General features: G+C 72.0%; 25 protein-coding genes and 3 pseudogenes (2 of these 28 cut by a window edge). 8 read left to right on the top strand and 20 right to left on the bottom strand.

Annotated features, from left to right (window positions below; all coding sequences use genetic code 11):
- From IE255_RS20580 to IE255_RS20595, 4 genes are all read left to right on the top strand, one after another.
- Positions 1–179, top strand: the final stretch of a protein-coding gene (locus IE255_RS20580) for an MFS transporter (protein ID WP_190051788.1). 1,081 nt of this gene lie to the left of the window's left edge; only the last 179 of its 1,260 coding nucleotides appear in the window; the start codon falls outside the window, past its left edge; the stop codon is at positions 177–179.
- Positions 176–2,047, top strand: coding sequence for a non-ribosomal peptide synthetase (locus tag IE255_RS20585; protein WP_190051789.1), 1,872 nt, complete (start codon positions 176–178; stop codon positions 2,045–2,047). Before IE255_RS20580 ends, IE255_RS20585 begins: the two co-directional genes overlap by 4 nt.
- Before the next feature lie 136 nt (positions 2,048–2,183).
- A complete protein-coding gene (gene gntA, locus IE255_RS20590; protein WP_190051790.1) occupies positions 2,184–2,888 on the top strand; it encodes a guanitoxin biosynthesis heme-dependent pre-guanitoxin N-hydroxylase GntA in 705 nt (234 codons plus the stop codon).
- Positions 2,885–3,580, top strand: coding sequence for an MOSC domain-containing protein (locus IE255_RS20595; protein ID WP_229906501.1), 696 nt, complete (start codon positions 2,885–2,887; stop codon positions 3,578–3,580). The genes gntA and IE255_RS20595 overlap by 4 nt, the downstream gene beginning before the upstream one ends.
- Before the next feature lie 59 nt (positions 3,581–3,639).
- Here IE255_RS20595 and IE255_RS20600 read toward each other — a convergent pair whose 3' ends face one another.
- The 8 genes from IE255_RS20600 to IE255_RS20635 all read right to left on the bottom strand — a co-directional run bounded on the left by IE255_RS20600 (position 3,640) and on the right by IE255_RS20635 (position 16,011).
- Positions 3,640–3,951, bottom strand: a complete 312-nt coding sequence (locus tag IE255_RS20600) for an FAD/NAD(P)-binding protein (protein ID WP_190051792.1) — start codon at positions 3,949–3,951, stop codon at positions 3,640–3,642.
- A 142-nt stretch (positions 3,952–4,093) separates the two neighbouring features.
- A complete protein-coding gene (locus IE255_RS20605) occupies positions 4,094–5,131 on the bottom strand; it encodes a MerR family transcriptional regulator (RefSeq protein WP_190051793.1) in 1,038 nt (345 codons plus the stop codon).
- On the bottom strand, positions 5,125–5,865 hold the full coding sequence (locus tag IE255_RS20610) for a HEAT repeat domain-containing protein (protein ID WP_372487527.1): 741 nt from the start codon (positions 5,863–5,865) through the stop codon (positions 5,125–5,127). Before IE255_RS20610 ends, IE255_RS20605 begins: the two co-directional genes overlap by 7 nt.
- 79 nt (positions 5,866–5,944) lie before the next feature.
- Positions 5,945–7,477 carry a fused MFS/spermidine synthase gene (locus IE255_RS20615; RefSeq protein WP_234560125.1) on the bottom strand — a complete coding sequence of 511 codons (1,533 nt, stop codon included), beginning with the start codon at positions 7,475–7,477 and terminating at the stop codon, positions 5,945–5,947.
- Between the two features lie 290 nt (positions 7,478–7,767).
- Positions 7,768–9,018 (bottom strand): TIGR02679 family protein, encoded by a 1,251-nt coding sequence (locus tag IE255_RS20620; protein ID WP_190051795.1) that lies wholly within the window; start codon positions 9,016–9,018, stop codon positions 7,768–7,770.
- Positions 9,015–13,148: a TIGR02680 family protein gene (locus IE255_RS20625; protein WP_190051796.1), complete on the bottom strand. Its 4,134-nt coding sequence runs from the start codon at positions 13,146–13,148 to the stop codon at positions 9,015–9,017. Before IE255_RS20625 ends, IE255_RS20620 begins: the two co-directional genes overlap by 4 nt.
- Positions 13,145–14,461 (bottom strand): TIGR02678 family protein, encoded by a 1,317-nt coding sequence (locus tag IE255_RS20630; protein ID WP_190051797.1) that lies wholly within the window; start codon positions 14,459–14,461, stop codon positions 13,145–13,147. Before IE255_RS20630 ends, IE255_RS20625 begins: the two co-directional genes overlap by 4 nt.
- Entirely contained in the window at positions 14,458–16,011 is a 1,554-nt protein-coding gene (locus IE255_RS20635) for a TIGR02677 family protein (protein ID WP_190051798.1), read from the bottom strand. The genes IE255_RS20630 and IE255_RS20635 overlap by 4 nt, the downstream gene beginning before the upstream one ends.
- 466 nt (positions 16,012–16,477) lie before the next feature.
- Here IE255_RS20635 and IE255_RS20640 point away from each other — a divergent pair, with 466 nt between their 5' ends.
- Entirely contained in the window at positions 16,478–17,620 is a 1,143-nt protein-coding gene (locus IE255_RS20640; protein ID WP_190051799.1) for an EcsC family protein, read from the top strand.
- A gap of 53 nt (positions 17,621–17,673) precedes the next feature.
- On the opposite strand, the pseudogene IE255_RS20645 reads toward IE255_RS20640, so the two are convergent.
- Positions 17,674–17,857 (bottom strand): annotated as a pseudogene (locus tag IE255_RS20645) (DUF397 domain-containing protein).
- Entirely contained in the window at positions 17,854–18,333 is a 480-nt protein-coding gene (locus IE255_RS20650) for a helix-turn-helix domain-containing protein (RefSeq protein WP_190051855.1), read from the bottom strand. Before IE255_RS20650 ends, IE255_RS20645 begins: the two are co-directional and overlap by 4 nt.
- A 23-nt stretch (positions 18,334–18,356) precedes the next feature.
- Between IE255_RS20650 and IE255_RS40400 the strand changes: the two are divergent.
- Positions 18,357–18,662 (top strand): annotated as a pseudogene (locus tag IE255_RS40400) (ATP-binding protein); the annotation flags it as partial.
- A gap of 39 nt (positions 18,663–18,701) precedes the next feature.
- Positions 18,702–19,679, top strand: a pseudogene (locus IE255_RS20655) (3'-5' exonuclease); the annotation flags it as partial.
- A gap of 12 nt (positions 19,680–19,691) precedes the next feature.
- Here IE255_RS20655 and IE255_RS20660 read toward each other — a convergent pair.
- Complete coding sequence (locus IE255_RS20660) at positions 19,692–21,353, bottom strand: N-6 DNA methylase (RefSeq protein WP_190051801.1); 1,662 nt, start codon at positions 21,351–21,353, stop codon at positions 19,692–19,694.
- A 243-nt stretch (positions 21,354–21,596) separates the two neighbouring features.
- On the opposite strand from IE255_RS20660, the gene IE255_RS20665 reads away from it, so the two are divergent.
- Positions 21,597–21,830, top strand: coding sequence for a hypothetical protein (locus IE255_RS20665; protein WP_190051802.1), 234 nt, complete (start codon positions 21,597–21,599; stop codon positions 21,828–21,830).
- Positions 21,831–21,989: 159 nt separating this feature from the next.
- Here the strand turns inward: IE255_RS20665 and IE255_RS20670 are convergent, their stop codons facing one another.
- The 9 genes in view from IE255_RS20670 to IE255_RS20710 are tightly spaced (at most 30 nt apart) and all read right to left on the bottom strand, a layout consistent with a single transcriptional unit that may run on beyond the window.
- Positions 21,990–22,664, bottom strand: coding sequence for a 4'-phosphopantetheinyl transferase family protein (locus IE255_RS20670; RefSeq protein WP_190051803.1), 675 nt, complete (start codon positions 22,662–22,664; stop codon positions 21,990–21,992).
- Positions 22,665–22,668: 4 nt separating this feature from the next.
- On the bottom strand, positions 22,669–23,433 hold the full coding sequence (locus tag IE255_RS20675) for a thioesterase II family protein (RefSeq protein WP_229906504.1): 765 nt from the start codon (positions 23,431–23,433) through the stop codon (positions 22,669–22,671).
- Positions 23,430–29,444, bottom strand: a complete 6,015-nt coding sequence (locus tag IE255_RS20680) for a type I polyketide synthase (protein WP_229906505.1) — start codon at positions 29,442–29,444, stop codon at positions 23,430–23,432. Before IE255_RS20680 ends, IE255_RS20675 begins: the two co-directional genes overlap by 4 nt.
- A 16-nt stretch (positions 29,445–29,460) precedes the next feature.
- A complete protein-coding gene (locus tag IE255_RS20685) occupies positions 29,461–32,667 on the bottom strand; it encodes a non-ribosomal peptide synthetase (RefSeq protein ID WP_190051805.1) in 3,207 nt (1,068 codons plus the stop codon).
- 30 nt (positions 32,668–32,697) lie between these two features.
- The gene (locus IE255_RS20690; RefSeq protein WP_190051806.1) at positions 32,698–39,462 is read right to left on the bottom strand and encodes a non-ribosomal peptide synthetase; all 6,765 of its coding nucleotides are present in this window, start codon (positions 39,460–39,462) and stop codon (positions 32,698–32,700) included.
- Positions 39,463–39,464: 2 nt separating this feature from the next.
- A complete protein-coding gene (locus tag IE255_RS20695) occupies positions 39,465–44,153 on the bottom strand; it encodes an SDR family NAD(P)-dependent oxidoreductase (RefSeq protein ID WP_190051807.1) in 4,689 nt (1,562 codons plus the stop codon).
- 14 nt (positions 44,154–44,167) lie between these two features.
- Complete coding sequence (locus IE255_RS20700) at positions 44,168–48,739, bottom strand: type I polyketide synthase (RefSeq protein ID WP_190051808.1); 4,572 nt, start codon at positions 48,737–48,739, stop codon at positions 44,168–44,170.
- Complete coding sequence (locus IE255_RS20705; protein WP_190051809.1) at positions 48,736–49,989, bottom strand: ACP S-malonyltransferase; 1,254 nt, start codon at positions 49,987–49,989, stop codon at positions 48,736–48,738. Before IE255_RS20705 ends, IE255_RS20700 begins: the two co-directional genes overlap by 4 nt.
- A protein-coding gene (locus IE255_RS20710; RefSeq protein ID WP_190051810.1) for a non-ribosomal peptide synthetase/type I polyketide synthase crosses the window boundary here: on the bottom strand, positions 49,986–57,671 show its 3' portion. The gene runs 2,019 nt beyond the window's last position; the window shows 7,686 of its 9,705 coding nt (coding positions 2,020–9,705); its start codon lies beyond the right edge, outside the window; the stop codon is at positions 49,986–49,988. Before IE255_RS20710 ends, IE255_RS20705 begins: the two co-directional genes overlap by 4 nt.

Consider the following 57,671-nt stretch of genomic DNA (forward strand, 5'->3'; position numbering starts at 1 on the left):
ACCTCGCCGACTCCCGAGGCGCGCAGGCCGCCTACGCCTTCGCGGCCCTCTGCGGCGGCGTCGGCTTCGTGGTCGCCCTGGCCGGCGGCCGACGGCTGCGGCCGGTACAGGCCGAACCCGCGGACGCCCCAGCCGCTGATGACCGTCCGAACCTCCCCACCGAGTCAGGTATCCGATGACTTCCATCAGCATCACCCGTCCTCCTGCCACCACCGCCTCCCCCCTCTGGGTGGCCGACCGGATCGCCGCGACGGCCGGGCACCCGGACACAGCGGTCCGCGAGCGCGTCGCCCTGCGGACCGCCGATGCCACCGTCACCTACGCCGAGTTGTCGGAGCGCGTACAGAAGGCCGCCGTCGAACTGTCGACGCTCGGAGTCGGCGTCGGTGACGTCGTCGGTCTGCGGCTGCCCTCCGGCCCCGGCGCGGTCGTCGCCATGCTGGCGTGCTGGCACGTCGGCGCCGCCTTCCTGCCCATGGACGCCGCCGCCCCCGACGCGTACCGAGACCGGCTGCTGAGCCGTTCGGGGGCCCGAGCCGTCATCGACGCCGACGGCCCCCGGGCACTCGCGGACCCGGCTGCCTCCAGGCGTCCGACCGACCGCCGCCGGGACCGGGCGGCCTATGTCATCTACACCTCGGGGTCGACCGGCACGCCCAAGGGAGTGCTCGTCGGACAGGACGCCTTCGCCGACCACACCACCGGCATCGGCGACCTCCTCGAACTGCGCGACACCGACACCGTGCTCCAGTTCGCGGGGCTCGGCTTCGACGTCGCCCAGGAAGAGATCTGGCCGACGCTCGCCGTCGGCGGCACGGTGGCCTTCCTGGACTCCGCGGACCGCGCCCTGAGCCCGGCGGAGCTCGCCCACCGGGTACGTGGCCTGGGCGTGTCGGTGCTCCAACTCCCCACCGCCTACTGGCGTCTGGTCTGCGCCCAGATGCAGGGGACGCAGGGCGCCGGCCTCTCCTTCGACGGCGTACGCACCGTCGTGATCGGCGGCGAGGCAGCGGGCACGAAGGACGTCCACGTGCACCGGAACGGACCGCTGGGCCACTGCACGCTGGTCAACGGCTACGGGCCGACCGAGACGGTGGTGACCTGCACGGCCTTCGTCCTGCGGGCGGACGAGCCCGTCCCGGCCACGGCCGGCCTGCCCATCGGCGGCCCGGTGGGCAACCGCCGGCTCTACGTCCTCGATGCCGATCAGCGTCCTGCCGAGGACGGTAGCCCCGGCGAGCTCTGGGTCGGCGGGAGTCCGCTCGCCCACGGGTACCTCGACGACCCGGTGCGTACCGCCGAGCGCTTCCGCCCCGACCCGTTCGCCACGGTGGCCGACGCGCGGATGTACCGCACCGGCGACCTGGTCGTACGCCATCAGGACGGCGCCCTGGAGTTCCTCGGCCGCCTCGACCATCAGGTCAAGGTCCGCGGCTACCGGATCGAACTCGACGAAGTGGACCGGCACTTGACCGCCACGCGAGGCGTCACCGCGGCCGCTGCGGTGGCCCTCGACGACGGGACCGGGATCGGGGGACGCGTCCTGGCCGCCGCGGTCTCGGTGACCGCGGGCGGCCCGACGGCCGAGCAGATCCGCGAGGACCTGCGCGGACGCCTGCCCTCCCATCTGGTCCCCGGGCTGATACGCGTCCGCGACGCGCTTCCGCTGACCACCTCCGGCAAGATCGACCGCCGTGCCGTGGCCGAGGTGCTCGCGCGGGAGTACGCGGGCTCCGCGCCGGAGTCCACCGCACAGGCAGCCCCTGCGCCCGAGGACGACGCCCCCACGCCTGCCATGGCGCCCGCGGCCGACGCCGACGCGACGGACGAGGCCGCGGAACTCACCCTGCTGCTCGAGCTGGTACGCACTCTGCTCCGCGCCCCGGACTTCGGCCCCGACGACGACTTCCTGGCCCACGGCGGGGACTCGCTCGTCGCCCTCCGGGTGAGCGGCGCGATGCGCGAACGCGGTTGGCGCCTGCGGCCGTCGGACCTCCTCACGGCGGGCGACGCACGGTCCGTGGCGACCCGCGTCGTGCCGTGCTGAAGGGGAGCGCGGTGCCGAAGTGACGAGCGGCCGACCGAAAGCCACATCAGCAGAACAACTACTGCACAGCACAGCACAGCACAGCCCTGCACAGCACAGCACAGCACGCTGGCCGATACGCCGAGGGAGAGGTTCCATGACAGCCGTACCCGTCCGTGACCAGTTGGCGGCCTGGATCGAGAGCGAGGAGTTCTCCTGCCTGGGGGCCAAGTCAGCCCTGCGCCGCGAGAGCCTGCGTCAAGTCCATGTGGGGGTCATGGGCACCGAGAGTGCGACGGCCGCGCTCCACGGCGCCCTCACCGAGTTCGTCTCGCGCGACCTCAACCCCGAGCAGAACTTCGCCACCATCGTCGCCGTCTTCGACGGTCCGTCGGGGCTCCCGGAGCCCGAGTTCCACGCACTGCTGTGGCGGCAACTGACCGACCTGCACGCCTTCGACGCCGACCGCGGCTTCGCCTGGGCGGAGGGCGCGGATCCGAATCCGGACTCCCCGAAGTTCGGTTTCAGCGTGGCCGGGCACCCGTTCTTCGTCGTAGGCCTGCACGAGAACGCGTCGCGGATCACCCGGCGCTTCCCGTTCCCCGCGATGGCGTTCAACTCCCACCACCAGTTCCGCCGACTGGTGGAGAACGGCGTCTACGGAGGTCTCCAGCGCCGCATCCGTGAGCGCGAGATGCGTCTGCAGGGTTCCATCAACCCGAACCTCGCCGAATTCGGCGAGTCGTCCGAGGCGCGTCAGTACTCGGGGATGGCTACCGACGCGCAATGGCACTGTCCTTTCGCCCCTCGGGACGGATCAGCCGCAGGACCCGAGCCGGCCACGCACCGGCCCGACGCGTGAACAGCTCGCACGGCTCCGTGCTCAGCGTCAACGTCGGCCGGGCCCGCACGGCGCCCTACACGGACGCCCCGGGCGGCGCGACGGGAATCGACAAGCAGCCGGTGGACGGGCCGGTCCGGGTGACTCCTGCTGGGCCACCCGGCCTCGCGGGCAGCGGAGTCAGCGGTGACGCGGTGTGCGACCTGCGCTTCCACGGCGGCGCCGACCGCGCCGTGTACGCCTTCGCCCGGGAAGACCTGGACGACTGGCAGCGGGAGCTGAACCGGGTGCTGGGCAACGGCTCCTTCGGCGAAAACCTGACCGTCCACGGCATGGACCTCCGTCACGCGCTGATCGGAGAACGATGGCGGGTCGGCCCCGACACCGTCCTGGAGGTGACCGGCGGACGTATCCCTTGCCGTACCTTCGCCGGCTGGCTCGGCGAGAAGGGCTGGGTACGCCGCTTCACTCGCGCCGCCTCCCCCGGAGCGATGCTCCGCGTCATCGAGGCGGGCGACATCAGCGCGGGCGACCACATCTGCGTCGTGCACCGCCCGGACCACGACGTGACCGTGTCCCGCCTGTTCCGCGCGGTGACCACGGAACGGGCGAAGCTGCCCGACGTACTCGTGGCCGCCCCCTGGATGGAGCGCGAACAACTGGAGATCGCCCAGCAGTACACCGCCAAGTACGCCGCGACCACCGACCGGTAGCCCGCTCCCCGTCCCCGAGCCCCACTGCGACCCGCCGGGATCCGGGTGAAGGGCCCCGTTCAGTCCGCCGGGAAGCTCACACTCCTGGCACGTCGGCGCGGCGGAGGCCCCGTCATGTTGTGGTGGGGGCGCCCTCCCAGGGCGAGGATGCGCTCCACGGCGCCGGGGAGTTCGGCGGCCAGCAGGCTCTTTCCTCCGGGCAGCAGGCAGTGGCTGTGCCGGAACTGGCTGACCCCCGGCCGCCGCCAGTCCCGGCATACGGCTTCGCCGCCGCCGTCCGGCGGACAGGGGTCACGGTCGAGCACGGTGACGCGCAGGCCCTCGGCGGCCGGCAGCATCGCGGCCACCAGGCCGGTCGGCCCGGCCCCCACCCGCTGCCGACCACCTGTACGACTCGCTCTGGGCGATCACCGCGCACACCGCGCTCCGGCTCCAGGACGCCTCACTGGCCGCACAGGCGCACGACGCCCCTGGCCACCCTGGAGAAGTATCGGCAAGCAAAGAAGTAGCAGGTCAGGAGCGATTTTCAGCTCGGTCTCCGGGAGACCGCTCGTCGACAACCGTGACGAAGGCCGCGGCGACGAGGGCGACAGCACGGTCCTCGTCGCGGGCCAGTCGGCGCAGGACCTCCCGCACGGTGGTCCCCGGCAGCTCGACCAGCGCCTGGGTCAGACGTATGCGCGTCGCGGAGTCCGCGGTGGGCGCGGCGAGTTCGCCGACCAGTGCGGTCATGATCCGGTCCGCGCACCCGGGGTCCCGGGACAGCGCTCCCAGGACCTCCGCCGCTTCGACGTCGTGGGAACCCTCGACCACCATGTCGACGAGTGCCGGCACGGCCTCGGCCACGCCACGCCTGCCCAGCGCCAGAGCGGCAGGACCGCGCACCCCCATGTCCGGGTCCCCCAGCGCGTCCGCGAGCACCGCGGTCGCACCCGGGGCCTCGGCCATCTCGGCGATCGCCAGCACCGCGCGTCGCCGGATGTCGACGTCCTCCGCGTCCATACCGACGGCCAGCGCCGCCACGCCGTCACCGCCCGAGCGGGCGAGCGCCCAGCGCAGGGCGCCCGCGACGTGGGGGTCGGATTCGGCCAGGACCGCCCCGGCCAGCAGCTCGGTGGAAACCGGCGCGCCCTCCGGCCGGGCCAGGACGGCCTGCTGCCTGCGCGCGGCGCTGGCCGAGTCGAGCCCCTGCATGAGTTCGACGATGCGCAGGACGTCCTGCCAGCCGGTGGGCTCCGAGGCGTCGACGGCGCGGAGACGTTCGAGCAGCTCCTGTTCCCGCGCCAAGCGGTCCTCCGTCCACCGGATGAGGTCGCCTACCAGCGCGGACGGCGTGAAGGCCGGGTCCTCCAGCGCCCGCCCGATCTGCTTGAGCGAGAGTCCGAGGGAGCGCAGGCTCTCCACGTGGAAGATCCTGCGGACGTCCTCGGTGGAGTACTCGCGGTAGCCGCCGACGGTGCGACCGGTCGGTCGTACCAGCCCGAGGGTGTCGTAGTGCCGGAGCATCCGGGGGCTCACCCCCGAGTGGCGAGCCACCTCGCCGATCAGCATTCCGCGGTCTCCGCGGCAGCGGCTCGTTCCGGGCCGAGGGCCACGACGCGCTTCGCCTCGTCGATGGCCGCGTCGAAACCGGCCTCCGGGTTCTGCCGGAGCAGCTCGGTGGCCCGGGCGTGCGCGGCCACCGCCGGGTCGGGGCTCGCCGCGGCCTTCTCCAGGGCGGGCTCGGTCACGTCGCCGAGGTCGACGAGGGCCCGGCTGAGGCTCAGCTGCACCGTGCGATCGCCGCGGCCGAGCTGCGTGACCAGTTCACCGGCCAGGTCCTTCTTCTCCGCCTCGGGCACGAGGACGACCGCGACGCGCCACGCGGTCCGCGCGACCTCGTCGTCGGCGTCGCGCAGCATGTCGCGCGTGATCCAGGCCCAGGCGCTCTTGTCACCGATCTTGGAGAGCGTGTGCAGCGCCTGGCTGCGGGCCCGGGTGCGCTCGGAGTCGAGTTCCCGGCGGATGCGGGGCAGGGTGATCTCCGGCGAGAGGCGGGTCAGCGCCCAGGACAGCATGTCCCGCACGAAGAAGTCCGGCTCGACCGCGCACCGTTCCACGAGCGTCTCCAGGACGCCGGGGTCGGGGTCGGACCCGGCCGCCAGGGCCGCCTGAAGCCGGACCGACGCGTCCTCGGCGCACAGAGCGTCGGCCAGGCGGGCGTTCTGCGGGGTTCGGTCGGTCGCGTTGATCGGGTTGATCGGGTTGATCGGGTTGATCGGGTTGATCGAAACCACCTCCTGCACCCAGGGGACACCTTGTCACTGTGTCAGGGTCAAGACGTCGCCACGTCGTGGAGTTCGACAACCCGCTCCGGGGGGTTGTTCAGCTGCTCCGTGGGCTGTAGGGCTCGAGGAGCTGGTCGACGGGTGCGTAGTCGTCGGTGAGCAGTTGGGCGTCGCCGATCCAGGTGGTGAGGTCGTCACCAGAGGTGATCTTCCAGCCGGTCTGCCGGGCGTCCAGTGCTTCCTGGGTCGCCCGTACGTCGACCGGCCGGTCGGAGCCGATCGCCACCAGATTGCCGCCCTGAGGGGTGGCGGTCGGGTCGAGGCCGATATCTGCGGGTTCTCCGACGAGGGCGACATGCTCGAAGGTCTCGCTGAGGGTGGCCACTTCGGCACGTGCGAAGGCCATACCACCGTGATCGATGAGGTTGGCGACGTACAGGCCGTCCTCGTCCAGCACCCTCCGCACGTCGGTCATCGCTTCCACCGTGGTGAGGTGCCACGGCACGCTGACGCCCCCGAAGGCGTCGCCGACGACGAGGTCACGGCTGCCGGTCTCCAGTCGCCGCAGGCCGAGCCTGCCGTCCTCGACGCGTACGTCGATACCGTCTCCCGGTCTCAGGCCGAGTTGGTCGCGGTCGATGCGCACGACCCCGCCGTCGATCTCGGAGACGAGGCTGCGCGTCCCGGGCCGCGTGTCCGCGAGGTAACGGGGAAAGGTGAGCCCGCCGCCGCCCAGGTGGTGGGCGGCGAGTGGCTCGCCTTCGGGAAAGGCGGCATCGACCACCGACGCGATGGCGCGCACATACGCGAACTCGAGGAAGGCCGGGTCGTCGAGGTCGACGTAGGAGTGCCGCAGACCGTCAAGGACGAGGGTGCGGCCGCTGTCCCGCTCGGGGTCCGCGACGACCCGTGCGCAGTGGTACCGGGTCTCCGTGTCGCAGGCACCGGGCGCGACCGTGGTGGCGAGGCCGCCGGCCACGACCACGAGTGCCAGGGCAGGGGCGCCGCTCCAGCCACGCGTTCGCCACTCGACCAGCGCCGAGCCGGCCACCAGCAGGGTGCCGAGGCCGATCAGTATGCCGCTGACCGGAAACCGCGAAACGAGCACGAAGCCGGTGAGGACGGTGCCGGCGATGGCACCGGCGGTGCCGACGCCGGACAGCCGGCCGACCACCGTTCCGGTCTCGGCGAGGCTGGTGAGACGCAGCTTGGTCACGATCGGCGTCACCGCCGAGAGCAGCGCGCCCGGCACGAGGATGGTCAGCGACGCGATCAGCAGGAGCAACTCCGGCGCCCACTCCGCGGTGCTGCGCAGCACGGCGGGGGTGAGCGCCACGACCGCTCCCGACACCCCGAGCGAGGGGCCCAGGAGCCGGCGAGGCTCGACCTGATCGGCGATGCGCCCACCCATCCAGGAGCCGAGGGCGATCGCGGTGAGGGCGATGCCGATCACCAAGGTGCTGGTCTCGAGCGTGAGGCCGAGGTAGGGAGCCAGCAGCCGCAGAGCGACGATCTCCACCACCAGGACCGCGGCCGAGGACCCGAACACGAGAACGGCGGCGGCACGGGGACCCAGGCCGTAGTTGCCAGGCGTGTCCTCGGCGACAGGCGAGGAAGACAATCCGGTCACGGGCGACATCCTTGCACGCGACTCATCGAGGCGAGGTCGGTCGTTCCCGAAGAGACCCGCCGAGGCGACGGCGCGCCACAGCTGCGTACGGCCGACGAACCGCAGGCCAGGGCCCCTTCGCGGCCGGTTCGAGCACGGCCATGCGTTCCACGTGATGCGTCATGGGAAAGGCGTCACGACGCGGGAAATCTGGCGTAACCGCAGTTCAGTGGCCGATCTCGCCGCAGTTGAAGGGGCTTTCGGACGCCCGGAGCGTCAAACGAGCGTCAACGACCAGCCGGGCGACATCCTTACCGAACCTCTGCAGCGAGGTCCGCCAACAGGACGTCGGCCACCAGTTCCTCGACCACTGCGGTGCCATGCTCGGACATCGCGCGCGTCAGTTCAGGATCCCAGGGTGCCTCCGTAAGTCGGCCGGGCTGAGGGCCGTGCGATGTGCGGGCGACCACGGCACGGTAGTCCGCGGCCGTCATGCGCCAGGGGCGGGCCGGCGTCTTGTCCAGGAGATACGCGGCGATGCGAATGCCTTCTCCATCGAAGTCGCCGTGGTACCGGAGGGTGGCGCCCTGGTCCGCGAGGAGGCGGAGGAGATGGATGGCCGCGCTGTTGGGCCAGCCGGATGTGCACACAAGCGACGGGCAGTCCGGGCCGAAGCGGCGTACCGCGAGCGCCAGGATGCTGGGGTTCTCCACGGCGTGGACAACGGGCACGGGGGCAGCGGCCAGAGTGAACTCGCCCGGGGCACGCAGTTGGGCGAGAGTCAGGCTGGCGGCCTGTCCGGCCTCGGCACATACGCGGGACACGCGGGCGAGCGGGCCATCGCCGGACGGGCGCAGTCCAGCGACGAGAACGGTGGCGGATACGTCGTCGTCGGCGATGCCCGCGCGAGTCCACAGGGTTCGCCGGTCCGCGGCGGACTGAGGCGCGGCGGTGTCGTGAAGGGCTGCCAGTGCACGCAGGACGAGCGTGGACACAGGTGTGCCGTCGTCGAGTGCGTGCGCATGACCGTTCAGGACTCGGGCGGCGAAGACGGGCAGTGGCTCCGCCCGCGCGGGTAGTTCCCCGAGCACCGTGAGCGCGTCTGTCAGCAGAGACCGGGTGCGTTCCGATGAGGCTCCGACCAGCCCGGCGGCTCGGCAGGAGGCGACCCATGCGGAGAGCGCGGGCTGGGCCCTCACAATGTCGTGGTCGGCCAGCCAGGTCCACAGCTCGGCGCGTTCGTCCTCTTGGCGGCGCCGCTCGCCCGCTCGGTCGCCCAGGGGGCCGACGAGTTCGGTGACGGTTTCGCGCACGGTACGGCCGCACAGCTCGGTGACGGCTTCTTGCAGTCGGGCCAGGTCGACGGAGGGCCGGGCGTCCGGCAGCCGGTCCAGGCCGAGGAGGTCGGCGAGGGCTTCGCGCTGGGCGTCGTCGAGCGGGCCGAGGCGCACTCGTGTGACGGGGCGGCCGGAGGAGAGGCGGTCGTGGACCGTGTGCCAGAGCGGGCGTAGCTCGGGGCGGCGCAGGGTGCGTTCGCCCGGGGCCGGTTCCGGGTGGGTCATCCCGCCTCCAGGTCGGTGCCGTTCCAGACGAAGCGCGCGCTGGTGACCGCGTCGTCGTCCCCGTCGGTGAGGAGTTGGTGGACGGCGATACCGGGCAACTCGCCGTAGGTGCACCACTCGTGGTCGGAGGTGACCACGAGGTCCAGGTCGAGTGCGGTGAGCAGGGCGAAGACCTGTCCGCGGTTGACGGTGTCGACGCCGACGAAGACCTCGTCCAGAAGGATGGGCCGGGGTGCCAGGGGCACGGCCTCGTAGTGGGCGGCGACGGCGGCGAACAGCGGCAGATGCAGGGCTATGGCCTTCTCCCCGCCGGAGAGTGCGCCGTGCAGCTTCTTGGTCAGCGGCTGCCAGCCGGTCCCGTTCGCCCGGTCGAGGCGTACGGTGAAGCGGTGCCAGGCGGTGTAGTCGAGTACTTCGCCGAGCTGTTCCTCCCAGCTCGCGGCCGTGTCACTGCCCTTGGCCTCCTCGATACGGGCGCGGAAGAAGGCGTGCAGGGCCTCCCGGTCGGTCTCGGTGACCCGGCCGGGGTCCTTCAGCAGCAGCTGACGGGCGGTGCGGGTGCTGTCCGGAAGGTCGGGACGGACGTCCCAGACGAGTTGGACGGCGACGTTGGAGGCGGTACGGACCCGCTCCAGGTGCCCGTTCATGCGGTCGACGAGTTCACCGGCCTGACGGATGCGCGCCGCGAGGTGGCGGCGGATGTCGCCGGTGAGAATCTGGTCGAAGAGACGCCGCTCGGCGGTCGTGATGTCGTCCCGGCTGCGGTCGCGCTCCTGGGTGAGCGTGGTGAGCAGGCCCGTCGCCCCCACGCGTACACCGTCAAGGGTGGCGGTGAAGAGCTGGATGTCGTCGTCCGGTTCCAGGTCCAGGTCGGCGCGGGCGCCGAGGCGCTGGCGGGCCTCGTGGACCGCTTCGGACAGGCGGGTCGCGGCGTCGCCCAGGTTGCGCGGGGCGTGCGGGACGCTCGGCCACTTCGCCGCTGTGGCGCGGGCGGCCTCCAGGGTGGCCTTGGTGCCGTCACCGGCATCGAGTTCCGGTGTGATGCCGGCGTCCTCGGCCAGTCCGGCCAGGCACAGGTGCCGGAACCGATGTGCCGCAGCGTCCCGGGCCGCGACGGCCTGTTCGCGTCGTTCGGCGTCCTGGCCGCTGGTGGCCCGCAGTTCTCCGATACGTCCTTCCAGGCGCAGCAGGAGATCGGCCGCCCGGCCGGCCTCCTCACGGCAGCGACGCAGCTCGGCGCGCGCCTCCGCGACGCGTGCGACGATCTGTCGGTAGTCCTCGCCGACGGTGGCTTCCACCGCCTCCAGGCGCGCCTTCAGCCCCGCCGCCTCCGCTTCGGCGGCGGCCGAGCCCTCGGCCTGTTCCTCGGCGGCCCGGCGGGATCGGTCTGCCTGCGCGGCCCTCTGGTGGGCCCGGTCGGCGGCGGCGATCGCGGCGAGGCGGGCGTCCACCCAGCTGTCGGCGGTGTCCCGGAACCTGTCGATGGCGGCGGAGAGTTCACGCAACCGGTCGCGGTCGGTGGGCAGCCCGTGTTCCGCGGCCCGGCGGTCGAGCGCGCGCAGCGCGCCCGCCACCTCGCTCTCGCACCGGGCCAGATGCCCGGCGGCGTCGCGCACGGCGTCGTCCCGAGCTGCCACCCTTTCCTCGGCGCGGTCCCAGTCACGCCGCCGGGCGTCGAGTTCCCGGTGGTCGGGGCGGGCGGCGCGGTCGGCGTCCAGCCGGGCGCGGCGAGCGGCGAGGCCGCGCAGCTGGTCGTCGAGCGTGGCGAGGGCTGCGTTCGCCTCGCCGATGCGGTCGGTCAGTTCGCCGATTCTGCGCTGCCGGGCCCGCTGCCGCGCGAGGGCGCCGATGTGGGTCGGTTCCGGCTTGCTCCAGGTCCCGGTGGCGAGCGCGAGACGCCAGGCGCCGTCGGCGGAGACGGCCGCGGGGTGCCCGCCGGGCAGCGTCGAGCCGTACGCGATGCCGGTGAGGATACGGGTCACGGTGTCGGCCGGGACGGGGATGTCCTCCTCGGGCCTCAGTACCTCCAGGAGGCTGTGCCCCGGGGCGGTCACGGCCAGGGCCGCCTCGGCGCGGGTGTCGTGTCCCGGCAGCGTGATCCCGTCGTAGGGGCTGACCCAGGCATCCAGGAGGCCCGACGCCTCCAGTGCGGCCTCGACCGCGGCCTGAACCGGGAGCGGGACACCTTCGCGGAAGGCGACCAGCCGCCACAGGGGTGCTCCCGCCGTCGCGGTGCGGACGGTGGTGCGGGTGTGCGGGGGCACGGGCTGCAGGTCGGTTTCACCGCTCAGCCGTCGCATCTCCTCCTCCAGCCGGCTCCGCTCGTCCCGCAGGCCCTGACGTGCGGCTCGGGTGGTGGCTTCCGCCGTGGCGATCTCCTGTTCCAGCGGGCGCGCGGCGGCTTCGGCCAGGGCCGCCACCTCGGCCTCGACCGCTGCTCTGGCCACCAGTTCCTCGAAGTCGGTGATCCGTAGTTCCGTGCAGTCCTCGGCCCAGGCGAGCAGCTGTTCCGCCTGCGCGGCAAGGGCGTCGTCCCAGGCGCCGGCCGCCTGGTCCCGCCTGGCGATCGCCTCCGCGAGCCGGGTGCGGGCCTCGTCCAGCAGTTCCTCGGCGGCGCCTCGGGCGCGTACCACGCGATCGTGCTCGTCGATCGCCTCGGTGACGAGGGTGACCTGCTGCCGTCGGGCGGTGACCGCCCCGCGCAGCAGCCGACGGGCTTGTCGCGCCCCGTTCTCGGCCGTCGTGCGCGGGGAGCCGGAACCTTGGTCGCGCCCCGCGCTGTCGTGGAAGGCCACCGCGGGATCCGCGTCGAGGATCGTCCTCACCTCGTGGTGGATGGACTCCAGCCCTGCTGCCCGGGCCGACCTGTGTGCTTCCCCGGCGGCTTCGCGCTCGTGCTCGTCGAGGGTGCGGGCCTGGCCCGCCGCCTCGTCGGCGTGCCGCCGGTCCTCCTCCGACTGGGCCTGCGCCGCCTGGGCAGCGGCTCGCTGCCTCCCGGCGGCAGCTGTCACGTCTTCGGTGCGACGGCGGAGCCGGTCGAGTTCCTCGCCTTGCTTGTACGCGTCACTCTCGCGCAGGCCCTCGACGGTCTCCTCCAACGCGTGCGCGCGCAGCTCCTCTTCCTCGCGCCGCTTCTGAGCCGACTCGCGCTCCGCCAGGGCCTGTTCGAGCTCCTCGGCGCTCTGGCGGGCGACGCGGGTGAGGTTGTCCATCTCGGTGGTGGCCGAGATCAGCGCGGCGGATCCGGCACGCAGAACCCTTCGTGCGTAGGCGCGCTGCCGGGACGCGACGGTCTCGGCCGCCGTCACCTCGTCGTCGAGCCGCTTGAGGTGTTCGCGCTGCCGGTCCAGCCGCTCGAAGCCCTCGGCGAGTTCGGCGATCTCTCCCTCGCCCAGCGGGGGCAGGGCGCGGGACAGCAGAGTGGAGAGCAGGGACGGGTCGAGCCGTTCGGACAGTTTTGGCTGGCGCAGCTGGAGCAGGGCGGACAGCAGCGACTCGTAACGCTGCTCCCCCATGCCGGCGAAGAGTTCACGCCGTACGGCCGTGCGGTAGTCGGTGGCCGAGGCATGGACTTCGCCGCGGTCGCGCAGGGCTTCGGCGAGGGCGGCCCGGGTCAGGGGCTGTCCCGCCTCGTTGACGAGGAGCACACCGTCGGGGTGGGCGATTCTGGAGCCGGTGGTGAAGTAGTCGGCGTGGACCGTGCTGGTGTGCACGCTCGCCTGCAGGCGCGCCCCGAAGCCGAACCACTGCTCGGTGCCGTTGTCGCCGACGCGGCGGAACTCCATCCACACGTACCCGACGCGGGTCTTGCCGGAGGCACCCTCGCCCAGCAGGTTCCAGTGCATGGTGCGTTCCGAACCGCCGAACGTGGACAGACGGTTGGGGCGGAGGCTGGCGTCGAAGAGGAACGGCAGCAGAAGTTCCAGGGCCTTGGACTTGCCCGAACCGTTCTGGCCGCGCAGCAGCAGGCGGCCCTGGTGGAAGGTGAACGTCTCGTCGTAGTAGCGCCAGACGTTGAGGATGCCCGCGCGGTGCGGCTGCCAGCGGCGGCGGGCGGTGTCCGGCACCCGCGTCGGCGGCTCGGTGGACTCCTCGGGCCCTCGCGGGAGGGGAAGCTCTGTCACGCTCACTGCTGGTCTCCTTCCGCGGCGACGTCCCCGGAAGCCGTGCCGCCTGCCGTCGGCCTGTCCTCCGTACCCGAACTCGTCGTCCCCGTCAGGCGGTAGCGGTACGCGGCCGGGCACGCGACGACACGCCCCCCGGCCCGGCGGGCCAGGCCGACGTCACGCAGTACGCGTACGGCGTCGTCGGACAACCGGGCCGCGCCGTCCTCGGACTGATACGCCCTGGCCCACCGCGGGAAGCGGCGCAGCAGATCCGCTCCGGCCTCGGCGAGCTGCTCGGGCAGCAGCCCGGCGGGCGCGGCGCACAGCGGCTCCAGGATGAGCAGCGCGGCGACCCGGGCGGTGGACGTGTCGTCGGGGAAGCGGACATCGGTGGCGAGCCCGTCGGGGTCCACGAGCAGGAAGCCCTCGGCGCGCTCCTCCAGGAGGAAGCCGGCCTGCTCGACCGAGCGGCGCAGGATCTGGCGTCCGGTCAGGGAGGTGACGTACGCCAGTTCGTCGTCGGTGAGTTCCGTCCGGTACAGCACGGGGTCGTCGAAGAGGCGGCGCAGCACCGAGTGGCGCAGCCTCAGGTTGCGTTGTGCGTCCGTGGCGGCGGTCTCGCTGTGCGCCTCGTCCGTCGTGCCGTCGGCGAGCGTGCCGCCGTAGCGGCGCTCCCGTACGAGGCCCGTCAGGAGTTCCTCGAACCGCGCGGGCACCTCGTCCGGGGGTACGGCGAGCCGGGAGGCACCGACGGGCGCGGCGGGCAGCCGCATCAGCAGCGTGGTGTCCACCCGGTAGAGGACCTTTGCCTCGGCGGACTCGACGTACGCCTCGGTGGTCCCGTCGACCGCGCGCAGCACGTCGTACGACTCCAGCAGCTTCAGGGCGTCGACGAACGCCATCCGCTCCGGCTTGTGAACCGGGTCGAACGCGGCCAGCGCCCGGTCGGCCGCCGTGGCCTGCACGACACGGTCGGCGACCATACCGATGGTCGTCATCGGCATCGACAGCAGCTCGGCCGCGGTCACGCACAGCAGCACGTAACGCCGGCGGTCGAACGGGGCCCGTCCGGAGCGCGCCCTGCGGGCCGGCCGGGAGCCGTCCGGGTCGGCGCGGACCTTGGTGAGGCGGGCGTAGCCGCGGCGAGGCTCCACCACCAGGCTCCAGCCGCAGGTGTAGTCGAACCACTGCGCCAGCGGCTCGCGACGGCGGCGTACCAGTTCGAAGCCGGCCGGGTCGGCGGCCTCGGTGAGCAGGGGTCGGGCCAGCAGGAGACGGACGGCGCGGGCGACCTCCTCCCGCTCCGCTGCCGCGAGTTGGTTGGCGAGGGTGCTCATCCGGCTGTCTCCCGTCGCGCGGCGCGGACGCGCGGGAAGGCGCTCGCTCCTCCCGCCGCCGTGATGTGCACGACGTAGTCCGGCCCGGCCAGTGCGCCCTTCGTCGTGCGCAGTACGGCGGTACGCTCGTCAGGGGGCGGAGACAGCGCGATCTCCACCCGGCCGTCCCCCGTCACGGCGCGCCGCAGGCCGCCCGCGTCGGGCTGGGCGGACAGGGCCCGGCCCAGCAGGTCGAGCAGCCGGTCGAAGACGGCGGGATCCAGTGCGCCGAAGGAGGACAGGCGCACGGGTCCGTCCGTCTCCAGCACCCTCCAGGCACGCGCGAGTTCCGCTCGCTCCGCGCGGGCCCGCTCCGCGCGCTCGGCCCTGATCGCCGCGACGTCCCGCACCCGGGCCGTGCGGGTGAAGCGCTCCGTCCGTCCGCTGGTCCGCAGCAGCGCCGACACCTCCACGGGCGGGGCCTCGGACCAGGAATGGGACGATGGGATCAACTCCGGGTCGGGATGGGCGAGATGGGCGTGGCGCGCCGGGCCGAGCCCGAAGGCCGCCGACCACAGCCGGTGCAGATCTTCCTCCGCGGGGGCCGCGGCGAACCAGCGCGCCAGCTCCCGGAAGTCCTGCACCGCGCTGGAGGAGCGGCGCCGTGACTCGTTGATCCGCTCCAGTACCTGCAGCAGCGAGACGATCGCCCGCCGGGCGATGTCGTGCAGCTGCTCGATCCGGGGTCGTGACCCGTCGTCCGGCAGGAACCATGCCCGCAAACCCACCCAGCGCGCCCGCCTGCTCTCCAGCCAGCCGGCCGCGGGGTCCTCACCGGCCACGGGCGGCAGCTCGGCCCCGCGCAGGGCTCGCTCGCGCAGTACGACGGTCCCCCGCTCCTCCACCCGGGCCACGGCGGCGGCGACCGCCTGCCCGCGCCGGTCGAGGTTGACCAGGAACTCCTGGAGATACGCGACGGTCGCGGCCTTGACCTCGCGGAACACCTCCAGATCCGCGCCTTCGGCACGCAGGAGGCGCTGCAGTTCGCCGTTGAACGCCTTGGTGTTCTCCACCAGGGCCTCCAGATGCCCCTCCAGCTCGCGCAACGTGCTGAAGATCCGTCGATCGGCCGAGGCGGGTTCGCCGGACAGCAGGCACAGCTCGTCCAGCCGGTCGGCGATGGCCTCCAGCACGGCCGTCTGCAGCGCCCCCGTGGACGCCAGCACCTCAAGCGCGTGCCGCAAGCCGGCGAGAGCTGCCTCACCCCGGCGGGTCAGCGAGTACTGGAGGTTGCGCCGTTCGTACTCCTCGGCCGTGCGGTAGTTCTCCGCGTGGTTGTGCACGACGTCGAGCAGCTCCCACTGCACGAGTTTTCTGAGCGCCTCATGCAGGTCCTCGTCCTCGACCGCCGCCGCCCAGCCCACCGCGCGCAGCCGTTCGCGCACCGCGTCGAGCCCCAGCGCCGTCTCCAGATGCTCGCCGGCCGCACCGAAGGCCTCCAGCACCGCCCCGTACAGATCGGACCTCTCCACCGTCGTGAACCGGAACATCTCTGGTGGAACCCTGCGCATGCCTGTGGCCCTCCTCCCCCCATCGCCTCAGCGGCATCCGGAACCTCCACCGTAGAGGGCGACCCCGACATTCAGGGGCGAGTCCCGGAACAACCGACGTGGCAGCAGAGCATGTTAACAGCGTCAACACGTAAACACCTATCGAATATATCGACCTTAGTGTACTGTGACGGTTGCGTCGCCTTCTGTTCTGAGACGATGGGCCGCGCGGTAGGTGCAGAGGGGGGCGCGTTCACCCGGGGGACGGCGAGAACGCGTGCATGAGATCAGAGGAGCGGCAGTGATCCACGAGCTCGTCGACGGCAGGGCAGCACCTTCTGCTGGGCGAGCTCGACCACAGTGCCGCCGCAAGTTCAAGCCTCTCATCGACGGCGAGACCTACACCTCCCCGCTCACCACGCCCCCGGGCCACGGCCCCCGCCACCCCGTCTGACAGCTCGTCCCAGAGACAGGAGCTCCACGGACCATGAGCGACCCGCAGTACCCGCAGCAGCCCGATCGGCTTCCGTCGGACTACGAGCTCGAGGCATGGCGTGCCATCCAGCAGTTCAGGGGCCGCCCACTGTCACGAGCGATGACCAACGCCGGCGAGCACGTGGCCAGCGGCGTCGCGAAACTCGGCAAGCGTGCCGCGAAGCAACTGGAGAACCACCCACGGGCCCAATCGGCGGTTTCGCGTGGACAGCAATTCGTTACCAAGGGCGCTCAGAAGGTCGGTGCCGGGGCTCGCGGAGCCGCCGACGCCCTGCCGGACTGGAGCGGTACGGCCGTCCAGTCCGTACGGCAGACCCTGGGGCGGGTCTCGCGAGCGGGACTCTCCTCCAAGCGTGTGGTGGCGCTCCACAAGAAGCGCGGACACGAGGTCGAGTCGCTTTCCGACCTGCGCCGCCTCGACTTGCAGTTGGTCGACGCTGTCCGTGGACGGAAGGCGAGCTGGTACTACCCGGCCGCCGCGGCGCTCTCGGGAGCGGGCGCGGGACTTGTGATCTCCGGAGGAGAACTCGTCCTCGCCGCCTCCGCCGGCGCCGCCGCAGCGCCTTCGGGAGGTGCGATCGCGGGCGCGTTCGCCGCCGATACCGCAGCCGTCCTCGGACTCGCGTCCCGCGCCGTCGGCCAGGTCTCGCTGTTCTACGGCTACGACCCCGAAGAGCCTGCCGAGAAACTCTTCGTGATGTCCGTCGTCAACGTCGGGACGGCTAGTTCGGCCACCGCCAAGAACGCCGCGATGGCCGACATCTCGCGGCTCACCCAGGCGCTCTTCCGCGGCAAGACGTGGGAAGTCCTCAGTGAGTCGGTCGTCACCAAGGTCTCCGCGCAGTTCGCGAAGGCGTTCGGCTTCCGTCTCACCAAGAAGGGACTCGGCAAGGCCGTACCCGCGTTCGGGATCGTCGTAGGAGGCACCCTCAACTGGACCACCCTGGAGGGGATTGTCGACGCCGCCGAGATGGCGTACCGGCGGCGGTTCCTCCTGGAGAAGTACCCGCATCTCGCTGACGAGGAGGCGCCCGGACCGTTTGTCGGCGACGACCCCGACGTGTCGGAGGACGCCGACGAGGAGATCAGCGTGCTGGACGAGATCGTCGAGGCAGGCGGACCCGACCTCCACTGACCCCTTGTGTCCCGGCGGTGCACGTCATCACGCGACCGCCGGGACGACCCGGCTCAGGACCCCGCTGCGAACCCCACGAACCACGACCACTCCTCACGCCCGACGGCGAAGTGCGGGCGAGTCACGTCCTTGGAGTCACGTACGTGCACGGCCTTTTCGATGACGGCGACCTCGACGCAGCTGTCCCCCTGGCTGCCGCTGGCTGGACTTGAACCACGCCAGTTCCGTCGTGCTCATAGTTCTCCTCGGAGTCGCTCCAGCAAACCCCGCGAGTCCTTGGCGGTCAGGGCCGCCTGCGAGCGCAGTGTGTCATAGCGCTGGTAGAGCAGACTCACCTCTTTCGGGTCGGAGATGAGACGACCGTTCTGCTGACCTTCGGAGTACGTGAGCCTCTGGCCCTTCGGAGTCTCCAGAAGCCGCACCGGCCCATCCAGACAGGCATGCAACCCTGCCTCCAACGGCACGATCTGCAGCGTCACATCCCCTCGCTGCACGAAGGACTCGTCCGGCATCCGCCTCCCCAGCTCCACCGACTCCACGGTGTGCTTGGAGAACCGCACCACCTCCCCGAACTCCACCCTGCTGAACCCCGCGTGCTCCCGCAGGGCCTGGACGACGGTCCCGAACGTCCGCAGACTGTCCGAGGGGTCGCACTCCGGTCCCACCCTGCGTACCCGTACGCTGACGCCGAGTAAGGACCGCCCCCTCTGGATCACGCCCCCGCCACGGTGGCCCCATGAACAGCACCACGCCTCAAGTACAGGCCGCGCCCCGCAAGTTCGCCCAGCTGCTGTCCTCCACCCGCCGCGGCGCCCGCCTGGCCCGGCTGCTCGCCTCCGAGCAGTTCCGCGCCTGGGAGGTGTCACCCGCCGTCACCGAACGAGGTGAGCAGATCGTCGCCGAACTCGCCGCCAACGCGGCCCTGCACGGCCGGGTGCGGGGCCGCGACTTCCGGCTCGTCCTCCGCCTCGACACCACGGTCGGCACCCTCCGCATCGCGGTCAGCGACGCTCGCGGCGACCAGATCCCCGTACTCGCCACTGCACCGCTCCCGGGGGAGAACGCCGAGTCGGGCCGCGGTCTCCTCCTCGCTCAGGATCTGCGCAGCTGGGACGCCTACCGTGCCGCCTCACGGCGTGGCCGCGGCAGCGCGCTGTCGCCCGCGCGGCGGGAACAGCTCTGGCCCGCCGTCGAGTTGTTCGAGTCCATGCTCCGCGATCAGAAGGCCGCGACGCACCTCGGGATATGCGCGCGTGCCGCCGAACTGCTCACCGCCTCCTCCCCCACGCACGACCACGTGGTGGTGGACGAGGCCCAGGATCTGCACCCGGCGCAGTGGCGTGTCCTGCGCGGCGCCGTGGCACCCGGCAGCGACGACCTGTTCATCACAGGCGACCCGCACCAGCGGATCTACGACTCCAGGGTGTCGCTCGGCTCCCTGGGCATCTCGGTGACGGGCCGCACGCACCGTCTGCGCGTCAACTACCGCAGCACCGAGGAGATCCTGTCCTGGTCGACGGGGATCCTGAGCCCCGTCACCGTCGAGGACCTGGCCGGTGACGGCAGCGACTCCTTGGCGGGCTATCGCTCGCTCCTGCACGGACGCAGACCGCACGTCGACGGGTACGGGGCGGAACAGGCCGAGGTCGCCGCGCTGGTCGAGCGGGTGGAGGGCTGGCTCTCCCAGGGCATCCGCCCCTCGGAGATCGGTGTGTGCACCCGCTTCAACGTGCTGCTGGACAAGGTGTACGACAAGCTGTCCGCGGCCGGTGTTCCGGTGGCCCGGGTCCGGGACACCCCAGGGCCGCAGGCGGAGGGCGTGCGCCTCTCCACCATGCACGCCATGAAGGGGCTGGAGTTCCGCTGCGTGGCCGTCCTCGGTGTGACGGCGAGGGCGGTGCCCTTCTCGCGTGAGGTCACCCCTGCCTCGGTGGACGCCCTGCAGCACGAGTCGGATCTGCTGCGGGAGCGCTGTCTGCTGTTCGTCGCGTGCACCCGGGCACGCGAGGCGCTGGCGGTGTCGTGGAGCGGGGAGCCCAGTCCCTTCGTTCCGCGCTGAACCAGCCGTATGTCACTCGGGCGGGGGTGTGAGGGCGCCACTGCTCAGCCCGTCCCGGGCCAGTGCGGCAGCCTCCTTGCTCAGTTCGGCCATCCTCCGTGCCCGCTCCTCGAACTCCTGCAACGCCCGGAACGCGGCGCCGTAGCGGCGCTGTTCGGCGATCTCCATCTGGGGGATGCGAGCGCCCTTCGCATCGAATCGGAAGGTGCCGCTTGCACTGGTGGAGCGGCGGGTGTTCGAGGTGCTGCGCAGGAAACCCCGGAGGAAGTCGGTGTCGAGTTGGTCGCTCACGGAGACCGGCTCGGAATCGCCGTAGTCCACGAGTCCGGCACGCGCGAGGTCGGCGACGCTGACGGACGGGCCGTCCGGAACCCCGGCCCCTCGCCCCTCGGCCAGGTGGGGCAGCAGCTCGGACAGTCGACGGACCTGTTGCGTCAACTCCTGCCGCAGACGGTCGTATTCGGCTACGTAGTCACGATGGGACTCGCTGACGTGCCGTCCCGGAGTGAGATCCACGGCATCATCGAGCAGTTCGATCAACGGCACGTCCACCGTCTGATCGGGCCTCGGTTCCAGTGAGCCGTCCGGGTCGTTCTCGGTCAGGTCCACCATGCGGACGCTGGTCGCCGCGTCACCCGGTGACTCCGGCCGACGCAGCTGCCAGAGTTGCACCGGAAGCGCGTGCGAGGCCGCGCTTCCGGGCGGCAGGGCGATGACCTGGGTCAGAACACCGCGCCGTACGAGCTCGGCTCGGATACGGCGGCCTGCCTTGCGGTAGGCAACCGATGCCGGCATGACCATGAGTACACGTCCGCCCGGCGCGGTGTGCGCGTAGGCGTGCTGCAGCCAGGCCAGTTCACCTTCGGCACGGGACGGGGTACCGAACTCCCAACGGGAATCGAGGAGCAGTTCCTCACGCCCCCAGTCGGTGTCGGCGACCGGTGGGTCGCAGACGACCACGTCCGCTCTCAGGTCCGGCCACTGATCGTCGCGGAGGGAGTCTCCAGGAACGATGTCGACTCCGGTACGTCGATTGAGATCGGCCCGCAGTTGTGCGAAGCGCGCGCTGCGTGCGTCGGCCTCCTGGCCGCACCGGCGCGGCCCCTGCTCGGGCCCGATGGCCAGAAGCAACGTGCCGATACCACAGGCCGGATCGAAGACGACCGCGTCGGCCTCGATATCTCCGACCATGTGCCGCACAGCGCGGACGATGCGCGATGAGGTCACCAGATCCGACCCAGCACGGCGGACGGAATCGGTGAAGCGTTCCGCGAGACTGTTCGCCGTCTCGCCTGCCGAGGCTCCTTCCGCCGCGGCGCTGAGCAGACGGACTGCCTCTGGCGGCAGGCTGCCGCGCACGTCTGCTGCCGGGTCGGTCAGCAGCCGAGCGGCGTCGGCGAGTGCGCCCAGCATGTCGTCGCCGTAGGCCCCCCGCAGCGCTTGCCACAGCTGCACGTCCTCCGAGACGTCCTGCCCCTTACGCTGCTTGTCCAGCCATGCCTGCACCTCGGCGAGAGCGAAGAGGGGGCTGCCCGAACCACCGCCAACGGGTGTCGGAAAGTCGGCGTACCGCCGTCTCCAGTTGGAGACGGCAGCACGAGTGACGCCCGCGAGCCGGGCGATCTCGGAACCGGTGACCAGCGGTCCGGCCTGGGGAGCGGGTGTGTCTGACATACTCGCCACCGTACACAGAGGCGTCCACCCTTTCCAAGGCTTACCCGTTGACGACGTCAACAAGGACTGATATCTGCACACCCACCTCCCGGCCGGTGATCGCCACCGTGCGGATGCGCCGCGGCAAAGCGGCCGGCTCTCGCGGCGCCCCGAAGCTTGTCAGCGAGGCACTGACCACCGCCCGCGAGGCCGGCTGCGCCGGCATACGCATCCTGCGGGCGGACGCGCAGTTCTACAGCGCCGGTGTCCGTCAAACGAGCCGTCCTGGCCATCGAAGACACCGCATGGCAGCAGATCACCTACCCCACCGCCGTGCCCGATCCCGACACCGGTGAACTCATCAGCGAGCAGGTCACCGCCCGTCTGATCGTGCGCCGCGCCCGGCGCCTCACCCTGCACCTGCCGAGTAACTGGCCCTGGCAGCATGCCTGGACGCACGTGTTCGACACCGTCCACCGCCCGCCCGAAGCATCCTGACGTCCCCGACCACCGCGCCCGCCAGAACGGCTGCCGGGCCGGTCGCCCCAGGGCCCGGACACAGATGAGGGAATGCCCCCGTCGGTCCCCGTCGGGGGCATGTGGTCCGAGGGCGCGAACCGGTTGCCGACCGGGCCCGGATCCGGTCGGCGACGGCCGTCAGCACACGGCGAGGAGGTCTTCCCGGGTGGGCTCCACGACGGAGATCCCGCTGTCGTCCCGGCAGCACTCGGCGAGCCAGTAGTCGTCCCCGTGGGCCACCTGCTTCAGGCGGGGCCGGGTGTCGAGCGTGCCCCGCAGGACCCGGGGGCGCCGGTCCGGGGCCGTCACGCTGAAGGAGTCCATCGGGACGCCCAGTCCCCGTCCCAGGTACTTCACGTAGCTCTCCTTGAGGGTCCAGATCCGCACCAGCCGCCGGGCCCGTCGGCCGGCGGGCGCGGCGACGACGTAGGCGTGCTCGTCCGGGGCGAAGCGATGGGAGATGTCGACGGCGCCGGCGGCGGTGTGCTCGATGTCCACGCCGATCTCCGTGCCGCTCGTCGCGCAGGCCACCCACCTCCCCGCGTGCGAGAGGCTGAAGTGCAGCCCGGGGACGCGCACGAGGTACGGCTTGCCGAACGCGTCCCGCGCCGTGTCCAGGTCGCTCGGCGTCAGGCCGTGGCGGGCCAGGAGCGCGTAGCGCAGCAGCGCCCCCGCCGCCAGGCACCGTCTCCGGTCCGCCGCGAAGTGGAGCCTGTCCGCGCGGGCCCGCCGCTCCGCCGGCACGGCCCGGTACAACCGGTCCGTGTCGGCCTCCGAGAGCCGGTCGACGTCGAAGACCAGGACCGTGGACACCGCTTCACCCTCGCTCGTGCCCCAGCCCCGCGGGGCTACCGGACGCGTCGGACGACGCCTGCCTCTGCTGCCACCGCCTCTGGATCCTCGACTCCATCAGCGCGGCCATCGAGGCCCGGTGCGCGTCGTGGAAGAAGTGCCCGCCGTCGTACTCGAACACCTCGAACGGGCCGTCCGTGTAGTGCGCCCAGGAGTCGGAGGTGACCGTGTCCTCACGACCCTGCATGAGCACGACCGGGCACCGCAGCTTCTCCCGGGCGGTGTCCTCGTACCCGCCCATCAGCCGCAGATCCGCCTCGATGACGGGCGCGAGGTACTTCACGAAGCCGGTGTCCCGCAGCACCTCCTCACCGACCCCTCCGTAGCGGCGCAGCACATCGTCGAAGCCCTCGGGGGTGTCGAGGTCCTTCACCCGGGTGAACCGGGACTCGCACGGCGCGGACGAACCCGAACCGAAGAACACCAGCGGGGGGTTGTCCAGCCGCTGCTGGCACAGCTTGGCCACCTCGTAACCGATGACGCTGCCCATGCTGTGCCCCCAGATGGCGTACGTGCCGCGGAAGACGTCGGCGAACTCGGCGAATATCTCCCCCGCCAGGGCGCCGACGGACGCCGGCATCGGGGTGCTCAGCCGACGCTCGCGGAACGGGTACTGGACGACACGGAAGTCGACGCCGTCCCGGAATGCGTAACGCCACTTGCCGTAGTACAGGGCGCCCGCTCCGGCGTGGGGGAAGCACACGACCGGGATCTGTGCATCGATGGTCACGAAGGACTCCTCACACTGTCGTTCTCTCGCACCAGGCCGCGGACTTCCTCGTCCAGGATCCTGGTGATGTCGTCGGGTTCGTCCGCCCACCTGCACTGCAGGACGAGGTCGAGCCGGCCGTTGCCGGTCTTGGCCGCGCAGAAGCAGTCGGCGCCGCCGGTCGCGTCGTGGTCCACGGCCTGGTCCGGCGTCAGGTCCCCTACGGAGTCGTAGGCGTCCTCCACCCGGCCGGCGAAGTTGAACACGCACGGGGACCGGCCGGTGAACCCCTGCGTCGCGGCGGACACCTTGCGGTGGGCCAGGCGGGAGCGCAGGTCGTGGCCGAGGTCCAGGAAGCTGATGTTGTGCCTGCTCAGCATGCGGATCCGCGCCCCCACGACGGCCGCCGGATCCTCGCCGGCGTCCGGACCGGCGGGGAGCACCACGGGCAGGACGTCCAGGGCCATGCCCATGACCTCGGAGAAGTCCTCGCCCCCGAAGGTCCGGGCCCGGACCACGAGGTCGGTCGCGACCTCGTCCACCGACAGCAGCCGGGCGACGAGGCGGGCGTACAGGCGCAGGGCCAGTGAGAACGGCTCGGGCTCGCCGTTCGGACCGCGCAGGGCGGCGAGGTCGACGGAGTGACGGACCCGGTGGACCGGCCGGTCGGCGTGGCGGGCGGCCCTGTCGCGGATCACCGCGCCGGCGCGGCCGTACCGGGCGAGCTCGAACCTCTCGACGATCTCGTCCGCCGTGATGTCCACGGGCCCCTGGTGGATGCGCTGCTGGAGGTGCCGGAAGCTCCTGGCAGCGGGCATCGCCCGGCCCGTGCCCGCCCTCAGCTCCTGGTACCTCTTCAGCAGGTCCGCTCGCAGGACCTGGCCGGAGGCCGCGTCGAAGATCGCGTGGTCGAACCGGAAGAGCAGGTCGTAGGCCAGCTCGTGGTACTTCACGAGTACGACCTCGTACAGGGGCTTGTCGAAGGGGTCCTGGGCCGGGCCCCAGTCGCGGCCGGCCAGTCTCGCGCGCGCCTGTGCCTGCCGGCCGGGGGGCAGCCCGGACAGGTCGATCCGCGGTAGTGCGACGTGCTCCGGCGGCTCGAACTCCTTCCAGCGCGGCCGGCCGAGGGACCGGGTCAGGAAGCTCCGCAGCAGTCCGTGCCGCCCGATGACGTCGCACAGCGCGCGCTGCAGGACCTCGGCGTCGACCGGCTCCCGGAACTCCATCACGTAGAGCTGCAGCCGGTCGCCGCTCGCGAAGTGCTGTCGCTGCATGCCGGTCAGGGGGTAGGTCCATTTCACCGGCCGGGAGCCGAGGTGCCGGCCCAGTTCGCGCCCGCACCGGTCGACCTCCCGGAACGCGGCGTCCAGGGCCCCTTCGCCCGCCGTCGCGCCGGTGTCGAACCCGAGGGAGCCGAAGTCCCGGTGCTCCAGGAACGCCTGGCGCAGGGAGCCGGGCAGGACGTGGTGCGGCACGAGGGCGGCGGGCAGCCGCGGATCACGGATCTCGCGGGCGACCCGGTCGCGCAGCGCCTCGTCCAGGCCGTCGACGAAGAGGAGCAGCCGGGGCTCGTCCTCGCCCTCGCCCTCGGGGCGGAACACCTCGACGGCGCAGTCCGTGCCCAGGCGTCCGGCGAGCAGGGCGGCGACCGTCTCGGGCGAGTCGGTGTCCCCGCCGGGGCTGTCCGTGGCCCGGGTGACGAACCGCGCGAGGTCCTCGACGGTCGGATGGTTGTAGACGTCGCCGGGGAGGACCTTGTGGCCGTGCTCCTCGAGGACGCTGAGGAAGCGGATCAGGCGGACGGAGTCGAGTCCGAGGTCGAAGATGTCGTGCCGCGCGTCGATGTCCTCGAAGCCGAGGAGATTCGTCAGTTCCCGCCGCATGAGCACCCGGACGGCGTGCCGTTCATCGCCGGGCCCGGTCGTGTCGCCCTCCTGGCCGGGACCGACCGCCGGGCGTAGGGCCGTGACGGTCGTGACATCCATGCCGTGGTGGGCCGTTCCGATGCCGGAGTCGTGCATCCGGGAGAGCAGGCCCAACGCCGACCGGTTCCCTTCCACCAGGGGGCCGAACACGTAGAGGCGGGTGACGTCCCCCGCCGCGTCGATCAGCTCGTTCTCGGCGAACCAGCGGGTGACCGAGGCATCCCAGCCCCGTCGGCCGAGGTCCGGCCGGGACAGGATCTGCCAGGGCACGCCCCGCTCGCGGTTCGCCCGGCGCAGCACATCGACGAGCCGGCGCCGGCCGGCGAGGCCGCCGCCGGTGTCCGGCGCGGCGTCGGACGGCGCGGCGTCGGACGGCGCGGCGTCGGACGGCGCGGCGTCGGACGGCGTGTCCCACAGGACTATCCCGTCGGTTTCCTCCCCTTCGCGCAGCCGCTCGGCCAGGGCACTCGTCACCGCGCCCCACGTCGCCCCTGTGACGGGCCGCCCGACCGTGACGCGGCGGTCCGCCCCGCCCTCCGGGGCGGGCGTGCCCTGCTGTTCCGGGCCGTAGGGCACCACCCGCACCGCACAGTCCGGGAGTCCGTCGCCCAAGGCGTCGAGCAGCGGTCCGAGGTCGGCGGAGCGGCACAGGACGGTCGTCCGTCGGACGGGGCCGCCCAGGGAACCGGGGTCGCCGTGCAAGGGCACCATCACGGGCGCGAGGCGTTCCGGCCCGGTGTAGCGGACGGCGACCTCCCGGGGGCCGTCCTCCCTAAGTTCCCGCCGCAGGCCCGTGCTCCAGGCGGTCCGTCCCCGCCGGCCGGTGAGCGGCGCGTCGCAGCGCAGCACCCGCACGCGCAGCCCGGGGAATTCGTGGTTCAGGCCGATGATCCCCGGCAACACGTCGGCGTGGTCGCGCAGATGGCCGGCGGTGTCGAGCACCAGGACGTCGGCGACGGCCGGTGCGCCGGCTTCCGGGGCGGCCGCACACAGGTCGCGCAGGAACCGGATCAGCGACGCGTGGTCCTCCCGGTGGACGACGAACGCGTCCCCGGCGAGGGCGTGCCGGTCCAGGTCCCGCACGAGCCGCTTCAGGTCGTCCGGGTGGCCGGGGCGGACCACGGCGCCGGAGGGACCACGGAAGCGGTACTCCGGGCCGAAGGTGACGTACAGCGCGCGCCAGTGCGGGATCTCCGCCAGGACGCGCCCGAGCTTCGCGGCGTCGTCGGTGAAGACCACGGGCACCCGCGGCCGCTCCTTGCCGCGCAGCGGGGGCAGCATGGTGCGGGACCAGACCCGGCGCAGCGCCGGGCGCGGTCCGTCGGCAGCGGGGCCGGGGACCGGCGCGGTGGCGGGGCCGGAAAGGCCCGCGGTGTGCGGGGCGCCGGTGTCGCCGGCGTCCGACAGCATCCGGTGGAACTCGGTCACGTCGACCGGGTACTCGGTCCGGTCGAACGGGTAGAGCGGGACGCTCAGTTTGCGCGGGTTGCGGCCACTGTGGAACGCCTTCCAGTCGGGCCCGGCCCCGGCCTCCCACAGCCTGCCCACCACGCGCGCCAGGTGCTCGTCGTCCCCGAGCGCCTCCATCCGGTGCCGGAGGGTGTTGACGGCGGTGACGTCCGTGTCCGTGCCGCGCCCGATGGTCCGCACGAACGACGACAGCGTCTTGCCCGGCCCGACCTCGACGAAGAGCGAGTCCCCCCGCGCCAGGATGGTGTCGATGCCGTCCTTGAAGCGCACCGGCCGCCGGATGTGGGAGCAGTAGTAGTCCGGGTCCGTGGCCTCCTCCGAGGTGATCCACGTGCCCGTCACGTTCGACACGTATGGGATCCTCGGCGGCCGGAAGGTCACCTGCCGGGCGACCTCACGGAACTCCTCCAGCATGCTCTCCATGAACGGGGAGTGGGCGGCGTGGGCGAGGTCCCTGACCCGGGTGGCGGTGATGCCGTGCTCCTCGCAGCGCCGCTCGAAATCCGTGACGTCCGCCACCGCCCCGGACACCGTGCAGTCCTCGGGGCTGTTGACCGCGGCGATCACCAGGTTCTCCGTCAGCATCGGCCGGACGGTGTCCTCGGAGGCCTTGACGGACGTCATGGCGCCCTCCGGCGTGGCCGCCATGAGGCTGCCCCGGGCGTGCACCAGGCGTACGCCGTCCGCCAGGGAGAAGACGCCGGCGACGCAGGCGGCGGCCAGCTCGCCCGTGCTGTGCCCGATCATCCCCTTGGGTTCGACGCCCCACCCGATCAGCGTCTTCGCCATGGAGTACTCCAGCATGAACAGGATCAGCTGGGCCGTCTCCATGGAGTTCATCCGCTTCTCCGTCGCTGCGGAGTCGCCGAAGAAGACCTCGCGGGGCACCGGGTTGCCCAGGGCCTCGCTGATCGAGAAGCACTCCTCGAGGTGGTCGCGGAAGGCCGGCTCGGTGGCGTGGAGGTCGCGGGCCATGCCCAGGTGCTGCGAGCCGGTGCCGGTGAAGAGGAAGTGGACGCTCCTGCGGGTGTTCTTCCCGAGGTACGCCGGTTCCTCCCGCGCGTCGAGGGACTCCTGGAGGCGCTCGCGCAGCTGCCGGGCGTCGCGGAAGTCGACGGCGTAGCGGTACGCGAGCCGCCGCTGGCGGTTCTGCAGGGTCCATGCGAGGTCGGACCCGTCCAGGTCCGGGTGCGCGTCGAGGTGCGCGGCGAGGTTCCGCTTGACGCGTTCGAGGGCGTCGGCGGACGAGGCGGACACCACGAGGGTGTTGTGCCGCCGCCCGGCCGGCGCGGTGTCGACGGCGGGTGCCTCCTCCAGGACCAGGTGGGCGTTGGTGCCGCCGATCCCGAACGCGCTCACCCCCACCCGTAGGGGCTGCTCCCCGTGCTCCGGGGAGTGCTTGCGCCGCAGTTCCTCCTGCCGTCCCACCACGTAGAACGGGCTGCCGTCGAGGCTGATGGCGGGGTTGATCTCCTCGAAGTGCAGGGTGCGCGGGACCGTCCGGTTCTCGACGATCTTGCAGGCCTTGATGAGTGAGGCGACTCCGGCGGCGGTGTCCAGGTGCCCGATGTTCGACTTCAGCGACCCGAGGCCGACCGTTCCCGCGGTTCCGGGGCCGAACGCCTTGCGCAGCGCCTCGACCTCGATGGGGTCCCCGAGGGCGGTGCCGGTGCCGTGCGTCTCGACGTACGACACCTGGGCGGGTGTCACGCCGGCGACGCGGTGCGCCTTGCGGATCACCTCGGCCTGGCCCTCGATGCTCGGCGCCGTGTAACCGACCTTGCGATTGCCGTCGTTGTTGGTCGCCGAACCCTTGATCACCGCGTAGATGCGGTCCCCGTCCCGCAGCGCGGTCTCCAGCCGCTTGAGGACGACGACGCCCGCGCCGTTGCCCTCCACGGTGCCGGCGGCCGCCTTGTCGAAGGCCCGGCAGCGGCCGTCCGGGGAGTGGATCATGTTCTCCTGGTAGAGGTAGCCGCGCCGGTGCGGCAGGGTCAGGCCGCTGCCGCCGGCCACCGCGATCTGGCAGGCGCCGGTCCACAGGTACCGGCAGGCCGTGTCGACGGCGACCAGCGAGGTCGAGCAGGCGGTGTGCAGGGAGAGCGCCGGGCCCTTGAGGTCGAGGGCGTAGGCGATCCTGGTGGCGGTGAAGTCCTTGTCGTTGAGCTGCATTCCGGCGAACATCACGCCCGAGCGGGCGATGGACATGCGCAGCGTGTGCGCCTCCCAGGGGAGGTTGTTGGTCGCCCCCAGGAACAGGCCGATGGACTCACCGCGTCCGTCCGCCGAGTACCCGGCGTCCTCCAGGGCGTGGTAGACCTCCTCGTGCAGGGCGCGGACCTGCGGGTCCAGCATCGCCGCGTCGGCCGGGGTGTAGTTGAAGAACGCGGAGTCGAAGCTCTCCAGTCGCGGGAAGACACCGCGGGCCCGGACGTAGTTCTCGTCGGCCAGCTCCTCGGGGGACACGCCGGCCGCGATCAGTTCCTCGTCGGTGAAACGGGAGACCGCGTCGACCTCCTCGACGAGGTTGCTCCAGAAGGCGTCGAGGTCTTCGGCTCCCGGAAACCTGCCGGCCATGCCGATGACCGCCAGTTCCAGTCCGGTGTACCGGCGTTCGGGATCCTTGCGTGCAGCCACTGCCGTGCCCTCCTTCTCACTCATCGTCGAGTTGCATCAGCAGCCGGCCGGTCACGAGGGCCGCCTGCTCCTCTTCCCGCTCGCCGGCCAGGGCGTCGCCGGACGCGGCTTCCCCGTCCGCGTCCGGGGTGTCGAGGTGGGCGGCCAGCGCGGAGACGGACGTGTGCTCGAAGAACAGCGGGACGGGCACCTCGCGGCCCAGGGTCTTGCGCAGGCGGTTGCCGATGGTGAGGAGGTCGAGTGAGTTCAGCCCGAGGTCGAAGAAGTTCTGGTTCAGGTCGATGTCGGCGCCGGGCAGCAGGTCGGAGACGATGCCGAGCAGTGTCTGCTCCGTAACGGACAGGGGTCGGCCGGCCGTCCCGCGGACGCCGGCGCGGGGCTCCGGCCGGTACTGCGCCAGCTGCCCGCGGTCCACCTTCCCGCTCTTGTTCAGCGGGAAGGTCTCGACCCGCAGCAGCACCGAGGGCACCAGGTAGCCGGCCACCCGGGCGGTGAGCTCCGACCGGACGGCCTCGGGGGGCAGGTCACCGGCCGCGCGGTAGTAGCCGCGCAGGGTCTTGGCCCCGTTCTCCTCGGCCGCGACCACAACGGCTTCGGTCACGCCGTCGACCGAGGCGAGGAGGGCCTCCACCTCGCCCAGCTCCACCCGGAAGCCGTTGATCTTGACCTGGTCGTCAGTGCGGCCGATGTAGTCCAGGGTGCCGTCGGGTTCCTGACGGACCAGGTCGCCCGTGCGGTAGAGGCGTTCGCCGGGCAGGGCGGGAACCGTGACGAACTTCTCCCGGGTCAGCTTCGGCCTGTTGAGGTATCCGGGGGAGACGCCGTCCCCGCCGAGGCACAGCTCGCCGGTGGCTCCCGGGGGCAGCGGGTTGAGTCCGTTGTCGAGGACGTGGGCCGTCGTGTGGTTCAGCACCCGTCCGATGGGGATGCGGTCCCGGCTCAGGTCCTCGGCGTGGATCGGATGGGCGGTGGAGAACACGGTGTTCTCGGTGGGCCCGTAGAAGTTCGTGATCCGCAGGCCGGGACAGGCGTCCAGCGCCTTGGCCGTGTGCTGCCGGGACAGCACGGTGCCGCCGACGAGGAGGTGGTCGAGCGTGCCGAACATCTCCGGATCGTGGTCGCACAGTTGATGGAACAGAGAGGTCGTCAGCCACAGGCGGCGGGCACCGTGGCGTTCGACGAGGGCGCGGAGCCGGGTGCCGTCGAGAATGTCGACCTCGTCGGGCAGGACGAGTGTCCCGCCGGACCCGAGGGTGCCCCAGATCTCGAAGGTGCACGCGTCGAAGGCGGGTGAGCTGGTCATGACGACGGTCTGGTCGTCGCCGAACGCGGCGTACGTCTGGTCCGTGAACAGCCGCTGGATGTTCCGGTGGGTGATGTGGCAGCCCTTGGGCCGCCCGGTGGACCCGGAGGTGTACATCAGGTAGGCGACGGCGTCGGGCTCCGACGCCGGGCGGGGGAACGGGGGCCCTTCGGCGGGCAGCCCGTCCACGAGCAGCGTCGTCATGCGGGCCGGGGCCTTGCCGGTGAACTCCTCCACTGTGCACAGCAGGCGTACCCCCGCGTCGTCCAGGACGTCCTCGATCCGCGGGGCGGCGTCCTTGGTGTCGACCGGCACGTAGTGGTTGCCGCTCTTCAGCACGCCGAGCATCGCCACGATCAGCTCGGGACGGCGGTCGGCCAGCACGCCGACCGCGGCGCCCGGGCCGGCGCCCAGTTCCTTCAGCTTCCGGGCGACGGCGTCGGACCAGCGGTCGATCGCGCGGTAGGAGTACTCCTTGCCGTGCCACACGAGGGCGGTCCGGTCGCCGTGGGTCCGCGTGATCGCGTCGAAGGTGTCGGTCAGGGTCGGCGGGGCGGTCGCCGCCGGCCGCGCGTCCCGGTCCGTTTCGGTGCGCGGGGCGGGGTCGAGGAGCGCGATGCGGCGGACGGGGACGGCGGGGTCCTCGACGGCCGCGGTGAAGACGCGGACCAGGGCTGCTTCCAGGGTCTCCATCAGGGCCGGCGTGTAGAGGTTCGCGTTGTAGGTGAACGCCACCTCCAGCCGGTCCAGGGGATGGACGATGATGTGGAAGTCGTAGTCGGTCCGTTCGAACACCTCGACGTCCTCCAGGCGGAGGCCGTCGTCGGAGCCGAAGTCCCGCAGGCGGTCGGCCAGCGGGTAGTTCTCGAAGGCGAGCACGTGGTTCAGCAGCTCGTTCTTCAGCGGCACTTGGCTCTGCACCTCGTGCAGCGGGCAGTACTGGTACGGAACGGCCCGGCGGTAGGCGTCCTGCACGCTCCGGCACAGGTCGGCGAAGCCGGTCCCCTCCCCCGTGGTCACCCGGACCGGCTGGGTGTTCACCAGCAGGCCGACCATGTCCTCGACACCGTCGACATCGACGTCCCGGCCCGAGACCACGCTGCCGAACACGACGTCGTCGGTGTAGTTGAACTTCTGCAGCACCACGCCCCAGGCCGCCTGGAACACGGCGCTCAGCGTGAGCCGGTTCTCCCGCGCGAGGCGTCGCACGCCGGTGTACAGCTCGTCGGGGAGGGTGAACCGGTGGGTGGCGCCGCGGTATCCGTCCGCGCGGCGGGCCGTGGGCAGCACGGCCGGCCGTTCGTACCCGTCCAGTTCCCGCGTCCAGTGCCGGAGCGCTTCCTCGCCGCGCTGCCGCCCGTACCACGCGAGGTAGTCGGCGTACGGGTGTGCCTCGCGCCGCTGCCGGAGCGTGCCCGTGCGGACCAGTTCGTCGTAGTAGGCGAACAGGGTGCCGAACAGCGGGCCCAGGGACCAGCCGTCCAGGATGATGTGGTGGAAGGTGAGGACGAGGTGCCACCGCTCACCGCCGGTGCGGATCAGGGTGGCCCGCAGCAGGACGTCCTTGCCGAGGTCGAAGCCCCGGGCGCGGTCCACCGCCTTGAACGCGGCGATCGCCTCCTCGGCGTCGGGCGTGGCGGAGTGGTCCAGGACGTCGAGCGGCGGAGCCCACTCCTTGAGGACGACCTGGTAAGGCTCGTCGGTGTTCCGGAAGGAGAAGACGGAGCGCAGGACGGCGTAGTGCCGGGACAGAGCGGTCAGCGCGGTACGCAGGTGGCGTGCGTCCACCTCGCCGGTGCCGGTGAAGTCGAACTGCTCGACGTAGGCGTCCGAGCCGGCGTCGGCCGCATGGTGGAACAGCATTCCCTTCTGCATCGCGGCCAGGCCGGTTATCGACTCGATGTTGTCCTTGTCAACCATGAAAGGCATTCCGTTCGGGTTCGCAGTGGCCTAGATGTCGCCGGTGAGGTCGGCCAGGATGTCGTCGACCACGGCCCGGTCGAGCGAGGGGGCGTGGATCGGTTCCCGGGCGGTGACCGTCGTCGCGGCGCGTACCTCGTCGAAGGACGTGCGGATCGCCTCGGTGAGGGCGGGGCCGGTCCCGTTTTGCTGCCAGCTCCCCGGGCAGCGCACCTCGACGACCACCTCGCCTCCGGTGCGGTGCGCGGTGACGTCGAGGACGCACGGTGACCGGTGCGTCGCGTCGGTCGTGATCTCCCTCGGCAGATGGGTGATGCCGATCTCGCCGCCACCGTCCTGGTCGCCCAGGTAGTTGAAGCTGATCTGCGGGCGCACGCCGTCGAGCCGGTCGCGCAGGGATCCCAGAGCCGGGTCGAAACGCAGGAGGGCGCCGTGGCCGAGGCCCTTGCCGGGCAGCCGCGCGAAGGAGCGCCGCACGGACGCGACGGTGTCCGCAGCGCCGTCCTCGACCCGGACCAGGTGCGGGAAGGTGCTGGTGAACCAGCCCACCGTCCGGCTCAGGTCGTGGTCGTCCGCGAGGGGTTCGCGGCCGTGTCCCTCCATGGTGAACAGGACGCGGTCCCGGCCGGTCACCGAGGCGACCGCGCGGGCCAGCACGGCGACGAGGACCTCGGCGGGCCGTGCTCCGTGGGTGCGGAGCACGGCGTCGAGGAGGGAGAGGCCGCTGTCGTCCGTGTCCGGCAGCCGGAGGTACTCCGCGACGCTCTCGCCACGTGCGAGGTCCTCCTCCTCGAACAGCCGGCCGGTGTCCTCCGCTTCCCGCGCCAGCTCCGTCCAGTAGGCCAGCTCCGGCCGGAAGCCGCCCTCCCGGGCGAAGCGCTCCAGCTCCGCCGTCCACGCCGGGAAGGACAGCGTCTTCGGCGGGAGTTCGGCGTCCGGGTCGGCCAGGCAGGTGAGCAGGTCCTCGACCAGGATCCCCCAGGAGACCACGTCCACGGCCAGGTGGTGTGCGGCGAGGGCAACTCCTCGACCGCCCTGCCCCAGGCCGGTGGTGAGGGCGATCACCGGCCCGCCCCGGACGTCGACCCGGTCCTGGAGCGCCTCGAGGTAGGCGGGCAGCTCCGCCTCCGACAGGCCCTCCGGTGCCGCCTCCACGTGGAGCGGCGGCTCGGTGCCGGGAGCCCGCAGACTTAGCCCGCCGTGGTCGTCGGTCTCGAGGCGGAGCATGTCGTGGTACGCGACCAGCCGCTGCGCGGCGCGCTCCAGCCGGCCGAGCGGGACCGGTTCGCCCAGCGTGAGCAGCAAACTCTGGTTGTACCGCCGGGCGCGGTTGGCGGGATCGGCGAGGAAGGCGTGCTGGACGGGACCGGGCGTCACCGGTCCGGTCACCGGCCCCTGTTCATGGCCGGGCGCGTCGGCGCGGGCCGGGGTGGCGTCCGCGGCCCGCTCCGCCAGCACGCGGACCGTCTGATGCTGCAGGAGGTCCATGGTCCGCACGGTGATGCCGTGCTTTTTGAGTCCGGCCACGATCTGGATGGCCTTGATGGAGTCACCGCCGAGGGCGAAGAAGTTCGCGTCGATGTCCTCCACCGCGACGCCGAGCACGTGTTCCCACGCCGCCGCGATCCGGGTCTGGAGCACGCCGGCCGGGCGGGCCGCCGAGTCGCGGGAGGAGAAGGCCGGTGCGGGCAGGGCGGCGACGTCGATCTTGCCGTTGCGGGTCAGCGGCACCGTGTCCGTCTCGATGACGAACGCCGGGACCATGTAGTCGGGCAGCCGACGGCGCATCGCCGCGCGCAGCCGGGCGGCGTCGGCCTCGACGCCGTCGGCGTAACGCACCCACAGGCACAGGCTGCCACCGCCCGCACCGGTCTGCCGGACGGCTGCGTGGGCCCAGCGGACGTACGGCTCCGCCATCGCTGCGGTGGCGATCTCCTCCGGCTCGACGCGGTGGCCGCGCAGTTTGACCTGCTGGTCGACCCGTCCGTGGTAGTAGAGCAGGCCGTTGCTCTTGAACGCGGCCAGGTCGCCGGTGCGGTAGAGCCGTTCGCCGGGGAAGGCCGGTGAGGTGACGAAACGCCGGGCGGTCAGCTCGTCGCGGTTCAGGTAACCGTCGGCCAGGCCGGCGCCGCCGATGTACAGCTCGCCGACGGTGCCGATCGGCACGGGCCGCATCCGGTCGTCGAGCACCCGCAACGAGGTGTCGGTGACGGGCCGGCCGATCGGGACGGCGTCGTTGTCGTCCAGGTCGTCGAAGACGTGCACGGCGGCGAAGACGGTGGTCTCCGTCGGTCCGTACCCGTTGGCGATGCGGCCGGGGCCCAACAGGTCGAACGCCCTGCGGATGTGCGCGGGGGACGCCGCCTCGCCGCCGCAGATGATCCGCCGCACCCCGGTGAGCGTCTGCGGGGCGAAGTCGACGAGCGTGTTGAACATCGACATGGTGATGAAGAACCGCGTCACCCCGTGGCGCTGGATCGTGGCGCCGAGCCGCTCCACGTCCAGGACGGTCTCCCGGTCCGTGATCACCAGTGAGGCGCCGTTGACCAGCGCCGCGTACATGTCGTAGACGGATCCGTCGAACGAGTAGTCCGACATCAGCAGGAAGGTGTCGTCGGGGCCGGCGTCGGCGAAGGACGCCTCGTGGGCCACCCGGAGCACGCCCCGCTGCCGGACGAGGGCGCCCTTCGGGGCCCCCGTAGTGCCGGACGTGTACATGATGTAGATGGGGTCGTCGGCGCTTCCCGGCAGGCCCGGAGCGGTGGTCTCCTCGGTCGTGTCCGCGCAGGCCTGGAGTTCCAGGACCCGCAGCCGGCCGGAGGCGAGCCGCTGCGCGTCGGGCATGCGTGCGGCGGTGGTGAGCAGGAGGTCGGCTCCGGAGTCGTCCGCGATCAGCCGGAGGCGGTCGGTGGGGAACGAGGTGTTGAGCGGGACGTAGGGACAGCGCGCTTTGAGGACGCCGAGGATCGCGGCGACCATGTCGAACGACCGGTCCATCAGCAGCGCGACGGGGGTCCCGGCCGTGACGCCCTGCCGGATCAGGCCGTGGGCGATGCGGTTGGCGCGCGTGTCGAGGTCTCCGTAGGTCAGGCGCGCGTCGTCCGTGACCAGTGCCGTCCGGTCCGGGTCGAGCGCCACCTGCCGCTCGAAGAGCCGGACGACGTCCTCCCGTCGAGCCGGCCCGGCCGGGCCCGTGGCCAGGCGCCGCGTCAGCTCGGCCTCCCGCGCCGGGATGATCCCGAGGTCGCCGACCGGGTCGCCGTCCTCGGCGGCGAGCAGGGAGCGGAGCAGTTCCTCGTACCGCTCGGCCCAGAGCCCGATCGTCTTGCCCGAGAACAGCGGGGTGGAGTACTCCCAGGTCAGCAGCAGTCCCTCGCCCGTCTCGCGGGTGCTCAGGGTGAGGTCGTACTTGGCGCCGCCGGTGTCGTACGGAACGATCCTCTCGCGTCCCATGCCCATGTCCACGTTCTGGTGGACGAAGCAGACGTCGAACAGCGGCCGCCGGCCGGGCTCGCGCGGCGGGGCGACGTCCTCGATGAGGAATTCCAGCGGATAGTCCTGGTGCCCGAACGCGTCGAGGACGGTCGACCTCAGTGCCTGGAAGAACGCGGCGACGCCCGTCCCGGGTTCCGCGGCGACGCGCAGCGGCAGGGTGTTGACGAACATGCCGACGAGGTCCTGGTGGGCCAGGTCCGACCGGCCCATGACAGGGGCGCCGATCACCACGTCACGCTGTCCGCTCAGCCGGGACAGCAACTGCTGGAAGAGCCCCAGGAACAGCATGTACGGCGTGATGTCGTGGTCCCTGGCCCAGCGTTTCGCGGCGTCGAGCAGCGGCCCGTCCAGGGTGGTGAACAGCCGTGCTCCCCGCCAGGACAGGGCGTCGGTCCGGCGCCGGTCCGTGGGCAGCCGGAGTACGGGTACCTCGTCCGAGAAGGTGGCGGCCCAGTGGTCCCGCTGCCGCCGCAGCGCGTCGCGGTCCTGCCGGCGCAGCAGTTCGCGGTGGGCGTCGCGGTAGCTCCGCGGCAGCGCCGGCAGCTCCACGCCCTCGGCGAGGGCGGCGAGTTCGCGGAACAGCACGCCCATGGACGCGCCGTCGGTGATGATGTGGTGCATATCGATCGCCAGGCAGGTCGCCCCGTCGTCGAACTCGAAGCACGCGGCGCGGAACAGCGGCGCGGCGTCGAGGCGGAAGGGGCGGACGAAGTCCCTCATCTCCCGGCGCGCACGGCTCTCGCGGGTCTCCCCGAGGGCGAGGGCGCCCAGTCGGCGGCGCTCCACCGACACGGGCACCTGGGCGTGGACACGCTGGACGGGCTCCCCGTCCACCAGGTGGAAGGTCGAACGGAGGCTGTCGTGCCGCGCGGCGAGCGCCCGCAACCCCTGCTCCAGACCGACGACGTCGAGCGGTTCCTGGCGGATGGTCAGGCCGCCCTCGTTGTAGGCGACGGAGTCCTCGTCGCGCCGGCTCGCGAAGAACACGCTCCGTTGGGCGGCGGTCAGGGGCAGCTCGTACTCCTCGCACGGCGTCTCGCCGCCCGGGGGAGCCGCCGGCCCCCGGTCCGCTTCGCCGAGGACGGAGAGCACGTGCGCGTCGGTGAGTCCGTGGTCCCGGACGACCGTGTCGGCGAAGTCGTCGAAGACCCGGTCCGCGAGCAGGGTGGCCGCGGGGATGTCCAGGCCGAACTCGGCGTTGAGGATCTGGGTGATCTTCAGCGAGGAGACGGAGTCCCCGCCCAGGAGGAAGAAGTCGTCCGTGCCGCGGATCACGGGGTAGCCGAGGACCTCGGACCAGATCCACGCGATCGCCTCCCGGGCCGGTCCGGCGTCCTCGTTCCCGTGCAGGCGGCGCGGGCCGGACAGGATGGTCCGCCCGGTGCCGGCGCCGTCCATGCTCTCGGCGCCCCGTGCCGCGGGACGCGCGTCCTCGTCCCACAGGCGTACGTGGTCGAAGAGCTGGGCCGGCAGGGGTACCCGACGGGCGTCGCTGCCGCGTTGCAGGCCGGCGAACGGCCGCGGCCGGGCGTCGAACCAGCCGGTGACCGCGTCCGCCAGGGGACGGAATCGTTCGGGCAGCGCGGCCGGGGACACGGCGGCCGGGTCCCCGGCACGCAGCACTACGGGCCCGTCCGCCGCGAGCTGCGCCCCGGCCCCGGCGCCCTCCTCCCGGGGCCGCAGCAGCCGCTGCAGGCCCGCGCGCAGCCCGGCTCTGCTGTCGCACAGGACGGCGGCCCGCACCGGCTGGTGTTCGCGGCCGGTCTGCAAGGTGAAGCAGACGTCGTCGACGCGGTGGTCCGGGTGCCGGTCGAGGTGGGCCAGGTGGCGTGCCACGGTTTCGGCGAGCAGGTCCTCGTTCCGCGCCGAGACCGGGCACAGGAACACGCCCTCGGGTTCCGGACGGACCGGCGGCGCGGGCGCCTCCTCCAGCACGACATGGCAGTTCGTCCCGCTCAGGCTGAAGCTGCTCACTCCGGCCCGGCGCGGGATGCCCGTGTCCTCCCACGCGCTGGTGCGGTCCTGTACGTGGATCGGCGACTCGGGGAGGTTCAGCAGGGCGTTGGGCACGTCGAAGTGGAGCGAACCCGGGATGACCTTCCGGTCGAGGGCGAGCAGAACCTTGATCAACGATGCCAGGCCGGCCGCGCCGACCGTGTGCCCGATGTTGGTCTTGACCGATCCCACCCCGCAGAACTGCCGCTTGGCGGTGAACTCGGCGAACGCGCCGGTGAGCCCCTTGATCTCGATGGGGTCGCCGAGGGTCGTCCCGGTGCCGTGCGCCTCGATGTACGACAGCGTCTCCGGCGGGATGCCGGCCCGCTTCCAGGCGCTGACCAGAAGTTCCTTCTGCGCCCGCGCGTTCGGGGCGGTGAGGCCGTTGCTCCGTCCGTCGTTGTTGACGGCACCGCCGAGGACGACGCCGTAGACGTGGTCCCGGTCCGCGAGGGCGCGGGACAGGGGCTTGAGGTACACCCCGGCCACGCCCTCGCTCCACACCGTGCCGTTGGCGGCGCCGTCGAAGGCCCGGACCCGGCAGTCCTCGGACTCGGTGCCGTCCCCGATGCTCGTGGGGGCGAGCAGCAGGTTGATCGCCGCCACGAAGGCCGTGTCGCAGTCGCCCTGCCGCAGGGCCTTCACGGCCGTGTCCAGCGCGACCAGGCCCGACGAGCAGCCGGTGTCGACGACGGCGGCGGGTCCCCGCAGGTTCAGGTGGTACGACAGGCGGCTGGCGAGGATGCCGGACCAGGACCCGGTGAAGGCCGAGAAGTCGACCTTCGAGAGGAACTGCAGGTACGACGTGCTCATGCGGTGCGTGTGGTCATTGCCGACGAACACCCCGGCGTTCGCCCCGTACAGCTCGCTCTTGGCGTATCCGGCGTCCTCCGCCGTCTCGACCAGCACCTCCATCAGGTTGCGGTGGTAGGGGTCGATCTGCGTGGCGACCTGGGGCGGGATGCCGAAGTACTCCGGGTCGAACAGGTCGATCCGGTCCAGGTAGCCGCCCTTGCGGAGCCGGGACGTCGTGTCGACCCGGCGCAGGTCCTCCTCGCGGCCCCGGGGGAAGTCGCCGATGTGCTCCTTGCCGTCGAGCAGGTTGGCCCAGAACCGCTCCTTGTCCGGGGCTCCGGGGAACCGGCAGGCCATGCCCACGACGGCGACGGGCTCGTCCGCGGTGCGCCGCGGGTCGCCGATCGCCCTGATGAACTCCTTCGCCCGACCGACGTCGAGGCGCTCCTCCTTGACCTGTGTCAGCAGGTACTTCAGCAGTTCCTTGGTGGTGTCCGCCGTGGTCGGCATCGTCAGTTCCCCCCGCTGTCCTCGGCGTCGGCGAAGAGCCCGGCCAGCTCCGCGTCACCGATCTCGTCCAGGACCTCTCTCAGTGCGTCCGTCCCGAGGGCCGCCGGCTCCCCGGGGGCGGCGGCACCGGCGCCGGTCCCGGAGGGCGCCATTGCGTCGATGTGGGCGGCGAGGTCGGCGACCGTGGCGTAGGAGAACAGGTCGGCGATGTCGACCGTCCCCGGGAACGCCTCGTCGACCAGCGACAGCAGCTGGGCGGTCATCAGCGAGTTGCCGCCCAGGTCCTGGAAGCTGGTGTGGGCGTCGACCTCGGCCAGACCGAGGACCGTGCCGTAGACCGCGCCCACCCGCAGCTCGGTCGGCGTCGGGTCGGACTGGCCCGTGAGACGGACGTCCGCGGTGCCGCCGGAGCCGGGCCGCGCCGCCGTGGCGGCGTTCTCCAGGCCGGCCTCCACCTCGGGCGCCAGCCGGAAGGGCAGCTCCCCCAGGTGGTCCTTCATCACCGGGGCGTTGACCTCGGAGGGGACGGCGCAGCCGGCCGGGTGGTCCAGGGCGTGGGCGAGCCACGCCAACCCGTCCTCGACACCGACGGCCACGAAGGGCGCGTCGTGGGTGCCCAGGCCGTAGGCGACGGCCATGCCGACCTCGGACCACGACGGCCAGTTGACGGACACGGCGTGGATCCCCTCGGCGCGGGCCCGCGCCGCGAGGGAGTCCAGGAAGGCGTTGGCGGCGCAGTAGTCGCCCTGGCCCTGTCCGCCGGTGAGCGCCGTGACCGACGAGAAGAACACCAGGAACGCTCCGGGATGGTTCCTGGTCAGCTCCAAGAGGGCGACGCCGCCGTCCACCTTCGGGGCGAGCACGGCGTCGAAGACGGCGCGTTCCTTGGTGGCGAGGAAGCCGTCGCCGGCGACGCCCGCGGCGTGGACGACCCCGTCGAGGGTGACGCCCTCGGCGCGCAGCCGCTCGTCCAGCTCGCGCACCTGGTCGGCCCGGGAGACGTCGCACACCACGTACTCGGCGACGCCGAGGTCGCGCACCCGGCGCGCGGTGGTCTCCTCCAGGGGGCGCCGACCGAGGAGGAGGATCCGGGCGGCGCCCTGCCGCGCCATCTCCCCGGCCACGGCGAGACCGAGGCCGCCGGTACCCCCGCTGATCAGGAAGGTCCCGTTCCGGTACCGGGTGTCGCCGGGTGTCTCGGCGGTCTCGGCGCGGCGCAGCTCCCGCACGTGGCTGCGCGATCCGCGCAGCGCGCGGGGCAGGGTGCCCGAGCCGCCCAGGGTCTCGCGCACCGCGAGGGCGAGGGCCGTGTCCGAACCGGCGTCGACGATGTCCACCGGAAGGTGCTCCTGCCCGATGACCAGGGCGAGTCCGGCGGTAGCGGCGGCGTAGGGGTCGACGCCGGGGGTGCCGGCGCCGACCTGCCAGATGTCCTTGCCGAGGACCTTCAGGCCGAGCTTCGGCTTGACGCGGTGGGTGAGCAGGCCGCGGTACAGGGCGAAGAGGGCGTCGACGCCGTGGGCGCGCCGTTCCTCGTGGGACCGGTCGGGGTCCGCCGTGTAGTCGGTGGCGAACAGCACGCCCTCGATGCCCTCCGCCCGCAGGCGCTCGCACAGGAGCCGTATGCCGTCGTCGTCCGGGGCGAAGGCGTCCCGGGCGGGGTCGGTGGTCCCGGCCAGGTAGCACGGGACGGCACGGTGGCCGCCCGCCGCCACCTCGGCGACCAGGTCCCGTCCGGCCCCGGTGTCCGAGGCGATCACCGCCCACACCGCGGCGCCGCCGGCGGTCTTCTCCACGTCCGGGGCGGGCACCCAGACGACCTCCAGGTGGCGCCGGGGGCCGTCCAGGCTGAAGCGCTCCCAGTCGACCTTCTTGACGGTGTAGTCGGTGATCCGGGCGAAGATTCGTCCGTCCCGGTCGGCGAGGTCCACGTCGTAGGTGATGGTTTCGCCGTCGCGGCTGTCGTCGCGCACCGTGCGGATCAGCGAGTGGAACGTCGCGGGCATGGGCCGGTACAGGACGAACCGCTTGTACATGTACGGCAGGAACGTGTGCCCGCTGTTCTGCGAGATGACGTTCACCGCGTTGTCCAGCTTGGCCGGATGCAGCCCGTAGAGCGAGGTCTCGTCGTCCGTGCCCTCCGGCAGGCCGAGGAGCGCCAGCGCCGACCCGTCGGGCTCGCTCCGCCACAGCCCACGCACCGAGTCCCAGCGCGGGCCGAACTGGAAGACACCGGTGTCGGTCTCGGTCGGGTACGGGTCGAGGACCTCGGTGGCGGACCGCCTGGCCGCCTCCGTGTCGAGCGGCGTCGGCGGCTCCTGACCGTCGAAGGGCCCGACGCGCCCCTCGACGTGGGTGATCCACTCCTCGCCCCGCCGGCTGGTGACCCGGAAGGCCCAGCCGTTCCCGGACCGGTCGAGCACCGTGCGCACCATGGCGTCCGCGCCGTCCTCCACGGCGAGCGGGGTGAGGAAGAAGACGTTGTCGAGGCAGGCCCCGCCGGAGCCCGCGACGGCGGCGAAGGCGGCGCGGGCCATTTCCAGGTAGGTGGTTCCGGGGACCACCGCCCGGTGGTCGATCCGGTGGTCGGAGAGCACCCAGTGCGTCGCGACGGACAGCGTGTTCTCGAAGACGACGGAGTCCTCGGTGCGGCTGATCTCGGTGCCGAGCAGCGGGTGCTGCGAGGCCCTGCCGAAGTCCCGCACCCGCGACGTCATCGGCTCGGCCCAGTGCCGGGTCCGCTCGAACGGGTACGTCGGCAGCGGTACCCGCCGCCGGGCCTCGTCGGCGTGGTACTGCGCGAAGTCCACGGCGGCGCCCCGGACGTAGGCGGCGGCGATCGCGGTGAGGGCTGCCGGGTCGCCGTGCGCGCGGTATCCGGCGAGCTCGGCGTTGACCTCGTCCGACAGCCGCCGGACCGCCCCCGCGGTGAGGTCGCCGGGGGCCGGGTTGCTCTTCTTGTCGCTGACGACCGCGTGCACCCCGTGGAAGATCCCGCGCCGCTCGTCGGTGCCCAGGCCGTGCAGCCTCAGCCGGTCGACGGACTCGGCGAGCTGCTCCTTGCCGGTGGCGACGACCAGCACCCGGTGCTCGTAGTGGCCGCGTCCGACGCAGGAGGTGTAGCAGATGTCGGCGAGCGACCACGGGCACTCCCCCGCCAGCATGGCCGCGTACGCGTCGAGGAGGTCGCGCAGGACGGCCTCGGACTTGGCGCTGACGGTGAAGAGGTAACGGTCGCGGCGCGCCGGCTCGCTCGTGTACCGCGGTGCCTCCTCCAGAACCAGGTGGCAGTTGGTGCGGATGAAGCCGAAGGAGCTGATCCCGGCGCGCCGGGGCCCGCCGCCCTCGGTCTCCCACGGCGTCAGGCGGTCGTTGACGTACAGCGGGCTCCCGGGGAAGTCGATGTACGGATTGGGCACGGCGAAATTGCCCGTCGGAGCCAGCGTGGTGGTCTCCAGGGACTTCACCACCTTCGCGACCGACGCCACGCCGGACGCGGCCACCAGGTGCCCCGTCGTGGTCTTGAGCGAGCCGATCCCGCAGAACTGCCTGCGGGAGGTGTGCTTGCGGAAGGCGTTGGTCAGACCCTTGACCTCGATCGGGTCGCCGAGCACCGTGCCGGTGCCGTGGGCCTCGACGTAGGAGATTGTCTCCGGCTCGATGTCCGCCTTGGCCCACGCGTCGAGGATCACGCGCTCCTGCATCAGCGCGTCCGGCGCGGTGATGCTGGTGGACGTGCCGTCGTTGTTGACGGCCGAGGCCTTGATGACGGCCCGGATGTGGTCGCGGTCGGCCAGGGCGTTGCGGAGCGGCTTCAGTACGACGATGCCCGCGCCCTCGCCCCACAGCGTTCCGTTGGCGCCGGCGTCGAAGGTGCGGACCGCGTCGTCGTGGGACTCGACGCTGCCCAGCGACATGCTCGCCAGGTACTCGGCCTTCACCTCGCCGCCCTGCGAGATGTTGAGTCCGCCGGCCAGTGCCATGTCGCACTCGCCGAGCAGCAGCGATTGGATCGCCTGGTGGATGCAGACCGCGCCCGCCGAGCACGCGGTGTCCGTCATCAACGACGGCCCCTTGAGGTCCAGTTGGTAGGAGATGCGGCTGGCTACCAGGCCTTCCCAGGAGCCCGACAGTTGCATCGGGTGGTTCTCCGAGAGCATGCGGTAGTACGAGTGGTTGGTCTGGTCCCGGCCGAGGAAGACGCCCGTGCGGGTGCCCTTGACGCAGTCGCCGCCGTAGCCGGCGTTCTCCAGCGCCTCCTGGGCCACCTCCAGGGCGATGCGCTGATGGGGGTCCATGTAGTCGGCTTCGAGCGGGGGAATACCAAAGAAGCGGGCGTCGAAATGGTCGATCCGGTCGAGGTATCCGCTCGGGGCATGTATGCGGTCGAGAACCTCCTCGGGTATCGCGGCGCCGAGTATGAGTTCCGCGTAGTACGGGTTGCGCAGCATGGTGCGCATCTCGGCCTTGCGGGCCTGTGGGAAGTCCCTGATGCACTGGTGCCCGGCCTTGAGGAAATCCCAGAACCGGTCGACGCTCGTGGCGGCGGCGAAACGGCCGGCGAGGCCGATGACGGCGATGTCCTGGTGCGTGTGGGAGGCCGCGAGCTCCAGCAGGAGTTTCTTGGCGTCCTCCCTGGCCAGCTGCTTGTTGGCGACCTGCGAGAGGATGAATGCCTTCACATTTTCCATGTGACTTCCGATTCCTAGATGACGCCCGGGGAACTGTCGACCACGCCCTGCTCCGCGAGGTCCAGCAGCCGGTCTATCTCGCCGCTGTCCGAAGCCGTCGCGGGCTGTTCGGCCGGTGTTCCGGCCGGTGCGACACCCAGCTTTTCCTTGAGGTGTGCCGCCTGGTCCGCGATGGTCGTGTACCTGAACAGGTCGACGACGTCCATCAGTCCCGGATAGCGGTCGTCGTAGAGTTTCGACATCTGCGATATGAGGAGCGAGTTGCCGCCCAGGTCACCGAAACTGTCGTGCGCGTCGATCTCGCGGACGTCCAGCGTCGCCGCCCAGATCTCGGCCACGGCCCGTTCGATCTCGCCGACGCTCTCCAACCCGTGCAGCACGACCTTGCGGCCGGCCGTCGTCCGGGACGGGTGGTCCTGCTCCGGCCGGGTCCGTGCGGCCGGTTTCCTCATCCGGCCGGGCATGACCACCGCGGGGTGGTCGTCCCCGGCCATCAGGGCGTCGAGCAGGCCGATCGCCTCGGCAGTGCCCAGGGGCGGGAAGAGGCCGTCCTCGTCGACGGCGTCCAGGCGGGTCGCCATCCCGGTCTCGCGCCACGCCGGCCACTGGATGCTGAGTGCCGGCAGACCGGCGCGGCGGCGGTACTGCGCCAGGCTGTCCAGGGCGAGGTTGGCGGCCGTGTAGTCGGCCTGCCCCTGCTCCAGGTCGAGTCCGGCGATGCTGGAGAACAGTACGAAGTGGTCCAGGTCGTCGGCGAGGGTGGCCTCGTGCAGGTGGACGGCGCCCAGTGCCTTCGGCCGGTAGACGCTCCGGAAGGTGTCGGCGCTCTTGGTGTGCAGGAAACCCGCGCCGGGCCGGCCGGCGAGGTGGAGGACGGCGGAGATCCGGCCGTGCCGCGCGCGGATGCCGCGCGCCGTGCGCTCGACGGCCTCCCGGTCCTCCAGTTCCACCCGGACGATCTCGAAGTGCTCCAGTTGCGACTCCAGTTCGGACCACACCTCGGTCATGTGCGGTTCCCGGGCGGTGTCCGGCGTCGGCGAGCCGAGCAGGACGATCCTGCGTGCGCCCTGCCGTGCCAGATGACGCGCGATCGCGGTGCCGAGCCCTCCGGTCCCGCCCGAGACGACGACCGCCCCGTCGGCGGGGGCCACCGCGGCCGGTGCGGAGCGCGGCGGGACGGCGGGCCTGGTCAGCTGGGGCTCGTACCACTGCCCAGCGCGGTGCAGGAGGAAGGGCGGCCGGCCGGCGGCCCGGGCCTCGGCCAGCACCGGGGCGGGGCCCGTCTGCTCGTCGGTGTCGAGGCAGCGGATCCCCAGGGCCCGGTACTCCAGGGCCGCGACGCGGGCCAGGCCGGTCACCGCGGCCTGGCCGGGGTCGGTCGTGTCCTCCTCGCCCGTCACGGCGAAGGCGTTGCGCGTGAGCACCAGCAGGCCGTCCGTGAAGGCGCACCGCCGCTCGGCGACGAGCCCGAGCAGGGCCCGGGCAGCGTCGACCGGTCCGGCCGTCCGGTCGGCGAGCGGGACGCCGGCCTCCGGCACCGAGGACAGCAGGCCGAAGGCGAACCGGCGGTTCTCGCCGAGGTGTTCGCCGGCCCGGCCGTCGTCCGCTCCGCCGATGTGGACCCAGTCGTGGCCGGCCGTCTCCAGTTCCTTCGTCAGGCCGCCCAGGGCGTCGCCGAACTCCCCGCAGAGCAGCACGGTCCCGCCGCCCGCCGCCGCGGCGGGCGGCGGGGCCGTCGTGCGGTACGTCTGGATCCAGCCGTACTCCTCGGCCCCCAGGTCGAGACGGGCCGCCGACCTGACGCAGTAGTTGTCCACCGTCAGCACGACGCGGCCCTCGGGGTCGGTGACGCTGATGTCGAAGACGTGCAGCTCGCCGGCGAGGGACTCGGGCCGCTTCCTGAAGTGGGTGAACACCCGGCCCGGCAGCGGACCGTGGATCGTCAGCCTGCCGTAGGAGAAGGGCAGGTAGAGGCGGTCCTGCTCGTAGAGGGTGTTGGGCGCGTTGATCAGGGCGTCCAGCAGCGCCGGATGGAGGACGTAGTCGTCGATCTCATCGAGGTGGGCCGACGGCAGCGCGTGCTCGTACAGCAGCTCGGTGGCGTCGTCGTTGGCCGCGCCGTGCAGGACGCTGCGGGTCCAGCGCTCGCCGGTGACGAGGCCGTTGGCGCGGTCGACGCTGTCGTCCAGCGGCAGTTCCCGGGTCATCCGGCGCCGCACCTGAGCGACGTCGAACGGCGCGGGTGGCGACGCGGGGGTTTCGGCGGCCAGTTCGGCGGTCGCGTTGCGGACCCAGGTGCCGTCCGTGCGGCGCGTCGCGACGGTGACCCGGCCCCCGTGCTCCGCGCGTTCGACGACGACGTGCACGTCGGCCTCCTCGCCGTCGGGGACCGCGAGAGGCAGTTCGAACCGGATGTTCCGCAGCGTCAGGGCCGGGCCCCGGCCGAGCCGCCGCGCGGTTTCCACGATCATCTCGACCAGACCGGTGCCGGGCAGGACGCCGATCCCCCGGATGCGGTGGTCGGCCAGCTCCCACATCCGTCCGGGGCCGATCCGGGTCGCGCAGATGTCGCGGTCCCAGGAGCGCAGGAGTTCCGCGTCGCCGAGCAGTCCGGCACGGCGGCGTCCCCGGTCCGCCTCGATCCAGCACCGGGTGCGCGCGAACGGATGGGTGGGCAGCGGGATCCGCCGGGCGCCGGCGGGCGCGACCGCCCGCCAGTCGACGTCGGCGCCGCGGACGTAGAGGCCGGCGAGCCGGTGCCGTGCGTCCCGGTCCGTCCCGCCGTCGGCGAGGAGTTCCCGCGCCCGGGCGCTCACACTCTCGCGGTCGGCCTCCGTCAGGGCGTGCGGGTCGCTCGTCGCGGTCCGCTCCAGCACCGGACGAAACTCCCCGTACGCCACGTCGGACGCGACGGCGCCCTCGTCCCGGAGGAAGCCGTCGAGCAACCCCACCAGCTCCGCGCGGGACCGGAACGTGAACGCGGCGCGCACCCGGTGGTGCAGGCGTCCGACCGACGCGGTGAAGGCGAGGTCGGCGAGGTGCACGTCCTCGTCGCGGGTGAGGAAGTCGCGGTACCGCTCCACCAGGCGCCGCAGACCCCGCGCGTCGCGTGCGCTGAGCGGCAGCAGGAAGCACTCCGGGTCCTCCGCTCCCGGGTGCTCCCGCGCCGGTACGGCGTCCGCGCTGCGCAGCACCAGGTGGCAGTTGGTCCCGCTCAGTCCGAAGCTGCTGATCCCCGCGAAGAGGGTCTCCCGGGGGTCGTCCGACCAGGGCACCGTGGTGTCGTTGACGTACAGCGGGGTCTGCGCGAAGGCGATGTTCGGGTTCGGCTCGTCGAAGTGGAGGCTGGCGGGCAGCGTCCGGTGCTTCAGGGACAGCACCAGCTTGGCCAGGCCCGCCAGACCGGACGCGTTGTCCATGTGGCCGATGTTCGTCTTCACGGTGCCGATCGCGCAGAACTGCTTGCGCGTCGTCTGCCGGGAGAACGCCCGCTCGATCCCGCTGATCTCGACCGGGTCGCCGAGCCTGGTGGCCGTGCCGTGCGCCTCGATGAAGCCGATCCGGTCGGCGCCGATCCCGGCGTCGTTCAGGGCGGCCTCGATCAGGTCGGCCTGCGCGTCCGCGTTGGGCGCGGTGATGCCGTTGGAGGCGCCGTCCTGGTTGACGGCGCCGCCCATGATGACCGCGTGGATGTGGTCGCCGTCCCGCTCGGCGCGCTCCAGGTCCTTCAGGACGAAGACGAAGCACCCCTCGGCGGGGCGGGTGCCCTCGCCCTTGCGGTCGAAGGTGCGGGTACGGCCGTCGGAGGACGAGGTGTCCTGGATGTCCTTGAAGCCGATGCCGGTGGCGTCGGCCGTGATGGGCAGCAGGTCGGTGTTGACCGCCCCGACGATCGCCATCGTGCACTCGCCGCTCTGGATCGCCCGGTACGCCGTGTAGGCCGCCACCAGCCCCGAGGAGCAGGCCGTGTCGATGACCATCGACGGGCCCTTGAGGTCGAGGAGGTAGGCGATCCTGCTCCCGGTGATCGACTTGACGTTGCCGGCGACGGAGATCTCCGGCGCGTCGGGCGCGATCGCCTGGATCAACGCCCGGTAGTCCTCGCCGAAGTCCGCCGACATCCCGGCGTAGACGCCGACGCGCTCGCCGCTCAGCTCCCGGGTCAGCTGGCCGGCGTCCTCCAGGGCCGCCCACGCGGTCTCCAGGAAGATCCGCTGGTTGGGGTCGATCGTCTTGGCCTCCTGCGGGGACAGCCCGAAGAAGCGGTGGTCGAACGCGGCCAGCGACGGCAGCCGCGTTCCGCCGATGTAGCGCTCCTCGGCCACCGGCGTCGGCATGCCGCGGGCGGCGAGGTAGGCCTCGACGTCGGCGCGGCGTTCGGCCGACAGACCGGTGGGCGCCTCCTCGCCGCGGCGGATCATCGACCAGAACGCGTCGAGGTCCTCGGCCGCGCCGGCCCGGCCGCTCATTCCGATGATCGCGACCGGACCGTCGGTGCGACGCGGTGCCGCGTGGGTGATGGGGGCCTCGGTGTCGTCCGGGAGCCGGGCCAGGTCCAGTTCGCCGAGATCGAGCAGGGACTTCATCCCGCCGGCACCTCCGCACTCGTCTGCAGGTGCACGTCACCGGTGCGCTGGAGGATGGAGGCGATCCGCTCCCGCCGCTCGGCCTCGGGGACCCGCTTGGTGGCCATGATGGTGCCGAGCAGGTCCAGGGCCGTCGCCTTCTGTGCGTCGGTGAGCCGGTCCTTGTCCACCTGGGCCAGCTCCTGGAGCTTGCGGTAGGGCAGCACCACGCCCTCGGTGTACTGCTCCTCGTCGAAGTTGCGGTTGCGGGTGGCGGCTGCGGCGCCGAGGCACAGACCGGCGAGCCCGGGTTCGCGCCGCCGGCGCTCGGCGAGCTTGCCGAGGGCGGCACGCGCCTGGTCGAGGTCGGCGTCCAGGCTGAGGACGTCGGCGCCGTCGACGGCGTCCCCGATCAGCTTCTTCAGCACCTGCTTCGGGCCCACCTCCAGCCACAGGGCGACGTCACGCTCCGCCAGCCGGGCAACGACGCTGCTCCAGAGCACCGGACCGGTCAGCTGCACCGCGAGGGCGTCCTTGATCTCGCGCGCGCTGCCGTACGCCCGGCCGGTGACGGTGCTGTACACCGGCACGGCCGGCTCCCGGAACGCGGTCTCCTCGACGGCCCGCGCGTAGGCGGGCACGGCGTCCGCCATGAAGGTGCTGTGGAACGCCCCGCCGACGTTGAGCCGGGCGACCTTGCAGCCTCGTTCCTCCAGGTGGGCGGTGATGGCCTTCAGGTCGTCGAGCGTGCCCGACAGCACCGTCTGCCGGGCGGAGTTGTAGTTGGCGACCTGCACGGTACGGCCCTCGGCGTCGAACTCCGCGACGCACTTCTCGACCTCGGCCGCGGGCGTCCCCAGCGCGGCGATCATGCCGGTGCCGCCCTCGGCCGCGCAGGCCTGCATGGCCTCGCCGCGGACCTTGACCAGGCGCACGGCGTCCTCGAAGGCCAGCGCGCCGGCGGCGAGCAGCGCGGTGATTTCGCCCAGGCTGTGCCCGGCCATGGCGGCCACCGGCGGCATGCGGTCCCGGTCCTGGGTCAGCACCTCGTACATCGCGTGGCTCAGCACCAGCAGTGCGACCTGCGCGTGCGCGGTCCTGGTCAGCTCACCGGAGGACGCGGTGAAGCAGAGGTCCTCCACCGAGTACCCGACGATGTCCGACGCCTGCCGGAACCGGTCCCGGACGCTTTCGTGGGCGTCGTACCAGTTCTTGCCCATGCCGGGGAACTGGGACCCCTGGCCGGGGAAGACGATGACAAGATCGTTCACGAGTTGCCCTCTTCCTTCGAGGTGGGTGACTGGTCCGTTCCGGGCGACTGGCTCAGCGCGCCGAGGAGCCTGACGAAGCCGCTCAGCAGCCGTTCCACCGGAGCGGGGTCGATCTTCCGGGCGCAGGCGAGGCCGACGACCGACGGATCGGCCGGGAAGTCGACGCTCAGGACGAGGTCGAAGTGGCGCAGGAGCCGGGAGACGTCCGCCTGCCGGCCGTCGACGCAGGCGATGGTGACCCTGCCCTCGGTGTTCCGGCCGGCGGTGAACCGCCCGAGGTCGACCCGGTGCGCCTGGTCGGCGTGCCCGGTGTCATCGAGGATCTCCCTCAGGTCGGACTTGCCCGCGAAGTCGAACCGGACGGGTACGACGCCGTCACCGTCCCGCACGACGCACAGGGTGAGGTCCTCCCGGCCGAGCACCTTGCCGAGGGTCAGGGCGTAGGCGGCGAGGAGCAGATCCTCGGTCTCCCGATCCGTCTCCTTGCGGAGCCGTGCCAGGCCGTCCCTGATCCGCCGGGACAGGACGGTCTGCATCCGGCCGCCGCCCGTGCCGGTCTGCGAGAACCAGGCCTCGGGGAGCGGTACGCCGGTGGTGTCGGGCGAGTCGTCGGCGCCGCTCCGCGCCAGCTTGGCCTCGAGGAGCGTGCGGAGCTTGCCGATCGTGGGGTTGGCGAACAGATCGCTGACGTCCAGCAGGCCGGGGAACGCCTCCTCCAGCTCGTTCAGCAGCAGAATCAGGGTGAAGGAGTTGCCGCCGAGGTCGAAGAAGCTGTCGTCCTGGCCGATCGGGACGTCGCCGAGTATCCGCCTCCACGCGGCGACGAGTTTCCGGTCCACGCCCGGCCGGCCGGCGGCGCGGGGGTCCGGTTCCGGCTGCGGGACGGCCTGCCGTGCCAGCGCCGGGCGGTCGACCTTGCCGCTGGTGGTCACCGGAATGCGGGGGACCTCCGTCAGGGTGGCGGGGACCATGTAGTCCGGCAGCCGCTCGGCGAGGTGGTCCCGCAGCGCGTCCTGCTCGACGCGCTCACCCGGCTTCGCCTGGTAGAAGCCGCGGATGACCCGGTTGCCCGGCGACACGTCATGGACGACCGCCGCCGCCGCGGTCACCCGCGCGTATCCGGCGATCACCCGTTCGATCTCCTCGAGTTCAATGCGGTGGCCGCGCACCTTGACCTGGTTGTCGGTCCGGCCGAGGCAGTGCAGTTCGCCGTTCCTCCAGACGGCCCGGTCACCGCTGCGGTAGATCCGCCCGTCGCCGAACGGGTTGTCCCGGAACACCTCGCGGTCGAGGTCGGGCCGGCCCAGGTAGCCCGGTGACACTCCGAGCCCGCCGATCCACAGGTCGCCCTCCGTCCCCTGCGGTACCAGCGCCAGGTCGTCGTCCAGGACGTACAGGGTGGTGTTGGCGATCGGCGTGCCGATGCCGACGGCGGTGCCGGGCGGGGTGAGGTCCTTGACGCTGGACCAGATGCAGGACTCGGTCGGGCCGTAGACGTTGAATATCTCCAGCGACGGGTGCGCCCGCAGCCCGTCGAGCAGGTCCTCGGGGAACGCCTCGCCGCCGACGACGAGTTTCTCCAGCGCGCCCAGGGCCTCGAAGGCGGCGTCCGGGTCCGCGTGCAGCAGGCGCAGACGGGTCGGCGTGAGCTGGAGGTAGTCGACGCCGCCACGGACGACGAACTCGGCGATGTTCGCCGGGGTCCGGACCTCGTCCTCGTCGGCGACGACCACCGTACCGCCCTTGACCAGCGTCAGCAGCGTCTCCAGGACGTGGATGTCGAACGCCGGCGTGGTCAGGCACGCCACCGCCTTGTCCTCACCCCAGCGCAGGGCGTCCGGCATGCCGCGCAGGAAGTTGGCGAGGGACCCGTTGGTGACCGTGACGCCCTTGGGGCGTCCGGTGGAGCCGGAGGTGAAGATGACGTATGCGAGGTCGTCCGCCGCGACGGGGACCGCCGGGACGTCCGTGGCCTCGGGCAGGTCCTCCTCCCGCAGGACGACGGCCCGGTCACCCAGGCCGGAGGCCGAGGCCGGGTGGGTCTCCTCGGAGCAGACGACCAGCACGGGACCGGCGGTCTCGACGATGGACGCCAGTCGCTTGGGAGGGGTCCGGACGTCCATGGGCAGCCAGGCGCAGCCGATCCGGTTGGCGGCCAGCATCAGGGCGGTCAGGTCGGGCGACGGCGGCAGCAGAAGCCCGATCACATCACCCCGCCGGGCGCCGCGCGCCCGCAGGAGGGCGGCGTGCCGGTGCACGCGTCCGGCCAGTCGCCGGTAGTCCATGTCCTCGCCGCGGAACCGGATCGCCGACTGCTCCGGCCGGGCCGCGCACACCGCGTCGAACAGCTCCGTCAGCGGCGCCCGTTCCGCGACGGCCGGACCGGTGCCCAGGGCCAGCAGCCGCTGCCTGGCCCCGTCGTCGAGCAGTGACAGCTCGCCGACCGTCCGCTCCGGATTCCGCACGACCTGCGCCAGCAGCGTCCGGAAGCGCTCCATCAGCCCGGCGATCCGCTCCTCGCCGTAGACGGCGGAGTAGTTCAGGTCGGCGTGGAGTCCGCCGTCGCGTTCGGTGAGTTCGAAGGTGAACGCGAACATCGAGCCCCGGGCGCCGAGTTCCTCGGTCGTGGCGGTCACGTCGCCGAAGCGGCGGGCGCGTGTGCGGGCGTCGGTGTAGATGAACATCGTGTCGAACAGCGCGTTGTGGCCATGGTCCCGCGTCAGGTCGAGTTCCTGGACGAGCACGCTGTACGGGTAGAGCGAGTGGCTCATCGCCGTCAGGCTGGTGTCCCGGACCTGACGGAGCAGGTCCGACACCCGGGTGCCGGCCGCCGGCCTGATCCGCAGCGGCAGCGACTCGGCGAACATGCCGACCGTCTTCTCGAACGACCCGAGCATGCGCTGGTCCATGGGGACGCCGACGCACAGGTCGTCCTCGCCGGTGACCTTGGCGAGCAGCAGTGCCCACAGGGACAGGTAGAAGACGGAGGGTGTCGTCCTCAGCTGCCGGATCACCTCCGTGGCCGCCCGGTGCAGTTCGGGGTCGACCTGGAAGTAGTGCCGGCGTCCCGCGAAGTCGTTGACGTCCGGACGCGGCGCGTCGGTCGGGAGGTTCAGCGGCCGGGGCACGGTGGCGAACTGCTCCAGCCACCAGCGCCGGTGCTCGGCGTACTCCGGCCGGTCCGGCGCGCCGGCCAGCAGGCGCACGAACGTGGCGTAGTCGTCGGACCCGTCGGGCTCGTCGAGTCGGCCGTGGGTCAGGTGCTCGGCGAGGTCGTTGAAGATGATCTCCACCGACCGGCCGTCGACGACGATGTGGTGGAAGGAGACGACCAGGTGGTGCGTGCCGTCCTCGTCGATGACGATGCCGTACCGCCACAGCGGCGGCCGCGCCAGGTCGAGCGGCCGGTTCATCACCGACAGGATGTCCTCGGTGGACAGCGAGGGGTCGCGCCGGCGGTCGAAGAGGTGCCCCTCGGGGCTGACGTCCGGGGCCACGGCGGCCCGCACCCTGGCGGGGCCGACCACGTAGTGGCGCCGCAGGTTCGGGTGCTTGTGGCCGATGGCCCGGAAGGCGGCGGCGACCCGGTCCGGGTCGAGGGGACCGTCGAAGCGGAGGCCGAAGACGACCTGGTACGCCTCGTTCCCGCCGCGCATCCGGGACAGGACGTAGACCCGTTGCTCCAGGGAGGTCAGCTCCGCGTGCTCCTGCGGGCGCGGCAGGGCGGCCGTCGACCCGCGGCGGCGGAAGTCGAACCCGCCGGCGCGCAGCTCCTCCACACAGGCGCGGATCGCCTCCAGGATCCGGTCCTGGTGCTCCCGGGTGTGCGCGAAGGAGAAGGTGGCCGTGCGGCGCTCCCACACGTAGACACCGTGGTGGTTCAGGAGCTTGAAGAAGAGGTTCTGGGTGAGCGAGGCGTGGGTGACGTCCCGCGGGGTGACCGGCTCCCACTTGTACATCGACCCGAAGTGCGCGATGGCCAGCGGCACCTCCTCGGCCTCGAAGTAGGCGTTGGCGCGGCGGGCGAACTCCGCGGTGTAGGCGTTGAGGCCGGCCAGCAGCTCGGCGCCGGACTCCTCCAGCCGCGTGAGCACGGCCTTGGCGGCAGCCATGGCCAGCGGGTGCTTGCAGAACGTTCCGGCGAAGAAGGTGGTCGGTGCCGCGGGGCGGGAGTCGTCGGTGTCGACCCAGGCTCCGCCGTCGACGGCGTCGAGGTATCTGCTGCGCCCGGCGACGATGCCGATCGGCAGGCCGCCCGCCACGAGCTTGCCGTACAGGACCATGTCGGCGCTGACGTCGAAGTAGGCCTGGGCGCCGCCCGGTTCCACCCGGAAACCGGTGATCATCTCGTCGAAGATCAGCGCGATGCCGTGCTCCGTGCAGATCTCGCGCAGCTCGCGCAGGAACTCCCCCGGCTGGAGGCCGGGGTTGCGGGACTGCACCGGCTCGACCAGCACCGCGGCCAGTTCGGCGCCGTGCTCGCGGACCCATCGCAGGGTGTCCGGGCTGCCGTAGGCGCGGACCTCGGTGTTGTCGACCATGGCCTGCGGAATGCCGATGGTCAGCGGGACGGTGGCGGTTCCGTCGCTCTCGGCGAGCACCCCGTCGGAGCTGCCGTGGTACGAGTTGGTGAACCTCAGGACCTTGTCCCGGCCGCTGACGGCCCGCGCCAGCCGCAGGGAGACCATCACCGCTTCGGTGCCGGTGTTGCAGAACGCCACCCGTTCGACGCCGGTCATCCGGTGGATGAGTTCGGCGATCTCGCCGGCCACGGCGTTCTGCGGGCCCAGCTCGTACCCGTGCTCCAGCTGCCGCTTGACCGCGTCCCTGATGAAGGGGGCGTTGTGGCCGAAGATGTGGACGCCGTAGCCGATCGCGGTGTCGATGTACTCGTTGCCGTCCAGGTCCCAGAAGAGGGCTCCCTCGGACCGGGCCGAGACGACCGGGTAGACCGTCTCCTTCACGCTCGGATTGAAGTTGAGCGACGCGATCCAGTCCGCCAGCCTCGGGCGGTGCCGGTCGGCGTACTCCTTCGAGGAGCGGGTCCGGGCGACGTAGCGTGCCACGAAGTCCTCGATGAAGCGGCTCTGTTCGGCGGTGAGCCGGTCGTCGGTGAGCGCGATGTTGTTGTTGTACGTGCCGACCTTGCGCACGTTCTTCGGCGCGACGGCCGGGGCGGGCGGCGTCAGTGCGGCGGATGCGAGGGCGGGTGTCGTCCGCTCGCCCGTCTCCGCGGTCGGGCCGGGGGCACCGAACAGGCTGAGCTGCTGCCGCATGAGGTCCAGCTGGGCCTGGACCACGGCCTGCAGCGCCATGGAGCCGGGCCCGGCGGGGACAGCGGGCGCGGCCCCCGCCGGGAGGGGAGCCGGTACGGCATCGGCCGGGGCGGTGGCCGGCGGCTGCGGCGCGGGGGCCGCCGTGGCCGCCTCCGAGGCGGGCTCGGCGTCGTCCCACGGCATGGCGTCGGCCGACCGGTTCTGCTGCACGAAGTCCGTCAGCTGCCCGAGCGTGTGCAGCGACGCGAAGAACATCCTGATCGGGAAGTCCACGGAGTACTGGCGGTCGATCCGCTTGACCAACTGCACCAGCATCAGGGAGTCGACGCCGAGCGAGAACAGCTCCACCGACTCGTCCGCCGTGTCGACCGCGACGCCGGTGATCTGGCCCAGGGCCCCGGCCAGGAACGCCCGGACCGTCTCACGTTCCGCGGTCGCCCGGGCGTCGCGCGCCTTGCTCTCGTCGCTGCCAGAGGGCATCGGAGCACCGTCCTCTCCGGTGTGGTCGTCGTACCAGATCCGCTGCCTGTCGAAGGGGGTGTGCGGAAGGTCCCGGACGAGGTCGCCCGGGCGGCCCGGCAGCCGGTCCCCGTCCACCGCCCTGCCCAGCTCCCACAGCGTTCCGGCGCTCTCCAGGAACTGGCGCACGTCGGAGCGGCCCTTGCGCAGGCTGGGGACGGTGACGACGTCCTCCCGCGTGTCCTGCGCGATCAGGCCGCCGAGCGTCGCCGCCGGAGCGACCTCGACGAACACCCGGAAGCCCGCGTCGAGCGCGGTCCCGACCGCGGAGGTGAACAACACGGGGTCGACCAGGTGGCGGCTCCAGTACGCCGCGTCGACCGGCTCGTCCGGCGTCACCGCGCGGCCGGTCTGCGCGGAGATCCACGGGATGGCGGGGGCGGCGAACCGCTGGTCGCGGATCTGCTCGTACATCTCCTCGGCGCCCCGGGCCATCCGCGGCGAGTGGAACGGGTGCGAGATCGCCAGGCGTTCCACGAAGATCCGCTTCTTGCGCGCGGCGCGCAGCACCGCGTCGAGGCCCGGCCCGAGCCCGGAGACGGTGACGTTCTCCTTCGCGTTCACGGCGGCCACCCACACCTCGGGGTGGTCGCGCAGCAGTTCCTCGGCCCGCTCGCGGGAGCACAGCAGGGTCGCCATCCCGCCGTCCCGGGGCGTGTCCTCCATGACCCGCCCGCGGCGGGTCACCAGGTCGACGGCCTGCTCGGTGCTCATGACACCGGCGAAGCAGGCCGCCGCGTACTCGCCGATGCTGTGGCCGAGGACCGCGTCGGGGGTGATGCCGAGCGCCTGCCAGTACCGGGCGAGCGCCAGCTCGACGGTGAAGATCATCGGCTGGGTGTGCAGCGGCGACGCGAACACCGTCTCGTCCCCGCCGAATATGGCCTCCAGCGGTGAGACCCCGCCCGCCCGGACGAAGGCGCGGTCCAGCGCGTCCATCTCGCGGCGGAAGACCTCGGCGTGGTCGTACAGCTCACGGGCCATGCCGGGGTACTGGGTGCCCTGGCCGGAGAAGACGAAGACCTGGCCGCTCCCCCGGCCCTCGGCGGGCGGGGAGCCGTCGTGGTCCAGTGCCGCCTCGACCACGGCCGGCAGGCCGGCCAGGGAGTCGCAGACCAGCGCGCGGCGGTGCCGCAGCGCGCTCCGCCGGCCCAGGGTGTGGGCGACGTCGGCGAGCGGCGCCTCCGCGTCGCGGCTCCACTCGGCGAGGCCGCGCAGCGCGGTCCGTAGCGCCGGCTCCGACTGGGCGGAGACGGTGAGCAGGTGCGGTACGCCGGGCAGGTGCTGCCGGGGCGGGCGGGCGGACGGGAGCGGCCGGTGTTCCTCGACGACGAGGTGGGCGTTGGTGCCGCTGATCCCCAGGGAGGTGATGCCGGCGCGCCGCCGGCCGGCGGCCGGCTCCCACGGGATCTCCTCGGCGATCACCTCGACCGGGATCCGCTCCCAGTCGATCAGACGGTTCCCCTTCCGGTAATGCAGGGTGCCCGGCAGCTTGCCGTGTTCCAGGGCGAGCACCACCTTGCACAGCGCCGCCATGCCGGCTGCGCCCTCCAGGTGCCCGAGGTGGGACTTGACGCTGCTGATGGGCAGTTTGCTGCTGCGGTCCGCGAAGACCCGGGCGAGGGCGTTCACTTCCTGCGGGTCGCCGACGGGCGTGCCCGAACCGTGGGTCTCCACGTAGGAGATGTCCTCCACGCCGACCCCCGCGTCGGCGAGGGCACCGCGGATCACCTCGGCCTGGGCCGTGCCGCTCGGCACCGTGAAGCCGCCGCTGCGGCCGTTGTGGTTGACCGCCGAGCCGCTGAGGACGGCGAGGATCCGGTCGCCGTCCCGCTCGGCGTCGGAGAGCCGCTTGAGCAGGACGACCGCCCCGCCCTCGCTGCGGAT

Source organism: Streptomyces lomondensis (assembly GCF_014651035.1).
Lineage (GTDB): Bacteria > Actinomycetota > Actinomycetes > Streptomycetales > Streptomycetaceae > Streptomyces > Streptomyces lomondensis.

Bases quoted from the DNA above. Each gene is read 5' to 3' on its own strand.
- IE255_RS20585 (WP_190051789.1), top strand. From the start codon at position 176: ATGACTTCCATCAGCATCACCCGTCCTCCTGCCACCACCGCCTCCCCC.
- gntA (WP_190051790.1), top strand. From the start codon at position 2,184: ATGACAGCCGTACCCGTCCGTGACCAGTTGGCGGCCTGGATCGAGAGC.
- IE255_RS20605 (WP_190051793.1), bottom strand. From the start codon at position 5,131: ATGCTGATCGGCGAGGTGGCTCGCCACTCGGGGGTGAGCCCCCGGATG.
- IE255_RS20620 (WP_190051795.1), bottom strand. From the start codon at position 9,018: ATGACCCACCCGGAACCGGCCCCGGGCGAACGCACCCTGCGCCGCCCC.
- IE255_RS20630 (WP_190051797.1), bottom strand. From the start codon at position 14,461: ATGAGCACCCTCGCCAACCAACTCGCGGCAGCGGAGCGGGAGGAGGTC.
- IE255_RS20635 (WP_190051798.1), bottom strand. From the start codon at position 16,011: ATGCGCAGGGTTCCACCAGAGATGTTCCGGTTCACGACGGTGGAGAGG.
- IE255_RS20640 (WP_190051799.1), top strand. From the start codon at position 16,478: ATGAGCGACCCGCAGTACCCGCAGCAGCCCGATCGGCTTCCGTCGGAC.
- IE255_RS20660 (WP_190051801.1), bottom strand. From the start codon at position 21,353: ATGTCAGACACACCCGCTCCCCAGGCCGGACCGCTGGTCACCGGTTCC.
- IE255_RS20685 (WP_190051805.1), bottom strand. From the start codon at position 32,667: ATGGTTGACAAGGACAACATCGAGTCGATAACCGGCCTGGCCGCGATG.
- IE255_RS20690 (WP_190051806.1), bottom strand. From the start codon at position 39,462: ATGCCGACCACGGCGGACACCACCAAGGAACTGCTGAAGTACCTGCTG.
- IE255_RS20695 (WP_190051807.1), bottom strand. From the start codon at position 44,153: ATGGAAAATGTGAAGGCATTCATCCTCTCGCAGGTCGCCAACAAGCAG.
- IE255_RS20700 (WP_190051808.1), bottom strand. From the start codon at position 48,739: ATGAAGTCCCTGCTCGATCTCGGCGAACTGGACCTGGCCCGGCTCCCG.